The sequence below is a fragment of the Raoultella sp. T31 genome (assembly GCF_002806725.1).
In the GTDB taxonomy this organism is placed as follows: domain Bacteria; phylum Pseudomonadota; class Gammaproteobacteria; order Enterobacterales; family Enterobacteriaceae; genus Klebsiella; species Klebsiella electrica.
Genome location: NZ_PIBO01000005.1, coordinates 114,364 through 171,573, shown reverse-complemented (window position 1 = coordinate 171,573; position 57,210 = coordinate 114,364). Strand labels below are relative to the sequence as shown.

The following is a 57,210-nucleotide window of genomic DNA, read 5'->3' as shown; positions in this document are numbered from 1 at the left end:
CCGAAGGTCAGCAGAATCATCACGATTGCCCGCGGCCTGGCGCCGGGCGGCATCGCACGGTATTGCTGCCAGTGGCGAAGATAGCCGCCGAACCAGGAACGGTGCAGCAGCCAGTGGTGAAAGCGCGGTGAAGACCGGGCAAAACACCAGGCCGCCAGCAGTATAAACGGGGTGGTCGGCAATAAAGGCAAAAAGACGCCCAGCGTCCCCAGCACTACCGCCAGCCAGCCTATGATGATTAAAATGATACGTGGCATAATGCGAATCGTTATCAGCAAAGAGGGCTACTGTAGCACAGTTGTCTATCAGACCAGGGAGGAGTTATTTGAAAACAACCCGGCTTTTACACACGCTGGAAAATCAGTTGGCTCAGCTGGCCGCGCAGGTTGCGCCGCTGGCGCATCATGCTACGCTCAGCGCCCGCTTCGATCGCCAGCTGTTCCGTACTCGCAGCACCCTGATGCAGGACTGTCTCAAGGAGGCGCAGCAGCACTTTTCCGAGCTGCGGCAGGCCGTTGAGCAGCAGCAGCTTCCGCAGGTCGCCTGGCTGGCGGAGCGGCTGGTCGCGCAGGTTGCCGCCCTCAGCCGGGAGGCGGCAACCTGGCCGCTACGCAGCTGGGACAGCGCCTCGCCCGGGGTGAACCGCTGGCAGCGGCGGCGGCTTCAGCATCAGGAGTACGAACGTCGACTGCTGGCGATGCGCAACGATCGCCAGCATCAACTGGCGCAGGCGACAACGCTTGAGGAGCAGCAGCGGCTGGCGAAGGAAGTCGATGCCTGCGCCGGGCGTTTAGCGCGCTGTCGCGATGCGCTGGAAAAAATAGAAGGCGTGCTGGCACGCTTAACGCGCTAACAGAAGGAATCACTATGTCGCTGGAAAATGCCCCGGATGAGGTCAAACTGGCCGTTGATTTGATAATGCTGCTGGAAGAGAACCAGGTGTCAGCGCAAACCGTACTGGGGGCGCTGGAGATAATCAAACGTGATTATGAAAACAAACTCAACCGCACCGCACAGACGTCTGATGAAACGGATAACCGCTGACCGACGGCCCGTCGGAAACGGGGCGGCACACTGGCCGCCCCTGCTGAGTCTTAGCCGATAGCCGGAGACGGATCGTCCCCTTTGACCTCACGCTTAAGCTCCGTCACTTCATCCCCTTTTTCGTTACGCAGATGGACTTCCAGCTGGTTGAAGGCGATGTTGATGTCGTTTTCACGGCACAGGCGGTCGATCGCGCGGTTCAGTTCATCGACGGTATAGCTGCGATCGCGCAGTTCGCGCACATATAAACGCAGCTCATGATCCAACGTGCTGGCGCCGAAGGTGGTGAAGAAGACCGATGGCGCGGGCTCCGGCATCACTTTCGGATGCTCGTGCGCCGCCTGCAGCAGCACTTCCTTGACCTTATCCAGATCGGAGCCGTACGCAACGCCGATGCGGATCACCACCCGGGTTACGGTGTCGGACAGCGACCAGTTGATCAGCCGTTCGGTCACAAACGCTTTGTTCGGGATGATCACCTCTTTGCGGTCAAAGTCGGTAATGGTCGTGGCGCGAATGCGGATCTTGCTGACGGTACCGGAGAAGGTGCCGATCGTCACCGTATCGCCGATGCGTACCGGACGTTCGAAGAGGATAATCAGGCCGGAAACAAAGTTACCAAAAATCTCCTGCAAACCAAAGCCCAGACCCACCGACAACGCGGCCGCCAGCCACTGCAGCTTGTCCCACGAAACGCCCAGCGCGCCAAAGACCGTCATCGCACCGATAGCGATAATCGCGTAGTTGAGGATCGAGGTAATGGCGTAGGACGTCCCCTGGCGCATGTTGAGCCGCGAGAGGATCAGCACTTCCAGCAGACCGGGTAAGTTGCGGATCAACGCCCAGGCGACCATGGACGCGACGATCGCGAACAGCAGGCTGCCCATCGTCACGCTGCGCACCACGCTGGCTCCCGCCTCGGTGCCGTTGTAGTGCCACAATGTGATGCTGTCGAGATAGGCGAACACGGTGATCAGATCGGACCAAATCGCCCAGAATACGACGCCAAACAAGGCGACCATCACCAGCATGGTAATGCGCAACGTTTGCTGGTTGACCTGCTCCAGCGCAATCGTCGGCTCTTCCTGCGGCTCACCCCCTTCCGCCCCCTCTTTGACCATATGCTGACGACGGGCCAGCGCGCGCCGCCAGGCAATACGCCGCGCGGCAACACTCAGGCCGCGCAATACGGTCTGGTACAGCAGATTCCACAGCATCACCAGGTAGACGGTTTCAATCCAGCGACCGGCCAGACGCAGGGTGGTATAGAAGTAGCCGGTTGCCGTCAGCACCATCAGCGCGACCGGCACAATCGAGAGCACGGTGACGGTGAGAAGACGCAGGCTGTGCGACTCTTTATCACGCCAGCTGTCGCGACACATCGGCCACACCAGTACCGCGATCAGCAGCAGATTGAGCAGGATAACGAACTGCCCCAGCACGTCATCCATCAGATTCAGCGGCGACAGCTCGGAGACCACCGACCAGAAATTCAGCGGCAGCAGCGCAAGACTGACGCGCACAATTTGCCGACGCCAGTGGCTGGTCAGGTGCGGCGGCATATTAAAGTGGCTTACCGCGACGCCGTCTTTTTCCAGCACCTTCCAGCACAGGCCAAACACCAGCCAGAACAGCGCCAGTTTTTTACTGTATGCCCACAGTAGCCCGCTGATGTTCAGCTGCATCGTCAGCAGAATCAGCCCTACCGCCAGGATCAGCAGCACGACAGGCAAGGCGCGGATCAGGTCGATCAGAATCGCTTTAGGCGTATGGAGCTGCGTGTCGTTACGCAACTGGCCGACCTGCGAGGCCAGCCGGGCCTGGTAATTCCGTAACCACTGCAGGCGCCAGCGGATCAGGCCAGCAATCAGCAGCAGCGGCAGACCGGCAAGGAAGGCAACAAACACCGCCGGCCACGCTTTCTCCCAGTTTACGGTGATTTTCATCGCCTTAAACTGCCCTTTCAGCGCTTCCGGGAAGGATTTAATCCACTCCCAGTCCATCGGTTTATTGCTATTTACCCAGAAAATCTGCTGGGTCAGGATGGCTTTCAGGTTGCTGGAGACGCTCATTAACTGCTGCTGGTTGATCTGCAGGTTAATCGCCATCATCAGCTGATTGCCGAGCTGCTTGTTAAACTGGTCGAGCAGTTCGCGGCGCATATCCACGATGTCCAGCAGGGCATTGTGTACGTCAGGGGTCACGTCACTGCTGTGCCCTTCTTCCAGTTTGGCGACGAACGCATCGCTCTGGAACAGCGCATCGCGCTGCTGGTTGACCTCGAACTGTTCAAGACGCAAATCGGCAATACGGTTGGTCATATCTTCCAGCTCGTCCGCCGACGGCAGCGTCTGCTGCTGCTGGTAAAGGATGCGCGACAGTAACAGGCTCCCTTTGAGGACGGAAATCTGCTCTTTGATATCACGTTCAGATTGCAGCGCCCGATCGAGCCAGTTTTTCACTTTAATGTTGCGCTGCACCAGCTGATTGCCGTTCTCAGTCGCCGCGATAAGCTTCTGGCTCAGCTGATGGTTAATATCCAGCTCTTGTTGGACCAGCGGGTTGGACTGGATACGCGCCGTCTCATCCGGCGTGACCGCTTCCTGAGCGGTTTTTTCCGTTAGCGTCAGGCGCTTGCTGTTAACCGCTTCCTGCAGCAATTGCAACTGATGTTCGAGACGATTACTGTTGGCGCTGACGTAGTCCCGTTGCTTTTGCAGCGTATCCTGCAATACGGTGTTACCTTCGAGGCTCTTGCGCTGCTGCTCAATTTGCGCGTTAAGCAGCGCCTGCTGCGCCAGCAGTAATCCCTGCTGGCTTGGGCGCAGGGCTCCGTCACCGGTGGTGGTGCCGTTCAGACGGTTGCGTATCTGCTGTAGCTGCTGGGAAGCCGCATACATCGCATTTTGCACGCGCTCCGGCTGGGTTTGCAGGGAAACCAGCTGACCGTTGTAGGTCGCCAGATCGTTCTGCGCGCTTTGCAGATCGTCCAGCGTCTGGGAGAGACGAGATTCCAGCTGCCGCAAAGAGAGCGTGCTGAGCGTTTTCCGCGTCGCCTCATCATCCGGCACCTCGCTTAACGCATTCAGGCTATCGACCGCCTGACGCATCTTCGCCGGTGCCTGATCAACCTGTTGCCGCAGCTGAGTGGTTTCCGACTTAATCCGCTCAATTTTATCGAGAGCTTCAAGCGTCTGCACCAGGTCTTGCTGAACCAGCTTGTCCTGGGGTGTCAGTTCCTTTTGCTTATTTAGCGTATTAAGTTGGTTTTGAATATCAGATCGGTCAGGGACATCGGCAGCCTGAGCTTGATTAACGCTAAGACAGCCGACAAATAACAGCAGTACAATTACAAAAGCGGAAGTGGCATTTCGCCAACGGATAGTATGCAGCATAGTGTTAACATGAGTGGTTGCAATAGCCGGAGAATACCGGGGGTCGTCGCAGCCCGCAGAATAGCACTTCTGCAATCGCACGAATAGCGGCGGCTATCAGCAAACACGCACCTTTTTTATTTTGCCGGCATCGCTAATTGTTTACCTCCGGAGAAGCCCGGAGCGTAGGGCAAAACTGATACATTTCGAGAAGAATGGCCACGTAGTCGCGCGCTTCTTTTTCAAGATCGAATGAATCCGGCGCAAAGAGCCAGTTTTCCATCAGACCGGAGAGATAGCTGCGCATTAAAATCGCCGCCCGGCGGGTTAACAAATTAGCCGGCAGCATATTGGCCGCAATACACTCCTTTAACGTGTGTTCGATACGTTCGTAGCTCTCAAGACATAAGCTACGCTGCGCCTCCTGAACCACTTCCATTTCACCGACAAATTCACACTTATGGAAGATAATTTCCATCATTAACCGCCGCCGCTCTTCTGTCACAGTGGCTTCAAGAACGTGAATTAAGATCCCCCTGACAACTGACAGTGGATCGTTGGGGAATTTTGCCCGATACTCAACTTCAAGATCGCTAATACTTGCGTCCGACAACACCCATATTTCATTAAATAAATCTGATTTATTCTTGAAATGCCAGTAGATAGCCCCCCTCGTTACCCCGGCAGCTTTTGCAATTGCTGCCAACGAGGTAGATGATACGCCTTGCTGCGAAAACAGACGCAGAGCAACATCCAGAATGTGTTGCCGGGTTTCAAGTGCCTGTTGTTTGGTTTTTCGTGCCATAGGTCGATGAGTTTACAGAGGTTGCGTTTACATACATTTGTGAATGTATGTACCATAGCATGACCATAACAGAAACACAGTAGTGGGTTTGTGGTCGTTTGAGCCACTGCACAATTTGAAATTGGACACTCGAGGTTTACATATGAACAAAAACAGAGGGTTAACGCCTCTGGCGGTCGTTCTGATGCTCTCAGGCAGCTTAGCGCTAACAGGATGTGACGACAAACCGGCTCAGCAAGGGGCTCAGCATATGCCGGAAGTCGGTATTGTGACGCTCAAATCCGCACCTCTGCAAATCACCACTGAGCTACCGGGCCGTACCAGCGCCTACCGTATTGCAGAAGTCCGTCCTCAGGTAAGTGGCATTATTCTGAAACGTAACTTTACGGAAGGTGGCGACATCCAGGCCGGCGTGTCCCTTTATCAGATTGATCCGGCAACTTACCAGGCCAGCTATGAAAGCGCGAAAGGCGACTTAGCCAAAGCGCAGGCAGCGGCCAATATCGCGCAGCTGACGGTTAAACGTTATCAGAAACTGCTCGGCACCAAATACATCAGTCAACAGGATTACGATACTGCCGTCGCCAACTCACAGCAGAGCAATGCTGCCGTTGTTGCCGCGAAAGCCGCTGTGGAAACTGCGCGTATTAACCTGGCCTACACCAAAGTGACCTCGCCTATCAGCGGCCGGATTGGTAAATCCGCCGTGACCGAAGGGGCGCTGGTGCAAAACGGTCAGGCCACTGCGCTGGCAACCGTTCAGCAGCTGGACCCTATCTATGTTGATGTGACCCAGTCGAGCAACGATTTCCTGCGTCTGAAACAAGAGCTGGCAAACGGCACGCTGAAACAAGAAAACGGCAAAGCCAAAGTCGAACTGGTGACCAACGACGGGATGAAGTATCCGCAGGGCGGCACGCTGGAGTTTTCTGACGTCACCGTTGACCAGACCACCGGTTCTATCACTTTACGCGCCATCTTCCCGAACCCGGATCACACCCTGTTACCAGGGATGTTCGTCCGCGCGCGTCTGCAGGAAGGGACCAACCCGGATGCCCTGCTGGTTCCACAGCAAGGCGTAACCCGCACGCCGCGTGGTGACGCCAGCGTGATGGTTGTTGGTGAAGGCGACAAGGTCGAGGTTCGTCAGGTCACTGCCACGCAGGCGATTGGCGATAAATGGCTGGTCACCAGCGGAGTGAAATCCGGCGATCGCGTGATTGTCACCGGACTGCAAAAAGTTAAACCAGGCGTGCAGGTTAAAGCGCAGGAAGTAGCCTCTGACGATCAACAGCAAGTTGCCAGCAACGCTCAGTCAGAACAAACCAAGTCTTAACTTAAACAGGAGCCGTTAAGACATGCCTAATTTCTTTATCGATCGCCCCATATTCGCATGGGTGATCGCCATAATCATCATGCTTGCCGGGGGACTTGCGATCCTGAAGCTGCCTGTCGCGCAATATCCCACGATTGCGCCGCCGGCGGTCTCGATCACCGCGACCTACCCTGGTGCTGATGCGAAAACGGTGCAGGATACCGTGACGCAGGTTATCGAACAGAACATGAACGGTATCGATAACCTGATGTACATGTCCTCCAACAGTGACTCAACCGGTACGGTACAGATAACCCTGACCTTCCAGTCTGGTACCAACGCGGACATCGCGCAGGTGCAGGTGCAGAACAAACTGCAGCTCGCCATGCCGCTGCTGCCGCAGGAAGTACAGCAACAGGGCGTGAGCGTGGAGAAATCCTCCAGCAGCTTCCTGATGGTTGTCGGCGTTATCAACACCAACGGCACCATGACGCAGGAGGATATTTCCGACTACGTTGGCGCCAACATGAAAGATGCTATCAGCCGTACGTCCGGCGTGGGCGACGTTCAGCTGTTTGGTTCCCAGTACGCGATGCGTATCTGGATGGATCCGAACAAACTGAACAACTTCCAGCTGACGCCGGTGGATGTGATCAACGCGATTAAAGCGCAGAACGCCCAGGTTGCAGCCGGTCAGTTAGGCGGTACGCCGCCGGTGAAAGGCCAGCAGCTGAACGCCTCGATCATTGCGCAAACGCGTCTGAAATCTGTGGACGAATTTAGTAACATCCTGCTGAAAGTGAACCAGGATGGTTCTCAGGTTCGTCTGCGCGATGTGGCGAAAGTTGAGCTCGGTGGCGAAAACTACGACGTCATCGCTAAGTATAACAACCAGCCGGCCTCCGGTCTGGGTATCAAACTGGCGACCGGTGCGAATGCGCTGGATACGGCAGCGGCCATTCGCGCTGAACTGACGAAAATGGAACCCTTCTTCCCGTCGGGCCTGAAGATTGTATACCCGTATGACACCACGCCGTTCGTGAAGATCTCGATTCATGAAGTGGTTAAAACGCTGGTGGAAGCGATAATCCTGGTCTTCCTGGTGATGTATCTGTTCCTGCAGAACTTCCGCGCCACCTTGATTCCCACCATCGCGGTGCCGGTGGTCTTATTGGGTACCTTCGCCATCCTTGCTATTTTTGGCTTCTCGATAAACACCTTGACCATGTTTGGTATGGTGCTGGCGATAGGCCTGCTCGTCGATGACGCCATCGTGGTGGTGGAAAACGTCGAGCGTGTCATGGCGGAAGAAGGCCTGCCGCCGAAGGAAGCAACCCGCAAATCCATGGGCCAGATTCAGGGCGCGCTGGTCGGTATCGCGATGGTGCTTTCTGCGGTATTTATCCCGATGGCCTTCTTCGGCGGTTCCACCGGTGCGATTTATCGCCAGTTCTCCATCACTATCGTTTCGGCGATGGCGCTGTCGGTGCTGGTTGCATTAATCCTGACCCCGGCGCTGTGCGCCACGATGCTGAAACCCATCGCTAAAGGCGGTCATGGCGAGCATAAAGGCTTCTTCGGCTGGTTTAACCGCATGTTCGATAAGAGCACGCACCACTACACCGATAGCGTAGGTAACATTCTGCGTAGTACCGGTCGTTACCTGGTGCTGTATCTGATCATCGTCGTCGGAATGGCCTGGCTGTTCGTCCGTCTGCCGAGTTCATTCCTGCCGGATGAAGATCAGGGCGTATTCCTGAGCATGGCGCAGCTTCCTGCCGGTGCTACGCAGGAACGTACGCAGAAAGTGCTCGACGAGATGACGGACTACTATCTCACCAAAGAGAAAGCTAACGTTGAATCGGTATTTGCCGTTAACGGCTTTGGCTTCGCGGGTCGTGGCCAGAACACCGGTATTGCGTTCGTTTCTCTGAAAGACTGGAGTGCACGTCCGGGCAGTGAGAACAAGGTGGAAGCGATTACCGGTCGTGCGATGGCCCGTTTCTCGCAGATTAAAGATGCAATGGTCTTCGCCTTTAACCTGCCGGCTATCGTCGAACTGGGTACCGCAACCGGCTTTGACTTCCAGCTGATCGACCAGGCTGGTCTGGGCCATGAAAAACTGACCCAGGCACGTAACCAGCTGTTTGGTGAAGTGGCGCAACACCCTGACCTGCTGGTCGGCGTTCGTCCGAACGGCCTGGAAGATACGCCGCAGTTCAAGGTGGATATCGACCAGGAAAAAGCACAGGCGTTGGGCGTTTCTATCAGTGACATTAATACCACGCTGGGCGCAGCCTGGGGCGGTAGCTACGTCAATGACTTCATCGACCGCGGTCGCGTGAAGAAAGTCTACGTCATGTCCGAAGCGAAATACCGTATGCTGCCGGAAGATATTGGCAACTGGTATGTTCGCGGTAGCAATGGACAGATGGTGCCGTTCTCAGCCTTCTCCACCTCACACTGGGAATATGGTTCACCGCGTCTGGAACGCTATAACGGTCTGCCGTCGATGGAAATCCTCGGTCAGGCGGCTCCGGGCAGAAGTACCGGTGAAGCGATGACGATGATGGAAGAGCTGGCCAAAAAGCTGCCTTCGGGTATTGGCTATGACTGGACCGGTATGTCCTATCAGGAACGTCTGTCCGGCAACCAGGCGCCGGCGCTGTATGCCATCTCGCTGATCGTGGTATTCCTGTGTCTGGCGGCGCTGTATGAAAGCTGGTCGATACCGTTCTCCGTTATGCTGGTTGTCCCGCTGGGGGTTATCGGCGCACTGCTGGCGGCAACGTTCCGTGGTCTGACGAACGACGTTTACTTCCAGGTAGGTCTGCTGACCACCATTGGCCTGTCGGCGAAGAACGCGATACTTATCGTCGAATTCGCCAAAGACCTGATGGATAAAGAAGGCAAAGGTCTGGTTGAAGCGACCCTGGAGGCGGTACGTATGCGTCTGCGTCCAATCCTGATGACCTCGCTGGCGTTTATCCTCGGGGTCATGCCGCTGGTCATTAGCTCTGGCGCAGGTTCCGGCGCACAGAACGCCGTAGGTACCGGCGTAATGGGCGGGATGGTGACGGCAACGGTTCTGGCTATCTTCTTTGTTCCGGTCTTCTTCGTGGTGGTTCGCCGCCGCTTCAGCAAGAAATCGGAAGACATTGAGCACAGCCATCCGACTGAGCACCATTAATCTCTCCATAGAGGGCCGCGCAAGCGGCCCTTTTTTTCGCCCCCGTTTACTGCGGGATTCGTTGAGGAAATTTTGCGGATAGCGTATATTGAAGCGCACGCATTGCTACGGTTTACTTTACATCCTGATATACAATTTCTGGTGATAAGCTTAACTTTGTTTTTATCAGATTATTCTTTTGCCGTTTTACCCTTATCTGAACTAAGAATATTCTTAACCTCAGTGTTATCCGGGTTTAAGATCTGGTTTCAAAGAAAAGAGTCAGCTAAATCGATGATCCATAAGCATTGCTTTGTAGAAGCATCACATTGAATGCCGTGGGATAATAAGTTCAGATATTTTTAAGATAAATTAACGGTGATAATTGTAATTTTTCGTAATAGCACGGTGAAATCTTTTTGAGAGTGGATTATAGTTAAAACAACAGGATTACAATGTATGTGTCAGGTCTGTTAGTCGTGTTCATCCCACAACGGTGCTTGTTAGTCGTCGTTTAAACCACTCAAAAGGGGATGCGTTATGGACGAATACTCGCCAAAAAGACATGATATCGCGCAGCTTCGATTTCTTTGCGAAACCCTGTATCATGACTGCCTTGCAAACCTGGAAGAGAGTAACCACGGGTGGGTGAATGACCCGACGTCGGCTATCAATCTTCAACTTAATGAATTGATCGAACACATAGCCACGTTCGCACTTAATTATAAAATTAAGTACGCTGAGGATAATAAACTGATCGCTCAGCTGGACGAATACCTGGATGACACTTTTATGTTGTTCAGTAGTTATGGCATTAACACGGCCGATTTACAGAAATGGCGCAAATCGGGAAATCGGTTATTCCGATGCTTTGTCAACGCCAGTCGGGAAAATCCGGCAAGTCTTTCTTGCTAGTATTATTACAATCAAAAGGTGAAGTTATGTCTGGTGAACCATTAACCAAAACAGACTATTTGATGCGCTTACGTCGCTGTCAGACAATTGATACACTGGAACGCGTAATTGAAAAAAACAAATATGAACTTTCAGATAACGAACTGGCTGTATTTTACTCAGCGGCCGATCACCGTCTTGCTGAATTGACCATGAATAAGCTCTACGACAAAATCCCGACATCGGTGTGGAAGTTCATTCGCTAATTCATTTCAGCTGTCAGTCAGATGATTAACCGGGCCCTCCCCTGCACTGGATATAATTGTGAGATTACTCGCATAAGTCAGCAAAATGCGCTCATGAAACCGGTTTCTTTTTTATACTATGACGCCTGTCCACCTTAATCAGGAAAGCAGCATGAGTGAAGAGAAACGTAAAATGATCGCCGGTGAACTGTATCGGGCAGGTGATGCCACGCTTCGGGCAGACCGCCTGCGCGCCAGACAATTGCTGCATCGCTACAACCATTCGGCGCCTGACGAGCGCGAATGGCGGAAAATATGCCTGACTGAACTGTTTGGCCAGGCGAGCGATGCTTATATTGAACCCACTTTCCGCTGTGATTATGGTTACAATATTTTCCTCGGCGCCAGTTTCTACGCAAACTTTGATTGCGTAATGCTTGATGTCTGCCCGATTCATATCGGTGATAATTGCATGCTGGCGCCCGGCGTACATATCTATACCGCCACGCATCCATTAGATGCCGCCGAACGCAACAGCGGTAAAGAATACGGCAAACCCGTGACTATCGGCCATAATGTGTGGATTGGCGGCCGGGCGGTCATTAACCCCGGAATAACCATCGGCGATAATGCAGTCATTGCCTCCGGCGCCGTGGTCGTGAAAGATGTTCCGGCCAATGCCGTGGTTGGCGGCAACCCGGCGCAAATCATCAAGATGCTGACAGCGCAAAAAGCGTAACTGTTATGCTTTTCCGCAACTGATCTGTTACTTTCCTGAGAGATTCCTGCAACATAAAATAGCCTTCAGGCTGAGCCTTAGCAGAATTCGGGGACCAAGATGACAGAAATACAGCAGCTGCTGACCAACACGATTGATGAGCTCAATGTGAAAGAGAAGCGCGACAACCGTCCGCGCTTTAGTATCAGTTTTATTCGCAATCATCCGTGGCTGTTCGTTGCAATGTACGCCGCATTCCTGGCGACGTTCGTGGTCATGGTGACATCGGAAACGCTGGCCGATTCGGTTTGGCTACTGGTGGTGCTGTTCGCCCTGTTCAACGGTTTCTTCTTTTTTGACGTCTACCCGCGCTACCGCTACGAAGATATCGATGTCCTGGATTTTCGCGTTTGCTACAACGGGGAGTGGTACAACACGCGATACGTCCCTCAGCAGCTGATCGAACGCATTATGCAGTCGCCTCGCGTAGCCGGCGAGCAGAAAACCCGGCTCCAAAAAATGGTGGCGACGAAAGGTCAACTCTCGTTCTACGATATCTTTAGCCTCACCCGCGTCGATACCGCTCGATAAGACGATTCAACGTCCGCACCGCAGGGCCAAAATGCGAGGCGGACGTATTGCCATACCCCAGCACCAGCCCGCTTCGCGCCCGTTGTGTATCAAGGTAGAACCGGCTTAATGCCGCCGGTGCCTGTTGATACTGCCGCGCCTGCTCAACCACCGCCCCATCGTCTATCCCGTCAATAGCCAACGTCAGGTGCAGTCCCCCCTCGCCACCGAGAAGAGTAAAAGGTTGCGTCAGCTCCGCCGCCAGCACCTCGCGAAGCTGCAGCTGCCGCCGGCGATACAAGCGGCGCATCGCCGCCAGATGACGCGCGTAATGCCCCTCTTCGATAAACAACGCCAGCGCTCGCTGTTCAGCCCGGTGACCGCCACGCAGCAGCGATCCCACGAATCCCTGAGCGGCTTGCGCCAGGGCGGGAGGCATCACCACGAAACCAATGCGCAGCGCCGGAAACAGCGTCTTGCTGAAGGTGCCGATATAAACCACCGGCGCCTGTTTCATCATCCCTGACATGGCCGGAACCGGTTCACCGCTATAGCGAAACTCGCTATCGTAATCATCCTCAACGATCCATGCATCATGCTGGCGGGCATATTCCAGCAGCGCCAGACGCCTGCCTGCGCTCATCACTGCGCCGCAGGGATACTGATGCGACGGTGAGGTAAAAATCAGCCGCGGCGGCGGGTTCTCGTCCATCTCCGGACGCATCCCTTCGCTGTCTACCGGCATCCCTTTTATCCGTAACCCGGCTTTCAGAAATACGCTCTTCGCGCCGGGATATCCCGGCTCCTCAACCCATGCAGTATCACCCGCCACGCTCAGCAAATGGCTACAGAGGTTCACCCCTTCGAGCGCGCCTTCGGTAATCACGATTTGCCGGGCATCGCAGCGGATCCCGCGAGATAACGCCAGATGGCGGACAATCGCCTGCCGCAGCGCGAATTCCCCGGCCGCCTCTCCATAACCCAGCAGCGCGCAACCCTCTTCGCGCAGCACCTTGTCGAGCAACCGCCGCCAGATCGGCAGAGGAAAATAGTTAATCGCCGGCGTGCCGGGAGTAAATGCCAGCGTCGGCGAATCGCGACGGGTGCCGGGAGGTAGCGCGAGCAGCCGCTCCGGCAGCGCAATGGTAAGCGGTAGCCCCTCCCGCTCGGCGGTCAGCGTCGCCACATAGGTCCCCTGACGGCTGCGCTGCAGGTAGCCTTCCATGGTCAGCTGCTCCAGCGCCCCGTTAATCGTATTACGCGACAGATTGAGCCGCGTCGCGATAACCCGCGCCCCCGGCAACCGGCTACCGCCTGCCAGCGCCTCCTGCAAAATCGCCTCGCGCAGCGCGCGATACAGCGTGCGCTGGAGAGTGTCATGACCTCGCCGGGACAAGGTGTGTTCCAGTAGTGTGAAGAAAGCATCATCAGGAATATTCATCGCGGCTCCTCGTGGCACCATAAAAACATACCTTTGTGGCTCTTTTTATGGAACCAGTAAAACTTTAGTCTCACGTTATTCCCGCAGATTTCCGCAGACAAGGAGCCCCCATGCATCACCATAATTCGTTCGGACAACCCGTTGGCCAGGCCCTGCCCGACTGGCAGCCGCGTCCATTTCCGCAACGTCAGATTCTGCAGGGGCGCTACTGCCGCCTCGAGCCGCTGACGCCCGCTCACGCCAGCGCGCTCTTTGCCGCGCATCAACGGGCTCCGGATACCCGGAGCTGGACGTGGTTATTGCGCGAGCCGGACAGCTGCGTTGAGACGTTCAGCGCCTGGATAGCCAGCGTAGAAAAACTCAGCGACCCGCTCCATTTCGCCGTCGTGGATGAACGGACCCGGCAGCCCGTCGGCTCCCTGGCGCTAATGCGTATTGATGCCCAAAACGGCGTGATTGAAGTCGGGCACGTGCACTTCTCACCGCTGCTCAGCCGGACCGCAATGGCGACGGAAGCCCAGTGGTTACTGATGCGCTATGTTTTCGATACCCTCGGCTATCGCCGCTATGAGTGGAAATGTAATAGCCTGAACGAACCTTCGCGCCGGGCGGCGCAACGATTGGGGTTTCGCTTTGAGGGGCGTTTTCGTCAGGCGTTAGTGATAAAGGGCCACAACCGCGATACCGACTGGTTTTCGATAATCGACAGCGAGTGGCCGCTGATTGATAAAGCGATGCAACGATGGCTGGACAGCGAGAACTTTAGCCCCGATGGTCAGCAGCGCGCCACGCTGGAGAGCTTGCGCACGTCGGCTGACTAGCGTCTCTTCTTGCGTCCCTGCACGGCTTTAAAGCGAGGATTGCTTTTGCAGATAACGTACAGCCGCCCTTTGCGTTTCACAATCTGACAGTCCGGGTGGCGCTGTTTCGCACTGCGCAATGAGTTAAGTACCTGCATTATGAGTTCCTTTTAGCATCAATAAAGCCGCCGAAGCGCTGGCGGAAACGTGCAGTGCTGCCTTCGCTGTTGAGGGCTTTCTGCTTACCGGTGTAGTACGGGTGCGATTTGGACGACACATCGAGGGTGACATAGGGATAGGTCTCCCCGTCCAGTTCAATCACGCGCTCGGTCTTGATTGTCGATCCCACTTTAAAATATTCATTCACGCTGGTGTCATGGAACACAACGGTACGGTAATGGGGATGGATATTGTCTTTCATGATAACCTCGACAGATATGTTATAACATAACAACAAGGTTACGCCGCAAAAAGACAAAGATCAACCATGAGAAGCGAAGGGATGAAAAGTCGAGCGGCGCAAACCGCCCGTCAGAGATTAAGGATTCAGTTGATAGGCAAGCGCGCGCAGCTGTTCTGCAATCGCCTGTAGATTTTTCCCCTGCTCCGTTCTTGGCCCGGTAGAGTGACGCACGACCAGCCGGGCAGGCAGGATTGAGGAGGTATGCGACGTTTCGCCATCGCCGCTATCAAGAATGCGGCGTACCGCCTCTTTGCCCTGCAAATCGAGATCCAGCGAGACGGTCGTCAGCGCCGGGTAGAAGAACGAGCTTTCATAGGTATCATCGTAGCCAATCACCGATTTTTCGCCGGGAATCGGCACCTGATGCTGATGAAACGCGCTCAGTACCCCCAGCGCCATCTGGTCATTCCCCACCAGCACCGCCGTAAATTTCGGCGTCTCACGCAACATCTGCAGCGCGCCCGCATAGCCGCTCTGCGCATCCCAGTTACCGCGAATCACCGTCACCGGCAGCAGCCCGTACCCTGCCAGCGTCTCCATCCAGCTCTTCAGGCGTAATGTCGCCGAGACCGAGCTTTCCGGCCCGGCCAGCAGCGCAATCTCCCGATGGCCCATTTCATACAGATATTTGACGCTCGCGCGGGTGCCGTCAGCCGGATTAAACGAAACGTTAAACACGGAGCTGTAGGGATCGACATCGAGAAAGAGACAAACGATATCATCGTTGTCAGCCGCGATTTTCTGGGCCTGTTCGGTCTCCAGAGGCACGTTGATAATGACCTTATCAACCAGCTGAGACTTCAGCTCATTGATGGATTCCTGAATACTTTGATTGACGCTCTCATCAATCATCGAGATTAATACCTGATAACCTTCCACGTTCGCATAGCGTTTTACCGCTGCGGCAACCTGAGAAGGCGCGTGCAACGACAGTGAAATCGTCACCAGACCGACGGTCCGGCTTTGCTTGCCCACCAGCTGCTGCGCCAGGCGGTTAGGGACATACCGCAATAGCTCGATGGATTTCTCCACCTTACGACGCGTGGCCTCGGATACATTGGCAGATTTATTGAGCACCCTGGACACGGTCTGATAGGAGACGCCTGCGTGACGCGCGACATCTTCTAAGGTTGCGCTTTTCGACTTCATGGTCCGGTTCCTTATGTTGTTATCCCTGGATTGTAACAGGGGCTATTTGAAAAAACGCGCCCCGCAACGTTCCCTCACTAAAAAAGACAATAAAAAGTATTACGCTCACAATACATCAAATTGTGAATGGACTCACTTACCGTAACAAATTACGTCATTTTATTTGCACTTAATCACACTATCGCAATCATTAAATTGCCTGTCGTTACATTTAGGCATTTCATGACATCGTTAATGTGAACGTAATACAAAACAATAAGAGGATAGACATGAACACTACGCTGCGCACAGTCTCTGTTGCGTTGGCCGCCGCGCTGATTTCACCATCCGTGCTTGCGGCTTCCGCCTCTGTTCCTGGAATCGATTTTCATGGTTATATGCGTGCCGGAGTTGGGGTCTCCGGGGATGGCAGCCTGGCCGAATGGCAAAAAAACAAAATTGGTCGCCTGGGTAACGAATCCGATACCTATGGCGAACTGGAGCTGGGTTCCGAGGTGTACAAGAAGGACGACGTCAGCTTCTATCTCGATAGCATGGTCAGCATGGTCTCTGACGGTTCTAACGATAACGAAACCACCCGCAATGACGATGCGCAGTTTGGCCTGCGTCAGCTGAACCTGCAGATAAAAGGGCTGATCCCCGGCGATCCGAATGCGGTCATTTGGGGCGGTAAGCGCTACTACCAGCGCCACGATCTGCACATCATCGATACCAAATACTGGAACATCTCCGGTTCCGGCGCCGGGGTCGAAAACTACAGCTTAGGCCCAGGCGCCGTTTCACTTGCCTGGCTCCGCGGTGACGCGAACGACGTTGATTACCGCGTCGATGGCGACAGCAACGTCAATATCAACTATGTCGATCTGCGCTATGCGGGCTGGAAACCGTGGTCCGGCGCCTGGACCGAATTTGGTATCGACTACGCGATGCCTAACACCACCAAAAAACAGGATAGCTACGGCGGGCTGTACGATGCCGAAAACGGCGTGATGCTGACCGGTGAAATCAGCCAGGATATGCTGGGCGGTTACAACAAGCTGGTTCTGCAGTATGCGAATAAAGGGCTGGCGCAGAACATGGTCTCCCAGGGCGGCGGTTGGTACGACATGTGGAACTATGTCAACGATGCCACCGGCTATCGCGTGATCAACACCGGCCTGATTCCGATCACCGACAAATTCTCGATTAACCATGTGTTGACCTGGGGCTCCGCCGACGACATCACCGACTACACCAACAAAACGCGCTTGCTCTCTCTGGTCGCACGCGGACAGTATCAGTTCACCGAGTATGTCCGTTTGATTGGCGAGGTCGGCGGTTTCTACCAGAAAGACAGCTATAAAAACAATACCGACTACAAACAAGCCGGCGAGAAATACACCATTGCGCTGGGTCTGGCCGATGGCCCGGACTTTATGTCACGCCCGGAATTACGTATTTTCGCCTCCTATCTCAATGATTCAGAGAACGGCAAACCGTTTGACGATAGAACCGCCAGCAATACGTGGAACTTCGGTGTCCAGGTCGAAGCCTGGTGGTAAGAGGAATCTGGTTATCTGAACCTGTGTTATCTCCAGTTGTAAGGTCGTAATTACCCTCCGGTAATGATTATTGCCATTGTTTTCTTTGTCTTATTTTTGGGATAACTCAATATTGAGCTATCCCTTTTTATTTATTATTTATGGCTGGTAAAGTGCTCATCTAATAGTTGACGCAGAGCATCAGACTGCTTGCCGAAAATAGCGTGCACCTGTTGCCCGAGAATAATTACACCCAGCGCCCCTTGCTGCTGTAGCGCCTGCGAATCGACGATCGCCAGATTATTCACTGTGACCCGCAAACGCGTAATACAGGCGTCGACATTAACAATATTTCCCTCCCCACCAAATGCCTGAATTAAATCCTGTAGCTGTTGCTTTTCAACATCGCTTAACGGCACCGGTTGGCGAGGCTGAGCGAAATAATGCAAAAAGGATTTTAAACTGACCATCATGCACTCCTGATAATATCAAGGTAAAAAAAGCCTGCTCGCAGGAGCAGGCTCGGATAACGCGGTGATTACGCTTTACGACTGAGAATACGACAGTCCCACGCCGTTAAAGTTAACGGCGCGCTCATGTCCGCGCCGGATAAACTGTCCTGATAGCCCTGCGGCAGGCTGACGCTGTGCTGCTGCGCGCTGTAGTTTTGCAAGAAAACATAGGTCGTTTCGCCATCGGTACGTGCCGTCGCGACCACGCCCGGCGGAAGCTCGCTGTCGAGCGCCCGCGGTAAGGCCAGCTCCCGGCTGATGACCGCGAAGAAATCGCGCTGGAAAGCCAGGTCGTTGCGTGAGGCGACATGCCAGGCCTTCCCCTTGCCGAAATGATTGACGGTAACCGCCGGGCGACCGGCATAGAAATCATCACGATAGGTGGCCAGCGGCCGGGCGCTTTCGGCATGAATCAGCTCGCACAGATGGCGCACCTGATACGGCCCCTGTAATCCGCCTTCATTGCCTGCCAGCCCCTGTACCAGATTGCGCTCGCCGTCATTCAGGCAATCAATCTCCTCCGCCCAAATCCCCAGCAGGTTGCGCAGCGGTCCCGGGAAACCGCCAGAATGGCAAAGGTCGGACTCATTGACGATTCCCGTCCAGTAGGTGGTCACCAGATGTCCCCCGCTGGCGACAAACGCTTCGGCGCGCGCGGCAAAGCCGTCGCGAACCATATACAGCATCGGGGCAATGACCAGCTGGTAGGCGCTCAGATCGCCATCGGCATCGATGATATCGACCGCAATGCCCTGCTCCCAGAATGGCCGATAGTGTTCATTAACGGTATTTTCATACTCCATCCCGAGATTACGCGGGCCCTGCGCATCATCCAGCGCCCAGCGGTTTTGCTGGTCAAAAATAATCGCCACTTTGGCGTCGGTGCGACAGCCAACCACGCCCGGCAGGCGGCTGAGCATCTCTCCCAGCCGGCTGACTTCGCGGCCGACGCGGGTATCCAGGTGCCCGACGTGGTCAATGACCGCGCCGTGGAATTTCTCCACCGAGCCACGGCTCTTACGCCACTGAAAGTACTGAACCGAATCCGCGCCGTGGGCGACCGCCTGCATTGAGGAGAGAATATGCATCCCCGGCTTTTTCAATTTACTGGTCGGCTGCCAGTTGGTGGCGCTCGGCGTTGATTCCATCAGCACGAACGGCTTGCCGCCCTTCAGGCTGCGCATCATGTCATGGTACATCGCGGTATAGCAGGCCAGCGCGGTTTCATCTTTGTCGCGATGCCACATCGGGTAGCTGTCCCAGGAGATAAAGTCCAGCGCCGGCGCCAGCTGCCAGTAGTCGTAATCGTAGAAATACTCCATGAAGTTGGTGGTCACCGGCAGGTCGGCATTCGCTGCCTTCAGCGGAGCAATCTCATGGCGGCAGAAGTCCGTGACCTGCGCCGTATTAAAGCGGCGCCAGTCGAGGTTCAGCCCGTGAATGGACACTTCGCCCTGCGGTGCCGGCGATTCAATCTGCGACCAGTCGCTGTAGGTGTGGCTCCAGAAAGCGCTCCACCAGGCGTGATTAAGGTTTTCCAGCGTTTGATAGCGCGCTTTCAGCCAGTCGCGAAAGCGCGCCTGACAGCGTTCACAATGGCAATCTCCGCCATATTCATTGGAAATATGCCAGCCGAGCACCGCCGGATGCTGCGCATAGCGTTCCGCCAGCAGGCTGTTGATTTTAAAAACCTTCTCACGGTACACCGGTGACGTCATACAGTGGTTATGCCGTCCACCGTGCAGCGCCGGTACCCGGTCGCGCCCCACCCGTAACACCTGCGGATAGGCCTGCGACATCCAGGCCGGGCGCGCGCCGCTTGGCGTAGCCAGAAATACGTGAATGCCGGCGGCATATAGCTTATCCAGAATGCTGTCCAGCCAGCCAAATTCAAATACGCCTTCCTGAGGTTCAAGTTTGGCCCAGCTGAAAATCCCCACCGACATGACGTTGCATTTAGCCTGCTGCATCATGGTAATATCCTGATCGATAATACCGGGATAATTCTCCCACTGTTCCGGGTTATAGTCAGCGCCATGCAATAATGCATTGACCTTCGGACTCAAAGGCGCAAATTTATTCATAATAAACATCCTGAAGTATAAAACTTAACGATTAATTAAAAACTTTCGCTGAAGGTAATACTTTCCCCTGGCAATCAAACAACGCCTGATTTTCCCGGGCATTACCCTGCTTCCATTCATCGTGGATATATTTCATACCCGCTGGCGTGGCCCAGGTATTTCCCGGCACAGCGATCCAGGTCGGTTCCCAATAAAAAATACCTTTCCCGCGCTGGTCAGGAACATCGGCAACGGCCTGCATTAAATCGTGAATATAATTATATTGCCCCTGTACCGTGGCCGGATAACCGCCCTCTTTTTCTTCTTTGGCCTGGAAACTGTTTTCCGCGTTGTCGCAATTTTCCAGGGTATAGGCATAGGCGGCCTCCACGACGATCACCTCTTTGTTATAGCGCTTGCTGATATCATCCATATTCGCTTTCAGCGCGCTAATCGGGCCGTTCCAGTAGGTGTACATCGACAGGCCAATGATGTCGTACGGCACGTTGCGCTTACTGATTTCATCAAACCACCAGCGGAAGGTATCGTTCTTAGTGCCTTCCGCCAGATGAAGCATGATTTTCACCTGCTCGCCATTGCGCAGATTCTCTTTCAGGCCGTCGATGGCCGCATTCAGCAGGCCAGCCAGACGGTCAAATTCGCCGCCGCCCTGACCCCAGCTTTTGCCTTCCGGCCACAGCATGCCGCCATTTATCTCATTGCCAATCTGCACCATATCCGGCAGAACGCCTTCCTGCTTAAAGCGGGCGATGGTGTCACGGGTATAGTCGTGGATAGTCGTTTTCAGCTGCGGATAATCCATGTTTTCCCAGGCTTTCGGCTTGAATTGTTTACCCGGATCGGTCCAGAAATCGCTGTAGTGGAAATCCAGCAGCAGCTTCATACCCTGCGCTTTTGCCCGTTTCGCCAGCGCCAGCGTCGCCGCCAGATCGTTATCACCACCGCCGTAGCCCTGCCCCTGCGCATCTTTCGGGTCGACCCACAGGCGCAGACGAACATAGTTCACGCCGTCGGCCCGCAAAATAGCGAGCGGATCCTGCAGTTGGTTATTGTGGTTATAAAACTTTGCCCCGTGTTTTTCCGCATCCAGCAGCGTGGAGATATCTGCGCCTTTAATAAAATCTGCAGGCAACGCGCGGAATGCGCGCGTTTGCAGCGCCTCGGCGGCCAGAACAGCAGGGGAAAAACTGCATGCCAGACAAACAGCAAGCAAGGCGGGTGTTAATCTTTTCATGGGGTTATCCTTTTGTACTGCCAGAGGTCAGGCCGGAAACAAAGTATTTTTGTAATGCCAGGTAGAGAATCGCGACCGGTACGGCAATCAGCACCGCTCCCGCCGCGTAGGTGGTATAGCTGGCGCCCATTTTTTGCGCGACCAGGTTGTACAGGCCGATCGGCAGCGTGTATTTGTCCGGCGTGCGCAGAATGGTGCTCGACAAAATAAAATCGCCCAGCGGACCGGTGAATGAAAACAGCGCCACCACCGCGAGAATCGGCTTTGACAGCGGCATGATTATCTCGAAGAAAATGCGGAAGCTGCTGGCGCCATCCATTCTTGCCGACTCATCCAGATCTTTGGGGATCGCGTCGAGATAGCCTTTCATCAGCCAGGTATTCATCGGGATCATGCCGCCAACGTAGATCAGCACCAGCGCCAGATGGCTGTTGATCAACCCCAGCAGCTGCGAGAGCACGAAGATTGCAATCAGCGCAGAAAACTGCGGGATCATCTGCAGCAGCAGGAACAACATCAGTCCGTTCTGCCGCCCTTTGAAACGAAAGCGGGAAAAAGCGTAGGCGGTAAAACTGACGCTGATTAAGGTCAGCGCCATGGTCATGAAGCTGATTTTCATCGAGTTCCAGTACCAGGTCAGGTAGTTCACATTGCCGTTGAACAGGTCGGCATAGTGCTGGAATGACAGGTTTTCCGGAATAATCGAGGTGCTGAGCAGGCTGTTTCCGGCATTCAGCGACGCGCCGACGGTCCAGACCAGCGGATAGATAATCACCACCGAGACCAGGATAACAATCAGCCAGGTGAGTGACAGGCGAATCCACTTTTCGCGTTTAATACTGGATGATTTAGCCATGTTGCTTCCCTTACGCCATGTCGTCGTTTTTGAAAGATTTGGTGGCGCGGAACTGCCACAGTGCCAGGCCGACGACAAAGATCGACAGCAGGATAGTAATGGTCGCCGCAATGGCATATTGCGAAGACGACATCGTCAGTTTGTAGATCCACGACACCAGAATATCGGTCCCGCCGGCGTTCGAACCGGCGACCGCTGGCCCGCCGTTGTTGAACAGGTAAATGATGTTGAAGTTGTTAAAGTTGAAGGTGTACTGGGTGATAATGATCGGCGCGATCGAGTACAGCACCAGCGGCAATGTAATGGTCCGCAGGCGGGTAAACGCGCTGGCGCCGTCCATGGTCGCGGCTTCATAAAGATCGTCAGGAATCGCCTGCAGCACGCCGGTGGTCATGGCGAAAACAAACGGAAAGCCCAGCCAGGTCTGCATTATAATCAGCGCGGTTTTCGTCCAGAACGGATCGGTCAGCCACGCCTTCGGGCCAATGCCGAAGAACGACAGAATCGCGTTGTTGATCACCCCAAACGAGTCGTTGAACATCCCCGCAAACACCAGGATAGTGACAAAACCCGGAACCGCCCACGGCAGGATAAAAATGGTGCGAATCATCGGTTTAAAACGCAGATCTTTCTGGTTCACCAGGATGGCCAGCAGCACTCCGACGGTGCATTGCAGGGTCGTCGCCAGCAGCGTCCACACCACCGTCCACTGCAGCACGTCAAAGAAGGTCGTGCGCCAGATAGAGAGCGTGAAAATATTAATAAAGTTTTTAAAACCCACCCAGTCCACCAGCTTCGCCGGCGGCGTGTGGTAGAGGTTGTAGTTAGTAAACGCGATGGCAAAGCCAAAGAGAATCGGGAAGATGACGACGAACACCAGCAGAATAAAACCGGGGCTGATCATCAGATAGGGAAACCCCTGGTTTAACAGCATCTGATACTGTTTGCGCACGCTGTTCAGCGCCATGCCTTCATCGCGCTTTTTGCCGTTAACCCAGGCGTCGCGCAGCGAAAGAGAGTAAATGAGCAGGCCGAAAGCGACGATCAAAACGCTGATGATCCCTTCTGCCAACAGGAAAATAGAGTTATCCCGCGGGACTTCCTCACCCAGGGTGTAGAGCCCCCACAGCCCTTCCTGCAGGAAGTCATAAAAAACCCCCATGAAACTGCTCAGCAGAACCAGGAAGACAAGCCCCTTCAGCCACTGGCGATGATAAAACTGGCCAAAACCCGGCACGACAGCCAGCAGCAGGCCGCACCACGCATGGCGGCCTGCGCCGCGCGACTCGGCAATATTTTCGCTGGGATTGATAATCACACACCACTCCTTCTGAAAACGGGAGGTCCTCCTCCCGTTTCTTTACATCTATGCCCTGATAATCCGGGTAACAGGTCAGCGGCCAACGCGCCTGTCACCTTACAATGACGGACATCGCGATTACTGGTTGCTGGCCTGCATGGCCTCAATCTGCATCTTGATCTGTTTCTCAGCATTATCGAGCGCCGCCTGCGGCGGCTGTTTGCCGGTCAGGCTGAGCTCCAGCGCCGCATTCGCCGGCCCCCACACTTCGCCCATTTCCGGGATCCCCGGCATCGCCGTGGCGCGAGCGGACTGCACCGCCACCGCGCTGGCTTTTTCGTCATTCTTGATAAGCGGATCGTCAATCATTGCTTTCAGCGCCGGGATCTCGCCGGTTGCCACATAGCGCGCCTTCACGTACTGCGGCTGGTTGATAAACGCAATAAACTGCTGCGCCAGCGCTTTGTCTTTACTCCAGGTCGACACCACGTAACCTTTTACGCCAAGGAACGAGCTCATCGGTTTGCCGTCTGGCAGCGTCGGCAGCGGCGCAACGCCGTAGTTAATCCCCGCTGCTTCGTACGGCTGGAACGCCCATGGACCGTTGATCACCGCCGCCGCTTTTTTCTCCGTGAATAGCGAATCGATGGCGTTCAGCCCGTTATCACCGAGGATCCCCGCCGGGAAGACCTTGTCGCTATAGAATTTTTTCAGGAAGGTGACGGCTTCGACCGCGCCGGGCTTATTCAAACCGACGTCCTGCGGGTTAAAACCGCCCTTCTCGTTTTTGCCGAAGATATAGCCGCCCATCGGGCCAATCGCCCCCCAGCTGTAATAGATCTGATCGAACTTCGCCAGCAGGCCATATTTGTTCTGCGCCCGCTGCGCTTTCGAATAGTCGAACCACGCCTGCAGGCTATCCAGCGGTTTGTCGATCAGGTCTTTGTTGTAAATCAGCACCAGGGTTTCCACCGCTTTCGGCACGCCATACAGCACGTTATCCATCCGGAAGGCATTGATTGACGCCGGGGTGAATACCTCCTGCTTCGCCTGATCCAGCGTCAGCGGCGACAGCAGCCCCTGCACTACCGCCCCTCCGAGCTGATCATTGGGGATAACCAGCACATCCGGGCCAATACCGGCCGGGCCATCAAGGCGCAGCTTTTCCAGCTGCTGGGCATAGGGCATCTCCTGCACGTTGACCTTAACGTCATACTGTTTTTCAAAATCGCCGATCGCGGCTTTAATCCCGGCGGATTTTTTGATGTCTTCCCAGACGTTCAGCTGGCCGGCGGCGTGAGCCTGCAGGCTGACAAGCTGCCCGGCAGCCAGAGTCGTGAGGATAAGTGCAGCAAGGATGTTCTTTTTCATTATCAACCTCATGTGAAGGTATAACAATTTATTGGTTCCCATTTGATGACTTCATTTATCACTGAATGTGAATCAACTGATAAATGGCGACTTACAACGCTAAATACAGATTTTCCTTATTTGTTATACGTTACGCTTTGAAGGCGTATAAAACTACATAAAGCTACCAGTTGTGTGATCGTGATTGCAGAAATGAAACATCGATGTAGGGCTCAAAAATACTGGAAGTTATAGTCATCCCATGATTTCAGTGCTGTTGAGCATTGTTCAGCCAGGTTGTTACACGTAGTACAAAAAACCGCTGCAACCCTAATCCCAACGGCAAATAACGCTTACTAACCCCGGGGAATGTTGATGTCCAATATACGACTGAGGAATGTCACCAAACGGTTTGGTACGACCGTGACGCTGCACCAGGTCAATCTTGATATCGAAGACGGTGAATTTGCGGTCTTTGTCGGGCCATCCGGCTGTGGGAAATCGACTCTGCTGCGGATGATTGCCGGGCTTGAGGAGGTCAGTGATGGCGAGGTGCTGATCGGCGATGAGGTGATGAATGATGTGGTGCCCGCCCACCGCGGCGTGGCTATGGTTTTCCAGTCCTATGCGCTCTATCCGCACATGACGGTGGCGGAAAATATGGGCTATGGCCTGAAGGTCAATAAAGTGCCGAAGGACGAAATTCGTCGTCAGGTCGAAATGGTGGCCAAAACGCTGCAGTTGACCCATCTGCTGGACCGCAAACCGAAACAGCTCTCCGGCGGCCAGCGTCAGCGCGTGGCTATCGGCCGCGCAATCGTCCGTAACCCGCGGGTGTTTATGTTTGATGAGCCGCTCTCAAACCTCGATGCGGAGCTGCGCGTCGAGATGCGTCTGCACATCGCCAAACTGCATCATGAGCTGAAAACCACCATGGTGTATGTCACCCACGATCAGGTGGAAGCGATGACCCTGGCCGACAAAATCGTGGTGATGAACTACGGAAAAGTCGAGCAGATGGGGTCGCCGATGGCGCTGTACTACAACCCGGTCAACCGGTTCGTCGCCGGTTTTATCGGCTCGCCGAAAATGAACTTCCTGCCCGCCACGGTCAGCGCCTGGCAACCGGGGCAGCTCACCGTGCAGATGGCGCAGCAACACAGTCTGACGCTGAATATCACAACCTCGCCGCTAAAACCCGGTGATGCGGTGACGCTGGGGATTCGCCCTGAACATCTGTCGACCGATGTGCGCAGCGGTACGGTCGTGGAGTTTCAATGTGAAGTGGTTGAACGCCTGGGGAACAACACCTACCTGTTCGGCCAGTGCTACGGTCATGACAACGTTAAAATTCTGCTGCCTGGCGATGTGCACTTCCGCCCGTGGCAGAAAATCGACGTCGCCTTTGACGACCGCTTCTGTATGGTCTTCGATGAAAACGATCTGCGGATCAGTACCGATATTACGGCGCCGGATGCCCATTAAAAACATCTGGCTGTCATGATGACGCTGTAAGCTGAACCTGGATGCTGATAACGCAAGCTATTGGCATGCCAGCTTTAACCCTCGTTTTAATCCGCACCGCTCAGTGCCTCGACCGCTGCGGATCATCCACTGTTAGCCCGATATCCGCGCCATGTCGTGATTCGGGCATTTTTTAAATAATAATCATTGCCCCCCGTCTGCGACCTTTTCCGCCATCGGATATACTCATCAAATCCCCAATAACATCAGGATATACGCATGACGACCAGCAATCTGGTGAGTCTGGTTACCGGGGTATTGATACTCGCCGTCATCGTGCCGATAGCCTTAAGTATCTGGCTGGCGACTAGTCAGGCAAAAATACTGTTTTATTCCGAACTGGATAACTACTCTTCCCGGGTGCTGATGCGCATCCAGCAGGTGGCAAGCCAGGCAAGAGAAGCGCTGCAGGAAGCCGATGCCCACGGCGCAGCCGCCTGCAGCCCACAGCATTTGCTCGCGATGCGCCGAATCGCCTATACCCATCGCTATGTGCAGGAGGTGCTGTGGCTCCAGGGTTCGGTGCCGCAATGTTCTTCTCTCGAAGATCACCCTACCCCGGTCTCCTTCCCTGTCCCCGATCATGTCACCACCGACGGCTACCGGGCGTGGCTCACGTCGGTCAACGATCTCGGTCTGCAGCGCAAAATGACGGCGCTGGGCAGTGAGCATCATGTCGTAATGATCGATCCTGCCTCATTTATCGATATCATTTCGCCGGGCCAGGAAAATATTCATGCGATTCTGTTTGGCATCGAAGACAAACAGGTGATTACCAGCAGTGAGCCTCTCGACCCGGTGGTGTGGAATCAAATCAATCACCTGGCCGGCCAGACGCTCACCGTCGACAACAGGGTTTATCGCCTCCATCGTATTCCAGAACTAGGGCTGGCTATCGCCACCTGGTCATCCACGCTCCCGTTGCAGGAAAAATTCCGCCATCAGCTGGCGCTGTGGCTGCCCCTCGGCCTGTTTATCAGTCTGCTGACCTCATTTTTGCTCCTGCGACTGCTGCGTACCTTACGCTCGCCGCGCTATGGGATGCTGGATGCGCTGCACTCTGACGCAATTCAGGTCCATTACCAGCCCATCGTCTCACTCAAAGATGGCAAAATCGTCGGCGCCGAAGCGCTGGCGCGCTGGCAGCAGCCCGACGGCAGCTTTTTGTCGCCGGATATTTTTATTCCGCTTGCCGAACAAACCGGGCTCATTACCCAGTTAACCGAAGATATTGTGCGGAAAATTTTCGCCGATCTCGGCCCGTGGCTGCACGCGCATCCGGAACTCCACATTTCAATTAACTTGTCGGTCGACGATCTGCGCTCGCCTTCCCTGCCAGCCCTTCTGGCCGATAGGCTTCGTCAGTGGGAGATCGCGCCGGCGCAAATTACGCTTGAGCTGACGGAGCGCGGTTTCATCGATCCCGAGACCACTCTGCCGGTGATCGCCCGCTATCGCCAGATGGGGCACAGTATTTCAATCGATGATTTCGGGACCGGTTATTCCAGCCTCAGCTACCTGCAAAAACTGGATGTCGATATCCTGAAAATAGACAAATCCTTCGTCGATACCCTCGAATATAAGCCGCTGACGCCGCATATCATCAAAATGGCAAAAGCGCTTCATCTGGCCACCATTGCCGAAGGCGTCGAAACTCAGGAACAGCGCGACTGGCTGTGTCGCCACGATGTGCTCTATGCCCAGGGCTGGCTGTACAGCCCGGCGTTGCCGAAAACGCAGTTTATGCTGTGGGCGGAAAATAACCTGAGAGCGCATTGAGCTACGCTTAAGGTAACTCCATAAAAGGGAGAGTTCCCTGATGCAAAAACATCCCTGGCCTTTACACGATGTGCGCCACTGGCTGGAACCCGGTGCCGTGGTCTTAATCAGCAGTCGCTGGCAGGATCGGAATAATATCATGACCCTTGGCTGGTATACGGTGCTGGAGTTTTCCCCCTCGCTGGTCGGGTGCATGATTTCCGCCGGCAATATCAGTTTCGACATGATCCGCCGCAGCGGGGAGTGCGTTATCAATCTGCCTGATGCCGCCATGGCGGAGACGGTCGCCAGAATCGGTAACTGTGACGGCGACACGGTGGACAAATTCGCTGCCTTCCGGCTTACCGCGGAAGCCAGCGAACGGGTGGCCGCGCCGTCGATTGCCGAGTGCCACGCCAGCTTTGAATGCCGGCTCTTCGACGATGCGCTGGTGGAGCGCTATAACTTCTTTATTTTTGAGGTGGTGGCGGCAAAGGTTAAACCGCAGCCCGTCTGGCCACAGACCCTGCACTACAGCGGCGGCGGTCTGTTTCGTACCGACGGCGACGTGCGCGATTATCGCCATCTGTTTACCAAAGTATCCTGACCACGCCACTGCCGTCCCCTTCAACAGGAAAGGGACGGCGGCAAAGCTTATTCATCCAGTAACGGCAGGAAGCCGCCGAAAATCATTCGTTGACCATCAAACGGCATGCTATCGCCTAACGCCTTCATCCTTGGGTCGGCCATCATGGTGGCATTCGCCGCGTCGCGCACCTCTTTTGACGGATATTCTATCCAGCTGAACACGACCTCTTCGTCGCTCCCGGCTTTCACCGCCATGCGAAAATCGGTGAGCTTACCGTCCGGCACATCATCCGCCCAGCACTCCACCACCCGTAGCGCGCCAAACTCTTTAAACAGCGGTGCGGCCTTTGCTGCCAGCTCGCGATAGGCCTCCTTATTTTTCGCGGGCACGGCAACGACAAAACCATCAACGTACTTCATGAGTCTGATCTCCGAAGTGAACAGCGCGACCGGAAAACCCGGCCGCATCTGTAAGGCTAAGTTTAGCCCTCATCCCTTGTAACGGGATAAAATCAGGAGACCACCTCACCGGTCGCGGTGGCCGTTTTGCGCACCACCGGTTGGCGAAACCAGGGTAAGCACAGCTGAATAAGCGGCCCGATCGTCAGCGCATAAAGCACGGTTCCGACGCCAAAGGTCCCACCCAGCGCCCAGCCGATCGCCAGCACCGATAGCTCAATGACGGTGCGGATCCCGCGCAAAGACCACCCGGTACGGGCATGCAAGCCGGTCATCAGTCCATCGCGCGGCCCGGGGCCAAAACCGGCGCCAATATACATCCCCGTCGCCAGAGCATTGAGCACGATAGCGCCGATCAGCATCAGGCTGCGCCACACCAGCGACTCCATCGGCGGCAGGACCGCCAGCGTCGCGTTTGCCGCCAGCCCCAGTACGATCACATTGCTGACCGTTCCCAGTCCCGGCATTTGACGCATCGGGATCCACAGCAGCAGCACCGCCGCCCCGGTCAGAATGATCACCGTGCCAAAATCGAGGCCAAACTGCTTACCGACGCCGAGATGAAAAACATCCCACGGATCGGCACCCAGATTGGCATGAACAAACAACGCGGTCGACACGCCGTACAGAACAAGACCGATATAGAGCTGCACTAATCGACGTAACATTTTTTACCTCTGGATGATTGCGGACCTCGCCATCATCAGCAAAAATGGATTGATAATTAATGGCCAGTTTTTTAAAAGTGGATCGCTATGGTTTCTCGTCGCTTCGGTACCCAATCGCTGGTACGCCTGCTGGGCCACTGGCAAGAGTCTTCGACCCGAACGCCGCTCTGGCGCCAGCTGGCGGACGCCCTGCGTCTGCTGATTCTCGATGGTCGCCTGACGCTGGAGACGCGGCTCCCGGGCGAACGGGAGCTGGCTGCGGCCCTGAACGTCAGCCGCACCACGATCGCCAGCGCGCTCGGCCAACTGCGTGAAGAGGGTTATCTTTACAGCCGCCAGGGCAGCGGTTCGCGTATCGCGCTGCCGGAACGTGCAGACACGGCGACAAAAGAGGCCCTCCATCCATCATCGGTCAATCTGGCCACCGCCGCCCTGAGCGCCGGACCGGAGATTCACCAGGCCTATCATCAGGCCCTGACGATGCTGCCGCAGCATCTGTCCAATACCGGTTACGACCAGCACGGGTTACCGGTTTTGCGGGAGGCGATAGCCCGCCGCTACTGCGAACGAGGTCTTCCAACCCGCGGCGATGAAGTGATGATTGTAAACGGCGCGCTGAACGCCTTTTCGCTGGTGCTTCGTCTGCTCACCGGGCCTGGCGATCGCGTGGTGATTGATGCGCCGACTTATCCCATGGCGATCAGCGCCATTCAGGGTGCCTCCTGCAGGCCGGTCAGCGTCGCCCTGCCGCAGCATGGCTGGGACTGCGACGGACTGGCGGCAACCATTGCGCAAACCGCACCACGGCTGGCATGGCTGATGCCTGATTTTCACAACCCTACCGGCCGTTGTATGGATAGCGCCACCCGCCAGCGGGTAGCCGATATAGCGGCGCAAACGCGTACGACGCTGGTGGTCGACGAGACAATGGTGGATTTATGGTACAACGCCCCGCCGCCTCCGCCGCTGGCGACCTTCAACGCTGAGGCGCCGGTTATCACGATTGGCTCGGCCGGAAAAAGTTTCTGGGGGGGATTACGTATCGGCTGGATCCGCGCTTCCGCACGCACCATCGCCTCGTTAGTTCAGGCCCGGGATTCACTCGATCTGGGCACGCCGCTTCTCGAACAACTGGCCTGCAGCTGGTTGCTCGAAAATGATCGGGCCTGGCTCCCGGCGCGTAGAGCCATGCTGGCCACACGCCGCGATATGTGCGGCGCGCTCATGACGGAATACTTCCCCCACTGGCGCTTCACATCGCCGGCAGGCGGACTCTCTTTTTGGGTGGAATTACCGGACATGCTGGCGACCATCTTCTCGGCAAGAGCAGAAAGTCTTGGGATCCATATTGGTACCGGAACGCGCTTCGGCCTGGCTGGCGCCTTTGACCGCTATTTGCGTTTACCTTTCACCCTGGACGATGAGCCGTTGCGCAGCGCATTTACCACCCTGCAGCCCGTCTGGGCAGGTCTGGCGCAACAGAATGAAAATACGAGAATGCGTAAAATAATATAATAAAATATCGACGGGCTGGATTCAGCCCGTCAAAAATCATCATCCATGACGCATATGAGATGTTTTTTATAAATTGCGCTTCATGATGTCATTGCTATATGTCAGCCTGATGACATCAATGAAAAATTTCATTAATGCTGGCGGGGGATGGGAAAGCTTTTTAATGAGATAATAAAACCATCTTCATCTTTTTTAATTTTCGCCCCGGTTTCACACCAGTCGGAGGCAATGCGAAAGAACTCATCACTACCGATATTCCAGTTGAGGCGAACATGCTTAACATACCCTGAACGTAACAAATCGCAGGCTTCGCTATAGTTGCTGGCTGTAGAGAGTTGTTGTTTCATTTTTTCTTCTTCAGAATTTTTCTTAATGCTTTGATTTCTTTAGGGGTTAATGGAGAAGCTTCTTCTTCGGTATGCTGACTATCAATATCCTCTTCCGAAACCCCCGCCTCACCTGCTGAATCTGCTATCTGGAAGGCCAGCAGCAGCAGTTTCTCCGTTGCAGTACCCAGATTCTCGTCATTTACTTCCGCATAATGACGCAGCTTTTCTTTTAACTCTGCATCAATTTTTACGTTCAAAACTACTGTAGTCATCGCCATGCTTCCCGTGCAATAAATTTATCATAATTAATACACGAAGTTAACAAACTGATCCAGTCATATATTTTTCAACTGATAGTCAGACAATAAATGCCCACAGATAATCTGCCAGTTATATATGACATTAAGATGACACTAATATTTCAGTATAATTTCAAATTTATGACAAATAGTTTTAAGGCATAAACAGAGGGTATTTTTAGAGACGACACTGACAGGCATGAACTGCGCAAATTCTCCGCTATTTATCGTGCTGGCACGATTCGGGAGTACAATAATCCGGCAAAACGCTCCGATATGCAAAATGCGCAAGGTGTTTTTTTGCTGAGTGCGGGAACGCGGGAACAGATGAAAAAAGAAAGAAAAAAACAAGGATCCCCAGAATTGGGTGGGGGCCCTGCCAGCTAAGCTTTTTCTAAAAAAACCTATGTATTTCAATGTACTAAAAGCGGTGGGACAATGATTTTGTATCACCAAAAGTATATACTGGCAAGCCGTTTTCTCATGCGACAGACACAAAAAAACCGGGGCTGACCCGGCTTTGTATGGCTTTTGACCAAACTCCATCTAAGCTACATTTTCCACTACCATGTAGGATCGCCCAACCTCTTCAATCAGTGGTTGGAGGTTCTTCTCATCATCACCGACCGTAAACAAGTCATCAGCCTGACCATCTTGTATGGGCTCATTGAAGTTACCATGATAAGGGCGGTGGACTGCTGGCTTCAAAGAGATCTCCGCGTTCGAAAAAAGCGCGACTACTTTTTCCCCAGAGTACTTGAACTCAGGGAGTTTGTAGCTTTTGGTGACGACACGACAATTACTCAGAAATTGTTTAAACATCTCCATTTCACCTGCCAGAGCCCAACGGCGGACTTGTTCGCTCCCATCCTTAGTAAGATCGAATACAGGTCTTTGCGTACTTCCTGGCCCCAATGGTGATAAAGTGCACCTGATGCGCATCTCAGAACTTTTGTCATGCGCTCAGAGTTCCGCTTAGATGGCACAGCATCGTTATCTTGAGAAAGGTTGTAATCCCACATCTGTTGGTGAACAATAGGTTTATTAATGCGATCCAATTGTCGTAGAATCGCGAGGATTCTTTCTCCTGTCCCAATGCATCACAGATGCAATCTTCAACGGTAATCCCCTCGCCTCCCCAGCGGCGCTTTCTGCCATAATGAAAAATCGGTCCACTGGCCTGAAAACATCTCATCCGATGGAAGCGCTCCCGAAACGGGGGATTTTATCTCAATACAGATATGAGAGTATTTTGTAAGGGTATTATCACTGGGGAGTAATCACCTTTCCCCCGTCGGCTTTAAATGCCATTGCCCGACTTCTGGTACCTGGTTAGCGAAAACAGCCCTGCGGAGCCCCAAAAACTCATCCTCGGCAGGATCTCCAAAAGCATATGGCTACGATCTGCACAGTGTTCTGCTTACAGAGCGTTGACTGTCTCCGCTTATACAGAGTTCTTACTATGCTGCTTGTACTCAATAAAATACCCTTTCAGCAGGCATTGCTTTGAACGTTAATTTTTTTCTTATGATTCTGCATGAATGGACGTTCGATAAACCGCCATGATAGACAAGCCAGCAAACCTGATGCGGCAACGGAAATAAGCAATCTGACATATCCATCTTCAATGCCAAGGCTGGCAAAGCGTTTACCTATTCCGTTGTTCATTAATGTATGAATCAAGTAAAGAGAGAAAGAGATGTCACCTAAGCGCATCAGAAAGTCCGGAATATATTTTCCGATAACCTCTTCCGCAAGGACAAAAGTGAAAAGAATCATCCCGTAGATCCAGCCAGAACTGAGTAATCCATGATTAACGAACATACCTTGGCTGAAAAAGTAAACCGTAATGATTAAGCTGAACAACGCAGCAACGGCCATCCCTTTGGTTGGTAACCACCTCAGGTAAGGAAACCCCAGTCCGATAGCCATCCCCAGCAGGAATAGCCAGATTATCGGGTTGGTAACCAGTCCGAGCAACGCTGTACTCACAGCATACCCGGAAGGGTCCATACTAAACTGATGCCATAAGATCAATGGAAGTATGACAAGCGTTGCCGCAAAGAAAACGCCAGCCCAGACCCATCGTTTTGCAAAAAGGATTGTGGCTGAAATAAACAGATAAAACATAACCTCGTAGTTAAGAGTCCACCTGATGCCGTACATGCCGCTATCAGCAACATAAAAGGGGGCATGGTCTGGATATATCGGCATAAAAGTCAGTGCACTGATGAAGTTTTCCGTTTGTTCCGCGTAATGAAAAGTGCTCATTGCGCCACTCAGGAAGAAAGAAATAATCAGGATGATGTAATATGCCGGCAGTATCCTTAGGGCCCTTTTTTTCAGAAATATCAATGCGCCATTAATACCCTGGGGCGCTTTCGCGGCGCTCAGGGCAATAACAAACCCACTGATAAGAAAGAAGAGGTCGACCCCGGTAGCCCCCCACCCGAAAAGCCGGTCTCCGAGCCCTTGGCTCTCAACATTTATGTTCCAGCGAAAGTGAAAAAGCATAACACTAAGTGCGGCAAATCCTCTTAGCGCCTGCACGCCTCTAAAAGTAGAAGTATTCATGTAGTTTGGGCTAACCCTGATTTTTGAGTAAAGATTGAATTACAATTTTACAGGTTCGGTTACTGCCTTGTACAACTTATTGCAGCAAACGACAGTACCCGGCAGACATCCACAAGGCCATCTACACGACGAATTCCATCGAGTCGCTGAACAGCGTGATCTGGGCAACCATTAAGAAACGCAAAGTGTTCCCGACGGATGAGTCGGTACGAAAAGTTATTTATCTGGCAATCAAAGATGCATCGAGAAAATGGAGTATGCCGATCCAGAACTGGCGGCTGGCGATGAGCCGCTTTATTATCGAGTTCGGTGACCGCCTGAGAGATCACCTTTAATACGGCGGCAGTTACACTGAGTTATTTACAGGGTCTCACGATCACATATCAAGTTTATCAAGCATATAGCCTGCTATTACGCCAGCCATCTCAATCGCTTCTTTTGCCTCACTGTCCTGTATAGTTGGAAGCCAGGGTCGCCCATGACCAGTCCCTTGCTTATTTCTCAACCTGTTAATTCCAATTGCAGTTTCAAACATCTCTCGCTCCAGTGGACGATGAGCCTCTTCACGCTCACCTTCAACTTTATCCGCAGGAGTAGCCAGGCCAAGAGTGAAGAATGCCTGTCCAAGTAAAGCAGAAAAATTAGCTTGTTTTGGGTAAGTTCCATATTTCTGAGTGAGAACATGGGCAGCCGTTGCTTCTAAAATATCCTTGCTTGTTCCAGAAAGCAGAGCCGCATCCTCAGCCCCACGTTTCGCTCTCTCTACATATTTTCGTAATGCGTCTGTTAGCTCTCGACCACGTAGGCCTTCAATGTTTTGTCCATGTAAATAACCAGACTCTGTCAAAACTAACCCTTGATCTTTAAAAGCATCAATTGCGCCTAAAATAGCATCACGTCCTGCATAATTACTGGACTCTTGCCTGAATCCTCCTGCTACCCTGACGTTCTGCAACAGTGTATACGCCAATTTTTGGCCCGCATCGGGATTATGCTCCAAAGCCCAAGACAGAACGGTGCGAACCCGCTTTGTTTTTCCTACAGCTTGCTGATTTTTGGGATCAACATACGCCAATCCATGCTTTTCAAAAGCGTAACTTAATTCAGAATGAGACGGCGATCTTGGTGATTCAGCCTGGGCATCTCCCACAAGTCTGGCAACTGCTACTAAAATGGCCTCAGTCAGATCAAATCTCATCATTCATTCCCTAAAATTGAATCATCTCGATGAACAACTCAATCCCCGCCACCCTTATAAAACAACAGTCATAACAATCCAATTAAATCAACTAAGCGAGCGACCTCAATCCCCTTGCCGTATCGGTTGTAGGTAATTGTCGCATTGCTGTGTCCAGGCACTTGTGAGGCGTACTGTTCAGGAGCCCCATGCTGTTTGAACGTTGTGGCGGAGTAATGCCGCAATGAATGGAACTCTGGCAAGCCGTGCTTGGTTCTAAAGCGGGTGAACCAGCGGCTAAAGTAATGGCCGTAGCTTCCCAAGTGGAGCTGTAGGTCAGGGAAAAGATGCCCATTACTCTCGTTAACAAAATCAAGAAAACCAAGCGCTAAGAGATGGGGATGGATTGGCACAAAACGGCGTGAGCTATCCGTTTCCAATTTCTGGTTAGGGTTTAAATCATCAAGACGTAAGCACCATATTCCCTCAATCTGCATCATATCGTTGTGGTAAAGCTGGCAGGCTTCATTTTGTCGAATACCTGAATATTGACAAATCAGGATGATCCAACACCGCCAGTACTTCACTTCTTTGATAGCGATATGCAGACGCTTCAAATCGCTCAAGGTATAAGCAGGACGTCGATCCATAGGCGCAGTCGTTTCCCTCACGCCCATTCCCTCAAACGGGTTACGAAGCTCTTCATCTGTCCGGGTGGCAAACCACCTGGAAAAGGCCGAACTCTTTTTGATATAGCGATTTCTGCTGTATGCAGAGCCTTCAAGGTTATCAACAAAATCAGCGGCGCTACGTTTGCTGAATGGATCTTTTGTCGAAGCAAGATATGCATTTACACATCTGTTGATCGTTAGTATTTCTCGTTCACCAACCGAGCCAGCTTTCGCACTAGTGTACTTATTCAATTCGCTTAAAAGATTTTTAAAGGGGGGGCTTTTTTTGTGGGTTTTGGAAGAAAGCAACCGCAGCAGGTGAAGTGTGTACAGGGATGGCTTGCGGAACGCAGTGGAAAGGTTGTGAGGTGAGATATTTCTCCACACGGAGCAAGGCTTCACGCTTGGAACATGTGCGAAGAGAAATACGAATTTCACGGCGTTTCCGAGGTGTCAGGTAGACCCTGCGGTAGTACCGGATCCCGTGACGGGAAAGCATAAGATGCGACATTGATTAGCGTCCTAAGTGATACACAAAAGTTGTATCACCGCCGTTTCAATGCACGAAAAAAACGGGGTTACATGATGGATATCATGCACTTAGCAGAAATGGGTGGGGGCCCTGCCAGCTACATCCCGGCACACACGTCGTCTGCTCTGGCTGCTTCCTTCCGGATCTGACCTGGTAAACAGAGTAGCGTTGCGGGAGAACCAACAGAGCCCCCATTGAGAGCGTCGTTATCCAACGCGCAGGCGCATTATCCCTACTGGACCGGCTAATTGCAAGCAACCCCCAACCAGATGCTGGTTTATTGTGCAACCGCGTGCAGAAAGCTTGCGCTATCACCCCAAAGGGGCCTGCCACAGGCTGTTGACCCGCTATTTCTGCCGCCGCCGCGGGCGGCACGGCGGCGATGCCCGGACACAATTTTCCGTTTCGATACGCGTCTTGCGGACTAAATTAAGGGATTGCGAGCGCTATCGCAGCACATTTTCCTGTCGCCATCCATACTTCACGCCATATCGCCGTACTCTTTTTAATCAATCTCTGACCTCAAGGGTAATGGAATGAGTGAAGCTCCCCGTTTAACCACGACCCTCGCCATGCCAGAGATCGACGGCGTCACCCTCTCCTTTCAAGGGCTGAATTTCCTGCGCCCGGAATTGATGCTGGATTTTGTCAGCGTCAGCAGCGGTACCCTGCTGGCGGTTACCCCGGTTGCCGTGCTCTATTCCACGGTCGGCGTCCTGCGGCGTATTGATTTGCGCAAACTGCCCATCGAAGTCAGCGGCCGCATCATCTACCCGATCTCCTCGCAGCAACTGCCTTCCCTGCGGGCCAAGCTGATTATCAACGCCGGCTCCCGACGGCTGAAATTTTTAGAAAGTTTGCTGGCCATCAGCCCGCACGACAACGTGCACGGGATGCAGATTCTTGGCCTCGCGCTCGATTTCACTATCGTCAAACCCGTATAGCCCCGCGCTGTACAGGTACGCAGTCAGCGCTTATTCTGAGCCTTTCCCGGTTTACAGGACGCACGATGGATTCTCACGACACTTTTCCCCGGCGGGTCTGGCAAATTGTGGCCTCCATTCCAGAAGGTTACGTCGCCACCTATGGCGATATAGCGCGACTGGCGGGATCCCCCCGCGCGGCGCGCCAGGTTGGCGGGGTCCTCAAGCGCCTGCCCGAAGGCTCCACGCTTCCCTGGCACCGGGTGGTCAACCGTCACGGCGACATTTCCCTTACCGGCCCGGATCTGCAGCGTCAGCGCCAGGCGCTGCTGGCTGAAGGCGTGCAGGTATCCGGCGGCGGCCACATCGATCTGCAGCACTATCGCTGGATTTACTGAAGGCAAAAAAATGCCCCAGGCAAGGGGCATAGATGGTTTACTGCGCGGCGGGGGTATCGCTGCTGGCGACCGGTACGGCCATCTGCTGCACCGGCACCAGAACCAGGTCGGCACGGTTCCCTCCGCCATTCACCACCGTCTGCACGGTATCGGTGATAAACATCAGCCTGCCGCCAACCGTGATAGCCGAACTCAGCAAAATTCGCGCGTCAGGCTTAATGTCCGCCTGGTTATACGGCAGGACGAAGTCATACGGCGGCTGTTTACCTTCGGTACGAACCGTTTTCTGCGCCAGCACACGCGACGGCGCATCGGCTAACGACGCATCCGACAAGGTCACGGTGAGTACCGCATCCGGCGGTAGGGCGACTTTCTGCCGGATGGAAATAGTCCCTGAAACATTAGGCTGTTGCTGCGATGAGGTCAGTGAGGCAATGCCATAAGGATCGGGGGCAGCCGCATGGCTGGCCGTGTTTGCGCCGTGATTATTCGCGCAAGCGGTCAAAGCGGTTGCAACGGCTAAAGCACTTAACATATAGGCAAATTTCATTATGTTCTCCTTTTCATCCCTTTACATGCAGGAGTATGTCCTGCCTACTGGCGAGCAGTAACATTGGCATCGTGCATAAGTGTGGCACAGATCTCAGTTCTCTTCCTGCAAACGCCACTTTATTCAGATTATTACACCCATCGGACCACTTGCGATTCCAGGTTATACTTGGCCTCAATACGCACTGCGCGACACGTACTGCGCAACGCAGTTATCATTGATTGAGGGTAAATATGAGTCAGGCACTAACCAATCTGCTGGCATTATTGAATCTGGAAAAAATTGAAGAAGGGTTATTCCGCGGGCAGAGTGAAGATCTGGGCTTACGTCAGGTTTTTGGCGGCCAGGTCGTCGGTCAGGCGCTGTACGCGGCGAAAGAAACCGTGCCTGCCGAGCGTCTGATCCACTCATTCCACAGCTATTTCCTGCGCCCAGGAGACAGCCAGAAACCGATTATTTATGACGTCGAAGTGCTGCGCGATGGCAACAGCTTCAGCGCCCGTCGGGTCGCGGCCATTCAAAACGGGAAACCTATTTTTTATATGACCGCCTCTTTCCAGGCCCCGGAGCCCGGCTATGAGCATCAGAAATTGATGCCGGTCGCCCCTGCGCCGGATGGTCTGCCTTCCGAAACCGACATCGCGCGTAAGCTGGCGCACCTGCTGCCGCCGCAGGCCAAAGATAAGTTCCTCAGCGACAAACCGCTGGAAATCCGCCCGGTGGAGTTTCACAACCCGCTGAAAGGCCACGTTGCTGAACCGACCCGTCAGGTGTGGATCCGCGCCAACGGCGCGGTGCCGGAGGATATTCGCATCCATCAGTACCTGCTGGGCTACGCTTCCGATTTCAATTTCCTGCCGGTGGCGCTCCAGCCGCACGGCGTCGGGTTCCTGGAGCCGGGGATGCAGGTAGCGACGATCGACCACTCAATGTGGTTCCATCGCCCGTTCAACATTAACGACTGGCTGCTGTACAGCGTTGAGAGCACTTCCGCCTCCAGCGCCCGGGGCTTTGTTCGCGGTGAGTTTTATACTCAGGATGGCACGCTTGTGGCGTCAACGGTGCAGGAAGGGGTCATGCGCAACCGTCACGCATAAGGCGTCATCCGTGACGGGCCATGCCCGATACGCTCCCCCATGACGAAAAAAGCCTCCCGTCGGGAGGCTTTGCTGCTACTGGAGACAACTCAATTTATCAGGCGTTGTAGGCATTTTCGCCGTGGCTGTTGACGTCCAGACCTTCGCGCTCCTGCTCTTCCGGAACACGCAGACCTACGGTCATATCCGCCACTTTATAACCGATGAAGGCGACAATACCGGACCAGACGATAGTGATGCCGATACTTTCCAGCTGTACCAGCAGCTGATGGCCCATGGTCACGCCTTCCGCGTAGCCGACACCGCCCAGAGAGGTTGCGGCAAAGATACCGGTCAGGATACAGCCCACGATCCCGCAGACACCGTGTACGCCGAACACATCGCACGGGTCATCAACACGCAACCAGCGTTTCAGAACCGTTACGCCCCACAGACCCGCCAGGCCGGAAGCGATACCCACAATCAGTGAGCCGCCTACGCCGATGTAACCACATGCCGGAGTGACGCCAACCAGACCGGCAATCGCACCGGAACAGGCACCTAACAGAGAAGGTTTACCGCGGGTCGCCCATTCGCCGAAGGTCCAGGCCAGAATGGCCGCAGCGGTCGCCACAACGGTGTTGACGAAAGCCAGCGCGGCAATTTCGTTCGCCGCACTCGCCGAACCGGCGTTAAAGCCAAACCAGCCAACATACAGGATTGCCGTACCGGTGAAGACCATCGGCAGGTTATGCGGTTTAAACGCTTCTTTGCCAAAGCCAACGCGTTTGCCCATCATATAGGCGCCCACCAGACCGGCAACGGCGGCGTTGATATGCACCACGGTACCCCCGGCGAAATCCAGCGCGCCGTGCGTCGCCAGCAGACCACCGCCCCATACCATGTGCGCAATCGGCACATAGGAGAGGGTCATCCAGACGACGACAAAAATCAGCACCGCGGAGAAACGAATACGTTCAGCCAGTGCGCCCACGATCAGGCCAACGGTGATACAGGCGAAGGAGCCCTGGAAAGCGACGTGAATGTACTGATAGAAGGTCCCCATCAGCGCTTTCAGCTCAATGTTTTTCAATAATACCCAGTCGAAGCTGCCGAAGAAGCTGCCGCCGGTACCAAATGCCAGCGTGTAGCCATAAACGACCCACAGCACGCATACCAACCCAAAGGTGACGATGACCTGGGTCAGCATAGAGAGCACGTTTTTACCGCGAATCAGGCCGCCATAGAACAGCGCAATGCCCGGAATGGTCATAAACAGCACCAGCGCGGTGCAAATCATCATAAAGGCGTTGTCGGCTTTATCTGCCACTGCCGGTGCGGCCATCGCCAGCCCCGGAAGCAGTGCCAGCGCACCCAGACCCGTTTTCATTGTTGCTATTTTCATTTTCTCGATCCCCATCACTGTGTGGTCTGGACGTTACAGTGCCGCTTCGTCGGCTTCGCCGGTGCGGATGCGAATAACGCGTTGCAACTCGGCGACAAAAATTTTGCCATCGCCAATTTTTCCGGTGTAGGCCGCTTTACTAATCACATCAACGACCTCATCAAGCTGATCGTCGGCAATCGCGACATCAATCTTCACCTTTGGCAGAAAATTGACGCTATATTCGGCACCACGGTACAGCTCGGCGTGGCCTTTCTGACGGCCAAACCCTTTTACCTCAGTGACCGTCAGGCCCTGGATGCCGATGGAAGATAACGCTTCACGTACATCTTCCAGTTTGAATGGTTTGATTACCACGGTAACCAGCTTCATAAGTCCCCTCCGCTCTGAATTCGTAATGGCAGCAGCTAACACACAGGGAATAAAGCAAGGGCTATGCCAGAAATGAAAAAGGGCCGTATAGCGGCCCTTTTAAGGCAGAAAACAGAAGAACGGCATAAGAAGAAGGCGGAAAAACGCCGGTCACAGCCAAAAATGCACCATTACAGTGCACGGAGCGTTACATTTTTGCACCATGCTAAACCGCGCCAGCACCACTGCCTGCTTATAGTGCATCAGGCAATCAGCGACTCTTCCTGCGCGCTGGCGGCCAGCTCTTCACCAGCCAACTGCAGCTGATACATTTGCCAGTAGCGCCCTTTGGCTGCCAGCAACTGCTGATGATTGCCGCGCTCGACGGCCTGCCCACGGTGGAGCACCAGAATGGTGTCAGCCTCAACAATCGTCGACAGGCGATGCGCAATCACTACCAGCGTGGTGTGCTGGCGAACTTTGGCCAGCGCTTGCTGAATCGCCTGTTCGGTACCGGAGTCAATATTCGCCGTCGCTTCATCGAGAATCAGAATCTGCGGGGTATCCACCAGCACCCGCGCCAGCGCCAGCAGCTGCTTCTGACCCACCGAGAGATTATTCCCCTGCTCGCCCAGCTGCGTGTAAATCCCCTCGCTCATCCCGCGCGCCAGTTCCGCCAGTTGCACCGACTCCAGTGCCTCCCAGACCTGCGCCTCGCTGATATCGCGACCGAGCGTGACGTTGGCATAAAAGGTATCCGCCAGCACCACCGGATCCTGCTGCACCATAGCGACGCCCTGGCGCAACGCGCTGTGGCTCAACGAGGAGAGCGGACGACCGTCAATACGAATTTCCCCTTTGCTCAGCGGGTAGTAGCCCATCATCAGGCTGGCAAGCGTGCTTTTGCCGCTGCCGGTATGGCCGACCAGCGCCACAAAACCACGGGACGGAATCTCCAGGTTGATATCCTGCAGCACCAGGCGATTGCCGCGATAAGCAAAAGAGAGATTCTCAATCGACACCGTGCCGCTGCGCAGCGGCGCGCTATCCTGCCCCCACTCCTGACGCGGGCGATCCATCAATTCGAAGACGCGCTCGCCGGCGACCACCGCCTGCTGGAGCATCGATTGCTGGGTCGTCAGCTCAATCAGCGGCTCATTCAGACGCCCCAGATAGCTGATAAAGGCGTACAGCACCCCGACTTCAATCGTGCCAGCCGAGCTGAATCCGAACAGCATCAGCAACCCGCAGAGTACCAGCGTTGAGAACAGGCTCAGCAGCGGACGCAACAGGAAACCATCGAGGCGCAGCGTTTGCATCCGCGCCAGATAGTGCGCATAGCTGGCTTCACGCATCCGCTCGCCGAAGCGCGCCTGCTGGCGGAACTGCTGGATAACCCCCATACCGTTGATGACTTCATTAAAGCCGTCGTTGATATCCGCCAGCCAGGCACGCACCCGGCGCACGATCGGCGTGCTGTAGCGTTGATAAATCATCATCACAATCAACACCGCCGGGAAAATAGTCAGTGCCACCAGCGCCATGCGCCAGTCAAGGCTGAACATCGCCACCAGCATGGCGCCAATCAGCGCCGCGCTACGCAGCACCGTCGCCACCACCGTGACGTACAGATCGCGGATCACTTCCGTGTCGTTGGTGACGCGGGAGATCAGCTGCCCGACCGGCTGGGTATCAAATTCACTCAGCGGCTGGCGCAGCGCCGCATCCATCACATCACTGCGCAGCTGCTGCACCACGCCAACGGCGGCGCGATTAAACAGCAGCGACTGGTTATAGTGCAGGGTCGCCGCAAGGATCTGCAGGCCAAGATAGGCCACGGCCAGACCGCAGACCAGCTTCAGCGGCACGGCGTTCTTCGCCACCATATTGTCGATAAAGTAGCTGATCAATAGCGGGCCACTGACCTCGGCGGCCGCGGCAATCCACATCATCACCACCGCAATAATCAGCGGCTTACGCCACGGAGAACCGTAGGCCAGCAGACGTTTTAAAGTCGGCCAGAGCTCGGAAAAACTACGCATCAGCGGCCTCCTCGTGATCCTGCGGCGCATCGTCCAGCGCCGCTTCCAGCTGTTGATAGCGATACATGTCGCGATACCAGCCGGGTTGCGCCGCCAGTCCGTCATGGCGACCGCGCTGGACAATATGCCCATGCTGCATCACCAGAATCTCGCTGGCTTCAGTCAGTGCCGACAGGCGATGGGCGCTGATAATAACCGTTCGCCCCTCTCCCCATTGCCGCAGGTTATGCAATATCTGATGCTCGGTCCGGCCATCCACCGCCGACAGCGCATCGTCAAGAATCAGAATCTCCGCCTCCAGCAGCAGCGCGCGAGCGATGGAAATGCGCTGTTTTTGTCCGCCGGACAGCATCACGCCGCGTTCGCCGACTTCCGTTTCATAGCCCTGAGGCAGGCGCAGAATATCGTCGTGCACGCTGGCCAGCCGCGCAACATGCTCAATTTGCTCCGGCGTCGCATCGGGCCTGCCAAGCGCGATGTTGTTGGCGACGGTGTCGGAAAACAGGAACGGCGTCTGGTTCACCACCGCCAGACGGGCGCGCCAGCTATCGAGCTGCAGCCGCGTCAGCGGAATATCATGGAAGCGAATATCCCCTTGCGTGACGTCAAAGTGGCGCTGGATCAGCGCCAGGATCGTGCTTTTCCCTGCGCCGGTTGGCCCGCAAATACCCAGCATTTGCCCAGGCTGGAGCACAAAGTTGACCTTCTCCAGCGAGGTCTTATTCGCCTGCGGATAGATAAATTCGCGTACGGCGACGCTAAGCGCCCCGCGCCCTTCCGGGACCCGCTCATGACCATCGTTGACGGTCGGCGCTTCTTCGAGCATCGTGCGGATCCGACTGTAGGCCGCGCTGCCGCGTTCCACGATGTTAAACATCCATGCCAGCGCCAGCATCGGCCAAATCATCAAACCGAGATACATCACAAAGCTGGTCAACTGGCCGAGGGTCATACTGCCCTGCAGCACCATCCAGCTCCCTCCGCCGATTGCCAGCAGGTTAGCCGTGCCAATCGCGATATAGATAGTCGGGTCAAAGCGCGCATCAATCCGCGCCACGCGCATGTTCTTTCTGCCGGTATCCGCCGCATCGGCAGCAAACTGCGCCGATTGCCGGTCCTCCAGGCCAAAAGCCTTAATCATGCGGATACTGGTCAGGCTCTCCTGAGTACGATCGTTGAGGCTGGAGAATGCCGCCTGCGCGACGCGGAAACGTTCATGGAGCGCATCGCCGTTACGCTTGATAACCAGGGCCATCACCGGCATCGGCAACAGCGCCAGCAGAGTGAGCTGCCAGCTGATTTGCGTCGACATCACGATCAATACCGCACAGCCCATCACCAGCGAGTCCACCAGCGTCAGTACCCCTTCCCCCGCAGCAAACACCACCCGATCAACATCGTTGGTGGCGCGGGCGATCAGGTCGCCGGTGCGGTGGCGCAGGTAAAAGGCCGGATGCTGACGGCTGAGCTGACGATAAAAGTCCTCCCGCAGCTCCACGGCCAGCTGATAAGAGGCGCCAAAAAGCAGCACGCGCCAGACGTAGCGCAGCAGATAGACCATCACCGCGATCAGGACTAACGCACCGATCCACATCCACACCTTCTCTGCGGTGTAATGTTGTCTGGTGACGCCATCAACCACGATCCCCACCACCTTTGGCGGAATCAGCTGTAAAACGGCGATAATGGCCAGCAGGGCAATAGCACCGAGATAACGGCGCCACTCCCGGCGGAAGTACCAGCTAAGTTGAGCAAATAATCGCAAGCAGTTAAATCCTGAGTGTATAAATCGTCGCGGCAAACGCCGTTAATCAATAGGTAAGGCAGTGGTGTATTTTATCTGTTCCATCGCGAAACTCGAAGTGACATCAGACAACCCGGGGACGCTGTTCACCAACCGTTTATAAAAATCATCATAGCGTTTCATATCCGCTACCTGCACCCGCAGCAGGTAATCATACTCTCCCGCCATCCGCCAGAAACCGAGGACTTCCGCCATCTGCGTGACTTCGCTGACGAACCGGCAGTACCAGTCGCTGCTGTGATGCTGGGTCTTGATCAGCACAAATGCCGTCAGACCGAGGCCAAGCTTTTCGGCATCCAGCAGCGCCACGCGACCGAGCAGGATACCCTCATCTTCCAGCCGTTTCAGCCGTTTCCAGCAGGGCGTGGTGGTCAGATTAACGGCATCGGCCAGCGCCTGCAAAGAGAGGGTGCAGTCAGTTTGCAGCAAAGAAAGCAGCTTACGGTCAATTTTATCTAACACCGGGCACCTCTGGAGAAAAATTTTCTCCTTTCATTGTAATAGAAAGGCTAAATAGCAACAATTTTTCCTCGCACTTCCGCTAAGCTGGGCACAAAATGACAAACAGGAAATAACGATGAAGAGCGCCTGGGTAAAACACGCCATCAGTGAAATTAACGCCGATTATCAGCGTTCGGCCGACACGCACCTTATTCGCCTGGCGCTGCCCGGCTTCCCGGGTATTCAGATCTACCTGAAGGATGAGAGCACCCATCCTACCGGCAGCCTGAAACACCGCCTGGCGCGTTCTCTGTTCCTTTACGGACTGTGTAACGGCTGGATTAAAGAAGGGACGACGATTATCGAAGCCTCTTCCGGCTCGACGGCAGTCTCTGAGGCCTACTTCGCACGCCTGCTCGGCCTGCCGTTTATCGCCGTCATGCCTTCCTGTACGGCGAAACGCAAAATTGAGCAGATTGAGTTTTATGGCGGACGCTGTCACTTCGTCGAGAGCGCGTGCGAAATCTATGCCGCCTCCGAGAGACTGGCTCGCGAGCTGAACGGCCATTATATGGATCAGTTTACCTTCGCTGAACGGGCGACAGACTGGCGCGGCAATAACAATATTGCCGACAGCATTTTCCGGCAGATGACCCATGAACCGCATCCGCAGCCCGCTTACATCGTGATGAGTGCGGGGACCGGCGGAACATCGGCCACGATTGGCCGCTATATCCGCTGTCAGGGTTATGATACTCAACTGCTGGTGGTCGATCCGCAAAACTCGGTGTTCCTCGACTACTGGCAGAGCCGCGATGCCGACCTGCGCAGCCCGGTCGGCAGCAAAATAGAAGGTATCGGTCGTCCGCGCGTCGAGCCGTCATTTATTCCTGACGTCGTCGATGAGATGCTGCGGGTGCCGGACGCGGCCAGCGTCGCCAGCGCCCTGTGGCTGGAAACGCTGCTGGGTCGCAAAGTCGGCGCCTCCACCGGCACCAATATGTGGGGGGTGCTTGAGCTCGCCGTGCGTATGCGCGCCGAGGGACGTACCGGTTCTATCGTCACTCTGCTGTGCGACAGCGGCGAACGCTATCTGGAGAGCTATTACAACCCGCAGTGGGTCTCAAGTCAGATAGGCGATATCACTCCGTGGCAGGCAAAAATCGCGGCAATGGTGAACACACAATAAAAAAAAGCCAGACACCGTGGCGCCTGGCTTGCTGGAAAGGTCTGTTTATTCGGGGGAATAAGGAAGATCGGGATTATCCAGCCAATGCGTTAAAAAATGGGAGACCGCTTCATGCCGGCAGTCTCCAATAACCGGTAAATGCGGCAGTTCAGCTTTGAGCTGCGGCATCGCGTTACCCATAATGACCCCGCGCCCCACGCTACCGAGCATTTCGCGGTCGTTCATGGCGTCGCCAAACGCCATACAATCCTGCATCGACAGGCCCAGATGCTGGCTAAGTACCGCCAGCGCTGCGCCTTTATTACACCCATTTGGCAGCACTTCCAGGCAGTCGAACGCTGAAAAACAAATATGCGCGCGATCGCCGAGCGCTTCAGCCAGCTGAACGTTGAGCCGCCGGAGATCGTCGTGCTCGCCGCAGAAGCAGACTTTGGTGACGTTATCCGCCGGCATCCGTCTGGGATCGGATATCTGATAGCGGAAGCCGCTGAAAATATGCGCTTTTAGCAATCCGGGCATCTCCTGGCCGGTAAACCAGCCGCCATCATTAAAGACGTGCATGCTGGCCGCCGTGTCCCAGCGGCGGTGGAGCACCGCTTCCGCGACGCCAGGATCGAGATCGCGGCGGTGCAGCTCTTCTCCATCCACGGCATGAATCCGCGTACCGTTGCCGGTAATTAAGTAGGCATCCAGCGAGAGTTCACCGATGACGTGGCGCATTTCCAGCGCATGGCGGCCCGTGGCAAAGGTCAGGGTAATATCACGATCGCGCAGACGCTTCAGCGTTGAGCGCGTTGACGTTCCCAGACGATGGTCCGGCAGCAGCAGCGTGCCGTCCATATCAAATGCAGCGAGTCTTGCCATGTGAGCTCCCAAAAGCACGGTGAGTTTTACTTGAGTTCCAGTATTGCCTGAGATATACGGAAGTAATAGTGAATAGATAAATTTTATTGTTCCGGGTTTATAAACCGTGCTCGCGCAGGCTGCGAAGGGGCGAGGCCGAAGGACAGCCCGGGTAACGGGGTGAGCAAGCGTAGCCAACGCAGAGGCCGGTTGAAGGATGAAGTGCCTATGAGGTTATTAAACCGTCTGAACCAGTACCAGCGCCTCTGGCGGCCCTCCTCCGGCGCGCCGCAGCAGGTGACGGTCGGTGAACTGGCTGAACGCTGTTTTTGCAGCGAGCGCCATATTCGAACGCTGCTGCGTCAGGCTCAGGAGGCCGGCTGGTTGAGCTGGCAGGCCGCTCCCGGGCGCGGAAAACGCGGCACGCTGATTTTTCACACCGCGCCAGAAGCCTTACGTAATGAGATGATGGAGCTGGCGCTGAATAATGGTCAGCAGAAAAACGCGCTGGAGCTGGCTCAGCTGGCGACGGAAGAGCTGAAGGCGCTGCTTTCGCCTTTTCTTGGCGGTCAGTGGCAAAACAATACGCCGACTTTGCGTATTCCCTACTATCGCCCGCTTGACTCACTGCGGCCGGGTTTTTTACCTGGCCGCGCCGAACAACATCTTGCCGGGCAAATTTTTTCCGGACTGACGCGCTTCGGCGCGCACAGTAGCTCTCCGGTCGGAGATTTAGCTCATCACTGGCAGGTATCGCCGGACGGCCTGTGCTGGCAGTTTTATATCCGTTCAACGCTGTTCTGGCATAATGGCGATCCGCTAGAAACGCCGCAGCTTCAGCGGCGACTGCTGATGTTGCTGGAGCTACCCGCCCTGCGCGCCCTGTTTGCCAGTATTAACCGCATTGATGTCACGCATGCGCAGTGTCTGACGATTACGCTGCATCGCCCGGATTACTGGCTCCCTTTCCGCCTTGCCAGCGACGGCAGCGTACTGGCGCATCCCGATGAACCAACGGTCGGCAGCGGGCCGTTTCGCCTGCAACTGTTCAGCCCGGAACTGGTGCGGCTGGAGAATCATCCGCGCTATCATCTGCACCACCCGCTGATCCAGGCGGTGGAGTACTGGATAACTCCCCAGCTGTTTGAGCAGAATCTGGGCACCAGCTGCCGCCACCCGGTGCAGATTACCATTGGCGATCCGGACAAGCTGGCAAATCTTCGTCAGGTCAGCAATAGCATCAGCCTCGGATTTTGCTACCTGACGCTGCATCAAAGCCCTCGCCTCAGTAAAGCTCAGGCGCAGCGGCTGGTATCGCTGATTCACCGTTCTTCACTGCTAAAGACACTTCCGCTCGACGAAGATTTGATTACCCCCAGTCACGAGGTGTTGCCCGGATGGACCATTCCCCAGGGGCCGGAAAATCAGGATGTGCCTCTGCCTGAACAGCTTACGCTGTTGTATCACCTGCCGGTCGAACTGCACACGATGGCGGAACAGCTTCGCCTGCGGCTTGCCGCCCTCGGCTGTGAACTGAAGCTCATTTTTCACGACGCCAAAAACTGGCACGGTTGCCAGGAACTGGCGCAGGCGGATTTGGTCATGGGCGATCGGCTGATCGGCGAAGCGCCGGAATACACGCTGGAGCAGTGGCTGCGCTGCGATACGATGTGGCCCCATTTATTGACCGGGGCGCAATATGCTCATCTGCAGGCCACCCTCGATGCCGTCCAGGCGCAGCCTGAAGAACGCAGCCGCAACGAAGCGTTGCGCAATGTTTTCAATATCCTGATGGACGATGCCATCATGACGCCGCTATTTAATTACCATTATCGTATCAGTGCCCCGCCGGGCGTGAACGGCCTGCGGCTTAACGCCCGAGGCTGGTTTGATTTCACCAGCGCCTGGCTACCGCCATCACCGCCGTGATGAAGCTGGTCGCCGCGCCTGTCAGGCGCTACCATATCGCTTTCACTTTGATTGTCAGGAATTGCCATGAAACGCGCCGTAGTTGTCTTCAGCGGAGGACAAGATTCAACAACCTGCCTGGTGCAGGCTCTGCAACAGTACGATGAAGTGCACTGCGTCACTTTTGATTATGGCCAACGCCACCGCGCGGAAATTGACGTTGCGCGCGCTCTGGCGTTAAAGCTGGGCGCCGTTGCCCATAAGGTGCTCGACGTGACGCTGCTCAACGAGCTTGCCGTCAGCAGTCTGACCCGCGATAACATTCCGGTGCCGGACTATGAGCCGGAAGCCAGCGGTATCCCGAATACCTTTGTGCCCGGACGAAATATCCTGTTTTTAACACTGACGGCGATTTATGCCTACCAGGTCAAGGCGGAAGCGATCATTACCGGCGTTTGCGAGACCGATTTTTCCGGCTACCCGGACTGCCGCGACGAGTTCGTGAAAGCGCTGCACCATGCCGTCAGCCTGGGAATGGCGAAAGATATTCGCTTCGAGACGCCGCTGATGTGGCTGAACAAAGCCGAGACATGGGCCTTAGCCGATTACTGGGGCCAGTTAGCGCTGGTGCGCCATGAAACCCTGACCTGCTATAACGGCATTAAGGGCGACGGCTGCGGACAGTGCGCGGCCTGTAACCTGCGCGCCAACGGGCTAAGCCAGTACGAAGCCGATCGACCAGGTATTATGGCCGTGATGAAGCAGAAAACCGGGCTACAGTAGCCGCTTATTTCCCGGTAGCGACTGACGCCTTCGCGGGCCTGCGAGAACCGCGTATACCATCAGGCCCGTAGCCCGCCAGCGTACTCCTGTCCCCAATCCGCAACGACCTACAGGCCGGGCAGGCATCAGCCGCCACCCGGCATTTTCTCGATTAGCGTTAGCTGAAACAGATGCGCAGCTGCGCCTCCGGGACAGGCTCCTGCGCTGGGCCTGTCAGCAAGACTCCAGTTGCACCAGTTTCTCGCGCAGTTCGCCCTCCAGCGGCAGCGCCTTCTGCGTTTTAAGATTGATGCAGACAAAGGTGATTAGCGCATCGGCTACCACCTCGCCGTTAGGGTTAAGGGTGACGACCTGGCTTAACGTCCCGCTTTTTCCGTTCAGCTGTTCCAGTTTGCTGGTGACGGTGAGCACATCGCCTAATACCGCCGGACGTCGATAGTTGATATTGATATTCACCACCACGAAGGCGATGTTACGTGCGGTCATCCAGTGAAAGGCCGGGCTGCTCTCCAGGCCATCCCAACGCGCCTCTTCGAGAAACTCCAGGTAACGCGCATTATTGACGTGCTGATAGACGTCGAGATGATAGCCGCGAACTTTGATTTGTGTCTGCATAGCGCACATGCCTTATCTTTCATTGTTGTTTTGAGGTCAGAGGTCACACCACTCGTGTGACCTCTTCAGTCTGGCAAATAATAACGACTGTGCAAACTTGTACTGCAAATTTACAGCGTCAGATGTGACAGATTTCTCTCCACCAGCGAGCTACCCATCCCCGGGACCTGCTTAAGATCGTCAACGGTTTTAAAGGGCCCGTACTCTTCGCGATAGCTCACGATAGCCTGCGCTTTCTTCAGACCGACGCCATTCAGAGCCTTTGCCAGCTCTTCTGCGCTGGCGCTATTGATACTCACCCTGGTTCCATCATTCTCAGTCGCGTTTAACGCCTCAGGCGCCTTCGCCTGCGGCGTCTGCACGCTCTCCTTTGCCGTCGCCGACGTTTTCCCGCTGGAAGGGGCGGCAAGTACGCCCTGACTTCCTGCCGCACAAACCAGTACGGCGGCGGCAATAAGCGTTTTCAATCCACATTTCATGCTGTTATCTCCTTGTTTGTAGACAGCGGAGTCACAATAACGAGCGTGGAAAAAGAGTACAAAAGGCAAACCGCAGAAATGGAAAAGGCCGCGAAAGCGGCCTTTGAGGATTACATCACGTTACTGATTTTTGCGAAGCGTCACGAAATTATTGCTGCTGGTCGATGGCATCGCCGAGTTTAATTTTCGCAGACTTACGCAGGTTGCTCATCAGCGCTTCGAAAGCAATCTGAGCATTGTTCTGCGTGATGCCTTGAACCATGGCTTTTTTCTGCTCTTCCGGCATGTCGCCGGCTTTCACTTCATCCAGCGCCAGCAGCACCACATTGCCTTTGATGTCGCTACCCATACCGTAGACAGGTTTACCCTGCTGCGGCAGCGGCAGAGCAAACGTCGCCTGGCTCAATGGATCCTGACCGGTACGGGCCAGCGTCTGCGCCGGGCCGAAGCTTAAACCTGCGGCCTTCATCGCCTCGTCACCTTTGCCATCTTTGAGCGCCGCCAGCAGCTTGTCTGCATCCAGCTTCGCCTGTTGTTCAGCTTTGGTGTGTTTTACGATATCGATAACCTGCGCTTTCACATCCGCCAGCGGCTTCACGGCTTCCGCTTTATGCTCGCTGATACGCAGAACAAATGCGCGATCGCCATCGACGGTGATGATATCGGAGTTGCTGCCCGGCGTACCGTTCTCGCCCACCAGACCGCCGTTGAAAATAGCATCGGAGACCGGTTTAAAGTTCAGCTCTTCCGGCAGATTGTCACGCCCAAACCAGCCGGTTTCGCTCACTTTCACACCCGCAGCCTGTGCGGCGCTGGCCAGAGATTCGTTATCATTGCTGGCCGCATCGCTCACTTTCTGCTGTAGCGCGTAGTAAGCATCCAGCGCTTTTTCCTGCTTCACTTTCGCCGCGATATCATCGCGAACGTCAGCCAGCGGTTTAACCTTCGCCGGCTGAACATCATCAAGACGGACAACCAGGAAACCCACGGAAGATTTAATCACGCCAGAAAGCTGGCCTTTTTCTTTCAGACCGGCATTTTTCAGCTCCGGCACCGTTGCGGCATCTTCCATCCAGCCCATATCGCCACCGTTGCGGGCAGAGATAATGTCGGTAGATTTTTCTTTCGCCAGGGCGGCGAAATCGGCCCCTTTCTTCAGTTCATCCAGAATAGTCTGGGCATCGGCTTCGGTCTTGGTCTGAATCACGCTGTAGCGGTTACGCTGCGGCTGCGTGAACTGATCCTGGTGCTGATCATACCAGGACTGAATTTCCTGGTCAGAGGCGTTCTCCTGCATGCCAGCCGCATCCATTTTAATGTAGCTGACGCGGAACTGCTCCGGCGCCATAAAACGGGCCTGGTTTTGCTGGTAGTAAGCGTTGATTTCCTCATCGCTCACCGTCTGCTTCGCCGCCAGCGCGTTGACATCGATGGTAGCTTCACGCACTACGCGTTGCTGAGATACCAGCGCAGCCAGCTGATCGGACTCACCGGACAGCATAAAGTCGGTACCGGCAATGGCATTAATCAGCTGCTGAGTCGTCAGCTGGTTGCGCAGCGCCTGCGCGTACTGATCGGTGGTCATACCCATTTGATTCACGATACCGCCAAAACGTTCGTTATCAAATTTGCCGTTAGTCTGGAAAGCCTGGGTCTGGAAGATAGCTTGTTTGACTTGAGCATCGCTGACGCTCAGTCCAAGTTCGCGGGCGTACTGGTCAAGCAGCGACTCGTCAATCAGACGGTTCAGCACCTGCTGACGCATGGTTTTCATGTAGTTTTCGTTGGCCGCCAGTTCCGAGAACCGATCGCCAAGCTGCTGCTGCATACGGTTACGTTCGCTGGCAACGGCATTTTCAAACTGTGAGCGACCAATTTCCTGGTCGTTAACTTTCGCGGCATAATTGTTACTGCCGCCAATCAGGTAACCACTCACCCCGGTCAAAATGAACGAGATAATGATGATACCGAAAATAATCTTGAGCACGACGCTATTGGCGGCCGTGCGTAGGTTGTCCATCATGGTGTAACAACGCTCCGCTGTAGATGACTTTAGCTCGCGCAGCATAGCACGTGATGGCTGCCGCGCGTGAGGACCTATTTTGACAAGAAAATGGGGGGATTGTCAGCCCACAAGTGCGTACAAACACACATAAAGTCGGGTTTCGGGCAAATAAAAAAGGCACATCTCGCGATGCGCCCTTGTACTTCGTCACATTCCCTGATGGGAAGCCGATCAGTTTACCGCGTCTTTCAGCGCTTTACCGGCACGGAAACCCGGCACTTTGGCAGCAGCGATGGTAATTTCTTTACCTGTTTGCGGGTTGCGACCGGTACGGGCAGCGCGCTCTTTCACAGCAAAGGTACCAAACCCGACCAGCGCAACGTCATCTCCAGCCTGCAGAGATTCAGTAACAGAAGCAATTAAAGCATCTAACGCACGTCCGGCTGCAGCTTTAGAAATGTCCGCACCCGCAGCAATTTTGTCAATCAGTTGAGATTTATTCACTGTTCTCTTCCTCTCTTTATAATTTATATCGCACCAGAATCCTTCGTGGTGCGACCGCGCAGCAGTTATATCAGGACTGTCATGCCCTTACAACAGAGTTGTAGATGACCCCCTGCCAGCGATCTAAGTTAGCTACACAAAAAAAGGCTGGCAAGTACGAATTTACTTCCCAGCCCCACTTTTCTTAGCGCTATTTGCGCGAAATCACTATTTTGCCGTGACTACCTGCATGCCAAAGGGTTCGTTCTGCAACGCAAGTGTCAGAACTTCTTCGATTCGTTTCACCGGATGGATATCTAAATCGGCAATAACGTTATCTGGAATTTCTTCAAGGTCACGTTTATTTTCATCAGGAATCAGAACAGTCTTAATGCCGCCGCGGTGTGCCGCCAGCAGTTTTTCCTTCAGACCGCCGATTGGCAGCACCTGGCCGCGCAGGGTAATTTCCCCCGTCATCGCGACGTCAGCGCGTACCGGATTCCCCGTCAGACAGGACACCAGCGCGGTACACATCGCGATACCGGCGCTCGGACCGTCTTTCGGCGTCGCCCCTTCCGGAACGTGAACGTGAATATCACGTTTTTCGTAAAAGTCTGAGTTAATACCCAGCTTATCCGCACGCGAACGGACTACGGTCAGCGCAGCCTGAATAGACTCCTGCATCACTTCGCCCAGCGAGCCGGTATAGGTCAGCTTGCCTTTACCCGGCACGCAGGCGGTTTCGATGGTCAGCAGATCGCCGCCCACTTCCGTCCATGCCAGACCGGTGACCTGACCAACGCGGTTTTCGCTATCCGCACGACCGTAGTCATAGCGCTGCACGCCAAGGAAATCATGCAGGTTATCGCCGCTAATCGTGATGTGCTTCAGTGACTTATCCAGCAGCAGCTGTTTGACCGCCTTACGGCACAGCTTGGAAATTTCACGCTCCAGCCCACGCACGCCCGCTTCACGGGTGTAATAGCGAATAATCCCGATAATCGCGCTGTCCTCAACGGTCAGCTCGCCTTTTTTCAGCGCATTACGCTCAATCTGTTTAGACAGCAGGTGGCGTTTGGCAATGTTCAGTTTTTCGTCTTCGGTATAACCGGACAGACGAATCACTTCCATACGATCCAACAGCGGAGCCGGGATATTCATGGAGTTAGAGGTCGCCACAAACATCACGTCGCTCAGATCGTAGTCCACTTCCAGATAGTGGTCGTTAAACGCCACGTTCTGTTCAGGATCCAGTACTTCCAGCAGCGCTGAAGCCGGATCGCCGCGCATGTCAGAGGACATTTTGTCTATCTCATCCAGCAGGAACAGCGGGTTTTTCACGCCCACTTTCGCCATTTTCTGGATCAGTTTGCCCGGCATGGAGCCAATATAGGTCCGACGGTGACCGCGGATTTCCGCTTCATCACGCACGCCGCCCAGCGCCATACGCACGTATTTACGTCCGGTTGCTTTGGCGATGGATTGACCCAACGAGGTTTTACCCACCCCCGGCGGTCCAACCAGGCACAGAATCGGCCCTTTGAGCTTATTCACACGGCTCTGCACCGCAAGATACTCAAGGATACGATCTTTCACGCGCTCAAGGCCGTAGTGATCGGTATCGAGGATCTCCTGAGCCTGACGCAGATCTTTTTTAACCTTGCTGCGCGCGTTCCACGGCACCTGCACCATCCAGTCGATGTAGCCGCGTACGACGGTCGCTTCCGCCGACATTGGCGACATCATCTTCAGCTTTTGCAGTTCCGCTTCGGTTTTTTCTTTTGCCTCTTTCGGCATTTTCGCCGCGTCGATCTTACGCTTCAGCGCTTCGTTCTCGTCCGGGGCATCGTCCATCTCACCGAGCTCTTTCTGGATGGCCTTCATCTGCTCATTCAGATAGTACTCACGCTGAGATTTTTCCATCTGCTTTTTCACGCGGTTGCGAATGCGCTTCTCAACCTGCAGCAGATCGATTTCCGATTCCATCATCGCCATCAGATATTCCAGACGTTCGTTAATGTCGGACATCTCGAGGACGGACTGCTTATCGGCCAGCTTGAGCGGCATGTGGGCAGCGATGGTATCCGCCAGGCGCGCGGGATCGTCGATGCTGTTGAGCGACGTCAGCACTTCCGGTGGGATTTTCTTGTTCAGCTTGATATAGCCTTCAAACTGACCGATCGCGGTGCGCACCAGCACTTCCTGCTCGCGTTCGTCGATCGCCGGCGATTCAAGGTACTCGGCTTTCGCTGAAAAATGCTCGCCGTTATCCGATAATGCAGAAATACGCGCGCGCTGCAGGCCTTCAACCAGCACTTTGACGGTGCCATCAGGCAGCTTCAGCATCTGTAAAATTGATGCCACGGTCCCGACGGTGAAAAGATCATTTACACCCGGCTCATCCGTCGAAGCTTCTTTCTGCGCAACCAGCATGATTTTTTTATCATGGTCCATAGCCGCTTCAAGACAACGGATAGATTTTTCCCGCCCTACAAACAGGGGTATGACCATGTGCGGATAAACCACCACATCGCGCAACGGCAATACGGGGATTTCAATGCGTTCAGAACGCTCAGGATTCATAGAGCTCTCTCTTAGTTTAAAGTCCGCCAGGTAGCCAGCGGCACGACTCGTCATCGCGACGCCGTTAATATGTAATCCAGTATATGGGGATGTATTCCACACATTCAACGGCGGGAATGCAGGAAAAATAAAAGGGGGGATAAAATCCCCCCTTTTTTGTTAACTGCTTGAACGAGTTGGTTAATTATTCACCAGACGCCTGCTGCGCTTCCGGTTTGCCATAGATCAGCAACGGCTTGCTCTGTCCGTCGATAACGGAGGCGTCGATAACCACTTTTTCCACATCTTCCATTGACGGAAGATCGTACATGGTATCGAGCAGCGCCGCTTCAACGATAGAACGCAGACCGCGTGCGCCGGTTTTACGCGCCATCGCTTTTTTGGCGATCGCGTCC

General features: G+C 54.6%; 55 protein-coding genes, 1 other RNA gene and 1 pseudogene (2 of these 57 cut by a window edge). 21 read left to right on the top strand and 36 right to left on the bottom strand.

Translation table 11 applies throughout. The features are described 5' to 3' along the window. Positions 1-257, bottom strand: partial view of a DUF454 family protein gene (locus CWM52_RS05625; protein ID WP_100683177.1) — the 5' portion only. It extends 121 nt beyond the left edge of the window; 257 of the gene's 378 nt are visible here — the first part of the coding sequence; it begins with the start codon at positions 255-257; its stop codon lies beyond the left edge, outside the window. 68 nt (positions 258-325) lie between these two features. Between CWM52_RS05625 and priC the strand changes: the two genes are divergently transcribed. Further along, on the top strand, positions 326-853 hold the full coding sequence (priC, locus tag CWM52_RS05620; RefSeq protein ID WP_100683176.1) for a primosomal replication protein N'': 528 nt from the start codon (positions 326-328) through the stop codon (positions 851-853). Positions 854-867: 14 nt separating this feature from the next. Next, entirely contained in the window at positions 868-1,044 is a 177-nt protein-coding gene (gene rsmS, locus CWM52_RS05615; protein ID WP_100683175.1) for a pleiotropic regulatory protein RsmS, read from the top strand. A gap of 50 nt (positions 1,045-1,094) precedes the next feature. On the opposite strand, the gene mscK is transcribed toward rsmS, so the two are convergent. Continuing rightward, positions 1,095-4,439, bottom strand: coding sequence for a mechanosensitive channel MscK (gene mscK / locus CWM52_RS05610; protein WP_100683174.1), 3,345 nt, complete (start codon positions 4,437-4,439; stop codon positions 1,095-1,097). 133 nt (positions 4,440-4,572) lie between these two features. Next, positions 4,573-5,223 carry a multidrug efflux transporter transcriptional repressor AcrR gene (gene acrR / locus CWM52_RS05605; RefSeq protein WP_100683173.1) on the bottom strand — a complete coding sequence of 217 codons (651 nt, stop codon included), beginning with the start codon at positions 5,221-5,223 and terminating at the stop codon, positions 4,573-4,575. A gap of 142 nt (positions 5,224-5,365) precedes the next feature. Between acrR and acrA the strand changes: the two genes are divergently transcribed. From acrA to maa, 5 genes are all read left to right on the top strand, one after another. Continuing rightward, positions 5,366-6,559 (top strand): multidrug efflux RND transporter periplasmic adaptor subunit AcrA, encoded by a 1,194-nt coding sequence (gene acrA / locus CWM52_RS05600; protein ID WP_100683172.1) that lies wholly within the window; start codon positions 5,366-5,368, stop codon positions 6,557-6,559. A 22-nt stretch (positions 6,560-6,581) separates the two neighbouring features. Further along, positions 6,582-9,728 carry a multidrug efflux RND transporter permease subunit AcrB gene (gene acrB, locus CWM52_RS05595; protein WP_100683171.1) on the top strand — a complete coding sequence of 1,049 codons (3,147 nt, stop codon included), beginning with the start codon at positions 6,582-6,584 and terminating at the stop codon, positions 9,726-9,728. Positions 9,729-10,247: 519 nt separating this feature from the next. Then, on the top strand, positions 10,248-10,622 hold the full coding sequence (gene tomB / locus CWM52_RS05590) for an Hha toxicity modulator TomB (RefSeq protein ID WP_004858785.1): 375 nt from the start codon (positions 10,248-10,250) through the stop codon (positions 10,620-10,622). 26 nt (positions 10,623-10,648) lie between these two features. After that, the gene (locus CWM52_RS05585; RefSeq protein ID WP_004858783.1) at positions 10,649-10,867 is read left to right on the top strand and encodes an HHA domain-containing protein; all 219 of its coding nucleotides are present in this window, start codon (positions 10,649-10,651) and stop codon (positions 10,865-10,867) included. A 151-nt stretch (positions 10,868-11,018) separates the two neighbouring features. After that, positions 11,019-11,585: a maltose O-acetyltransferase gene (gene maa, locus CWM52_RS05580; protein WP_100683170.1), complete on the top strand. Its 567-nt coding sequence runs from the start codon at positions 11,019-11,021 to the stop codon at positions 11,583-11,585. Here the strand turns inward: maa and CWM52_RS26685 are convergent. Then, entirely contained in the window at positions 11,557-11,691 is a 135-nt protein-coding gene (locus tag CWM52_RS26685) for a hypothetical protein (protein WP_224742582.1), read from the bottom strand. The two genes, maa and CWM52_RS26685, sit on opposite strands and share 29 nt — an antisense overlap. Between CWM52_RS26685 and CWM52_RS05575 the strand changes: the two genes are divergently transcribed. Continuing rightward, complete coding sequence (locus CWM52_RS05575; RefSeq protein ID WP_100683169.1) at positions 11,685-12,155, top strand: YlaC family protein; 471 nt, start codon at positions 11,685-11,687, stop codon at positions 12,153-12,155. The two genes, CWM52_RS26685 and CWM52_RS05575, sit on opposite strands and share 7 nt — an antisense overlap. On the opposite strand, the gene CWM52_RS05570 is transcribed toward CWM52_RS05575, so the two are convergent. Further along, positions 12,130-13,575 (bottom strand): PLP-dependent aminotransferase family protein, encoded by a 1,446-nt coding sequence (locus CWM52_RS05570; protein ID WP_100683168.1) that lies wholly within the window; start codon positions 13,573-13,575, stop codon positions 12,130-12,132. The two genes, CWM52_RS05575 and CWM52_RS05570, sit on opposite strands and share 26 nt — an antisense overlap. A 110-nt stretch (positions 13,576-13,685) precedes the next feature. Here CWM52_RS05570 and CWM52_RS05565 point away from each other — a divergent pair, with 110 nt between their 5' ends. After that, complete coding sequence (locus CWM52_RS05565; protein WP_100683167.1) at positions 13,686-14,396, top strand: GNAT family N-acetyltransferase; 711 nt, start codon at positions 13,686-13,688, stop codon at positions 14,394-14,396. On the opposite strand, the gene ykgO is transcribed toward CWM52_RS05565, so the two are convergent. The 3 genes from ykgO to CWM52_RS05550 all read right to left on the bottom strand — a co-directional run bounded on the left by ykgO (position 14,393) and on the right by CWM52_RS05550 (position 15,987). After that, positions 14,393-14,533, bottom strand: a complete 141-nt coding sequence (ykgO, locus tag CWM52_RS05560) for a type B 50S ribosomal protein L36 (RefSeq protein ID WP_003859006.1) — start codon at positions 14,531-14,533, stop codon at positions 14,393-14,395. The two genes, CWM52_RS05565 and ykgO, sit on opposite strands and share 4 nt — an antisense overlap. After that, positions 14,533-14,796, bottom strand: coding sequence for a type B 50S ribosomal protein L31 (locus CWM52_RS05555; protein ID WP_100683166.1), 264 nt, complete (start codon positions 14,794-14,796; stop codon positions 14,533-14,535). Before CWM52_RS05555 ends, ykgO begins: the two co-directional genes overlap by 1 nt. 117 nt (positions 14,797-14,913) lie before the next feature. Continuing rightward, positions 14,914-15,987 (bottom strand): LacI family DNA-binding transcriptional regulator, encoded by a 1,074-nt coding sequence (locus tag CWM52_RS05550; protein ID WP_100683165.1) that lies wholly within the window; start codon positions 15,985-15,987, stop codon positions 14,914-14,916. Positions 15,988-16,256: 269 nt separating this feature from the next. On the opposite strand from CWM52_RS05550, the gene CWM52_RS05545 reads away from it, so the two are divergent. Beyond that, complete coding sequence (locus tag CWM52_RS05545; RefSeq protein ID WP_100683164.1) at positions 16,257-17,528, top strand: maltoporin; 1,272 nt, start codon at positions 16,257-16,259, stop codon at positions 17,526-17,528. A 134-nt stretch (positions 17,529-17,662) separates the two neighbouring features. Here the strand turns inward: CWM52_RS05545 and CWM52_RS05540 are convergent, their stop codons facing one another. The 6 genes from CWM52_RS05540 to CWM52_RS05515 all read right to left on the bottom strand — a co-directional run bounded on the left by CWM52_RS05540 (position 17,663) and on the right by CWM52_RS05515 (position 24,864). Next, on the bottom strand, positions 17,663-17,977 hold the full coding sequence (locus tag CWM52_RS05540; RefSeq protein WP_100683163.1) for a glucose PTS transporter subunit EIIB: 315 nt from the start codon (positions 17,975-17,977) through the stop codon (positions 17,663-17,665). 68 nt (positions 17,978-18,045) lie between these two features. After that, positions 18,046-20,103, bottom strand: a complete 2,058-nt coding sequence (locus CWM52_RS05535; RefSeq protein ID WP_100683162.1) for a beta-galactosidase — start codon at positions 20,101-20,103, stop codon at positions 18,046-18,048. 31 nt (positions 20,104-20,134) lie between these two features. Next, positions 20,135-21,337, bottom strand: coding sequence for a glycoside hydrolase family 53 protein (locus CWM52_RS05530; protein ID WP_100683161.1), 1,203 nt, complete (start codon positions 21,335-21,337; stop codon positions 20,135-20,137). Positions 21,338-21,341: 4 nt separating this feature from the next. Further along, a complete protein-coding gene (locus tag CWM52_RS05525) occupies positions 21,342-22,193 on the bottom strand; it encodes a sugar ABC transporter permease (RefSeq protein ID WP_100683160.1) in 852 nt (283 codons plus the stop codon). 10 nt (positions 22,194-22,203) lie between these two features. Beyond that, complete coding sequence (locus tag CWM52_RS05520) at positions 22,204-23,511, bottom strand: carbohydrate ABC transporter permease (RefSeq protein ID WP_100683159.1); 1,308 nt, start codon at positions 23,509-23,511, stop codon at positions 22,204-22,206. Between the two features lie 120 nt (positions 23,512-23,631). Then, positions 23,632-24,864: a maltodextrin ABC transporter substrate-binding protein gene (locus CWM52_RS05515; protein ID WP_100683158.1), complete on the bottom strand. Its 1,233-nt coding sequence runs from the start codon at positions 24,862-24,864 to the stop codon at positions 23,632-23,634. Positions 24,865-25,218: 354 nt separating this feature from the next. Here CWM52_RS05515 and CWM52_RS05510 point away from each other — a divergent pair, with 354 nt between their 5' ends. From CWM52_RS05510 to CWM52_RS05500, 3 genes are all read left to right on the top strand, one after another. Beyond that, positions 25,219-26,328 (top strand): ABC transporter ATP-binding protein, encoded by a 1,110-nt coding sequence (locus tag CWM52_RS05510; RefSeq protein ID WP_100683157.1) that lies wholly within the window; start codon positions 25,219-25,221, stop codon positions 26,326-26,328. Between the two features lie 258 nt (positions 26,329-26,586). After that, positions 26,587-28,146 carry an EAL domain-containing protein gene (locus tag CWM52_RS05505; RefSeq protein ID WP_100683156.1) on the top strand — a complete coding sequence of 520 codons (1,560 nt, stop codon included), beginning with the start codon at positions 26,587-26,589 and terminating at the stop codon, positions 28,144-28,146. A 40-nt stretch (positions 28,147-28,186) separates the two neighbouring features. Beyond that, positions 28,187-28,732: a flavin reductase family protein gene (locus CWM52_RS05500; protein ID WP_100683155.1), complete on the top strand. Its 546-nt coding sequence runs from the start codon at positions 28,187-28,189 to the stop codon at positions 28,730-28,732. A 47-nt stretch (positions 28,733-28,779) separates the two neighbouring features. Here CWM52_RS05500 and CWM52_RS05495 read toward each other — a convergent pair whose 3' ends face one another. Together CWM52_RS05495 and CWM52_RS05490 are read right to left on the bottom strand one after the other, a co-directional pair. Beyond that, a complete protein-coding gene (locus tag CWM52_RS05495) occupies positions 28,780-29,133 on the bottom strand; it encodes a DUF1428 domain-containing protein (RefSeq protein WP_100683210.1) in 354 nt (117 codons plus the stop codon). 92 nt (positions 29,134-29,225) lie between these two features. Then, the gene (locus CWM52_RS05490; protein ID WP_100683154.1) at positions 29,226-29,840 is read right to left on the bottom strand and encodes a YczE/YyaS/YitT family protein; all 615 of its coding nucleotides are present in this window, start codon (positions 29,838-29,840) and stop codon (positions 29,226-29,228) included. Positions 29,841-29,927: 87 nt separating this feature from the next. On the opposite strand from CWM52_RS05490, the gene CWM52_RS05485 reads away from it, so the two are divergent. Beyond that, positions 29,928-31,355 (top strand): PLP-dependent aminotransferase family protein, encoded by a 1,428-nt coding sequence (locus CWM52_RS05485; RefSeq protein WP_100683153.1) that lies wholly within the window; start codon positions 29,928-29,930, stop codon positions 31,353-31,355. Between the two features lie 131 nt (positions 31,356-31,486). Here CWM52_RS05485 and CWM52_RS05480 read toward each other — a convergent pair whose 3' ends face one another. The 4 genes from CWM52_RS05480 to CWM52_RS05460 all read right to left on the bottom strand — a co-directional run bounded on the left by CWM52_RS05480 (position 31,487) and on the right by CWM52_RS05460 (position 34,557). After that, positions 31,487-31,702, bottom strand: coding sequence for a hypothetical protein (locus CWM52_RS05480; protein WP_100683152.1), 216 nt, complete (start codon positions 31,700-31,702; stop codon positions 31,487-31,489). Then, positions 31,699-31,956, bottom strand: coding sequence for a hypothetical protein (locus CWM52_RS05475; RefSeq protein WP_100683151.1), 258 nt, complete (start codon positions 31,954-31,956; stop codon positions 31,699-31,701). Before CWM52_RS05475 ends, CWM52_RS05480 begins: the two co-directional genes overlap by 4 nt. Before the next feature lie 573 nt (positions 31,957-32,529). Beyond that, the gene (locus CWM52_RS05465; protein ID WP_133121727.1) at positions 32,530-32,805 is read right to left on the bottom strand and encodes a hypothetical protein; all 276 of its coding nucleotides are present in this window, start codon (positions 32,803-32,805) and stop codon (positions 32,530-32,532) included. 669 nt (positions 32,806-33,474) lie between these two features. Beyond that, positions 33,475-34,557, bottom strand: a complete 1,083-nt coding sequence (locus tag CWM52_RS05460; protein ID WP_100683148.1) for an acyltransferase family protein — start codon at positions 34,555-34,557, stop codon at positions 33,475-33,477. A gap of 95 nt (positions 34,558-34,652) precedes the next feature. Here CWM52_RS05460 and CWM52_RS05455 point away from each other — a divergent pair. Next, positions 34,653-34,892, top strand: a pseudogene (locus CWM52_RS05455) (transposase); the annotation flags it as partial. Between the two features lie 41 nt (positions 34,893-34,933). On the opposite strand, the gene CWM52_RS05450 reads toward CWM52_RS05455, so the two are convergent. The 3 genes from CWM52_RS05450 to ffs form a co-directional block, all read right to left on the bottom strand. Then, the gene (locus CWM52_RS05450; protein WP_206057675.1) at positions 34,934-35,758 is read right to left on the bottom strand and encodes an abortive infection family protein; all 825 of its coding nucleotides are present in this window, start codon (positions 35,756-35,758) and stop codon (positions 34,934-34,936) included. 65 nt (positions 35,759-35,823) lie between these two features. Beyond that, positions 35,824-36,843: a site-specific integrase gene (locus CWM52_RS05445; RefSeq protein ID WP_227521260.1), complete on the bottom strand. Its 1,020-nt coding sequence runs from the start codon at positions 36,841-36,843 to the stop codon at positions 35,824-35,826. Between the two features lie 182 nt (positions 36,844-37,025). Beyond that, positions 37,026-37,122, bottom strand: an RNA gene (gene ffs, locus CWM52_RS05440) — signal recognition particle sRNA small type. 351 nt (positions 37,123-37,473) lie between these two features. On the opposite strand from ffs, the gene CWM52_RS05435 reads away from it, so the two are divergent. After that, the gene (locus tag CWM52_RS05435) at positions 37,474-37,881 is read left to right on the top strand and encodes a dTDP-glucose pyrophosphorylase (RefSeq protein WP_100683146.1); all 408 of its coding nucleotides are present in this window, start codon (positions 37,474-37,476) and stop codon (positions 37,879-37,881) included. 65 nt (positions 37,882-37,946) lie between these two features. Next, positions 37,947-38,258, top strand: coding sequence for an MGMT family protein (locus CWM52_RS05430; protein WP_100683145.1), 312 nt, complete (start codon positions 37,947-37,949; stop codon positions 38,256-38,258). A 37-nt stretch (positions 38,259-38,295) separates the two neighbouring features. Here the strand turns inward: CWM52_RS05430 and CWM52_RS05425 are convergent, their stop codons facing one another. Next, positions 38,296-38,808, bottom strand: coding sequence for a YbaY family lipoprotein (locus CWM52_RS05425; RefSeq protein WP_100683144.1), 513 nt, complete (start codon positions 38,806-38,808; stop codon positions 38,296-38,298). 233 nt (positions 38,809-39,041) lie between these two features. Between CWM52_RS05425 and tesB the strand changes: the two genes are divergently transcribed. Further along, the gene (gene tesB / locus CWM52_RS05420) at positions 39,042-39,905 is read left to right on the top strand and encodes an acyl-CoA thioesterase II (protein WP_100683143.1); all 864 of its coding nucleotides are present in this window, start codon (positions 39,042-39,044) and stop codon (positions 39,903-39,905) included. 97 nt (positions 39,906-40,002) lie between these two features. Here tesB and amtB read toward each other — a convergent pair whose 3' ends face one another. From amtB to CWM52_RS05395, 5 genes are all read right to left on the bottom strand, one after another. Beyond that, positions 40,003-41,289 carry an ammonium transporter AmtB gene (gene amtB / locus CWM52_RS05415; RefSeq protein WP_160702163.1) on the bottom strand — a complete coding sequence of 429 codons (1,287 nt, stop codon included), beginning with the start codon at positions 41,287-41,289 and terminating at the stop codon, positions 40,003-40,005. Between the two features lie 33 nt (positions 41,290-41,322). After that, a complete protein-coding gene (gene glnK / locus CWM52_RS05410; RefSeq protein ID WP_004858743.1) occupies positions 41,323-41,661 on the bottom strand; it encodes a P-II family nitrogen regulator in 339 nt (112 codons plus the stop codon). Positions 41,662-41,903: 242 nt separating this feature from the next. After that, positions 41,904-43,682 (bottom strand): SmdB family multidrug efflux ABC transporter permease/ATP-binding protein, encoded by a 1,779-nt coding sequence (locus CWM52_RS05405; RefSeq protein WP_100683141.1) that lies wholly within the window; start codon positions 43,680-43,682, stop codon positions 41,904-41,906. Continuing rightward, complete coding sequence (locus CWM52_RS05400) at positions 43,675-45,447, bottom strand: SmdA family multidrug ABC transporter permease/ATP-binding protein (RefSeq protein ID WP_100683140.1); 1,773 nt, start codon at positions 45,445-45,447, stop codon at positions 43,675-43,677. Before CWM52_RS05400 ends, CWM52_RS05405 begins: the two co-directional genes overlap by 8 nt. 42 nt (positions 45,448-45,489) lie before the next feature. Further along, the gene (locus CWM52_RS05395) at positions 45,490-45,948 is read right to left on the bottom strand and encodes an Lrp/AsnC family transcriptional regulator (RefSeq protein ID WP_004858739.1); all 459 of its coding nucleotides are present in this window, start codon (positions 45,946-45,948) and stop codon (positions 45,490-45,492) included. Positions 45,949-46,063: 115 nt separating this feature from the next. On the opposite strand from CWM52_RS05395, the gene CWM52_RS05390 reads away from it, so the two are divergent. Continuing rightward, positions 46,064-47,116, top strand: a complete 1,053-nt coding sequence (locus tag CWM52_RS05390) for a PLP-dependent cysteine synthase family protein (RefSeq protein WP_100683139.1) — start codon at positions 46,064-46,066, stop codon at positions 47,114-47,116. A gap of 45 nt (positions 47,117-47,161) precedes the next feature. On the opposite strand, the gene cof is transcribed toward CWM52_RS05390, so the two are convergent. Next, positions 47,162-47,980: an HMP-PP phosphatase gene (gene cof, locus CWM52_RS05385; RefSeq protein WP_100683138.1), complete on the bottom strand. Its 819-nt coding sequence runs from the start codon at positions 47,978-47,980 to the stop codon at positions 47,162-47,164. A 207-nt stretch (positions 47,981-48,187) separates the two neighbouring features. Between cof and CWM52_RS05380 the strand changes: the two genes are divergently transcribed. Further along, positions 48,188-49,888, top strand: a complete 1,701-nt coding sequence (locus CWM52_RS05380) for an SgrR family transcriptional regulator (RefSeq protein WP_100683137.1) — start codon at positions 48,188-48,190, stop codon at positions 49,886-49,888. A gap of 66 nt (positions 49,889-49,954) precedes the next feature. After that, on the top strand, positions 49,955-50,650 hold the full coding sequence (gene queC / locus CWM52_RS05375; RefSeq protein ID WP_100683136.1) for a 7-cyano-7-deazaguanine synthase QueC: 696 nt from the start codon (positions 49,955-49,957) through the stop codon (positions 50,648-50,650). A gap of 213 nt (positions 50,651-50,863) precedes the next feature. On the opposite strand, the gene CWM52_RS05370 is transcribed toward queC, so the two are convergent. The 6 genes from CWM52_RS05370 to clpX form a co-directional block, all read right to left on the bottom strand. Beyond that, complete coding sequence (locus CWM52_RS05370) at positions 50,864-51,265, bottom strand: YbgC/FadM family acyl-CoA thioesterase (protein ID WP_100683135.1); 402 nt, start codon at positions 51,263-51,265, stop codon at positions 50,864-50,866. A gap of 110 nt (positions 51,266-51,375) precedes the next feature. Continuing rightward, on the bottom strand, positions 51,376-51,744 hold the full coding sequence (locus CWM52_RS05365; RefSeq protein WP_165785345.1) for a helix-hairpin-helix domain-containing protein: 369 nt from the start codon (positions 51,742-51,744) through the stop codon (positions 51,376-51,378). 148 nt (positions 51,745-51,892) lie between these two features. After that, on the bottom strand, positions 51,893-53,767 hold the full coding sequence (ppiD, locus tag CWM52_RS05355; protein ID WP_100683134.1) for a peptidylprolyl isomerase: 1,875 nt from the start codon (positions 53,765-53,767) through the stop codon (positions 51,893-51,895). 213 nt (positions 53,768-53,980) lie between these two features. After that, the gene (gene hupB / locus CWM52_RS05350) at positions 53,981-54,253 is read right to left on the bottom strand and encodes a nucleoid-associated protein HU-beta (protein WP_002444653.1); all 273 of its coding nucleotides are present in this window, start codon (positions 54,251-54,253) and stop codon (positions 53,981-53,983) included. 207 nt (positions 54,254-54,460) lie between these two features. Next, complete coding sequence (gene lon / locus CWM52_RS05345; protein WP_100683133.1) at positions 54,461-56,815, bottom strand: endopeptidase La; 2,355 nt, start codon at positions 56,813-56,815, stop codon at positions 54,461-54,463. A 184-nt stretch (positions 56,816-56,999) separates the two neighbouring features. Continuing rightward, on the bottom strand, positions 57,000-57,210 hold the 3' end of the coding sequence (gene clpX / locus CWM52_RS05340) for an ATP-dependent protease ATP-binding subunit ClpX (RefSeq protein ID WP_004858716.1). The gene runs 1,064 nt beyond the window's last position; only the last 211 of its 1,275 coding nucleotides appear in the window; its start codon lies beyond the right edge, outside the window; its stop codon occupies positions 57,000-57,002.

Coding starts and splice junctions, on each gene's coding strand:
- tesB (WP_100683143.1), top strand. CDS start 39,042: ATGAGTCAGGCACTAACCAATCTGCTGGCATTATTGAATCTGGAAAAA.
- CWM52_RS05570 (WP_100683168.1), bottom strand. CDS start 13,575: ATGAATATTCCTGATGATGCTTTCTTCACACTACTGGAACACACCTTG.
- CWM52_RS05435 (WP_100683146.1), top strand. CDS start 37,474: ATGAGTGAAGCTCCCCGTTTAACCACGACCCTCGCCATGCCAGAGATC.
- mscK (WP_100683174.1), bottom strand. CDS start 4,439: ATGCTGCATACTATCCGTTGGCGAAATGCCACTTCCGCTTTTGTAATT.
- CWM52_RS05460 (WP_100683148.1), bottom strand. CDS start 34,557: ATGAATACTTCTACTTTTAGAGGCGTGCAGGCGCTAAGAGGATTTGCC.
- CWM52_RS05475 (WP_100683151.1), bottom strand. CDS start 31,956: ATGACTACAGTAGTTTTGAACGTAAAAATTGATGCAGAGTTAAAAGAA.
- CWM52_RS05530 (WP_100683161.1), bottom strand. CDS start 21,337: ATGAAAAGATTAACACCCGCCTTGCTTGCTGTTTGTCTGGCATGCAGT.
- CWM52_RS05540 (WP_100683163.1), bottom strand. CDS start 17,977: ATGGTCAGTTTAAAATCCTTTTTGCATTATTTCGCTCAGCCTCGCCAA.
- CWM52_RS05515 (WP_100683158.1), bottom strand. CDS start 24,864: ATGAAAAAGAACATCCTTGCTGCACTTATCCTCACGACTCTGGCTGCC.
- maa (WP_100683170.1), top strand. CDS start 11,019: ATGAGTGAAGAGAAACGTAAAATGATCGCCGGTGAACTGTATCGGGCA.
- ppiD (WP_100683134.1), bottom strand. CDS start 53,767: ATGATGGACAACCTACGCACGGCCGCCAATAGCGTCGTGCTCAAGATT.
- CWM52_RS05365 (WP_165785345.1), bottom strand. CDS start 51,744: ATGAAATGTGGATTGAAAACGCTTATTGCCGCCGCCGTACTGGTTTGT.
- CWM52_RS05480 (WP_100683152.1), bottom strand. CDS start 31,702: ATGAAACAACAACTCTCTACAGCCAGCAACTATAGCGAAGCCTGCGAT.
- ykgO (WP_003859006.1), bottom strand. CDS start 14,533: ATGCAGGTACTTAACTCATTGCGCAGTGCGAAACAGCGCCACCCGGAC.
- CWM52_RS05505 (WP_100683156.1), top strand. CDS start 26,587: ATGACGACCAGCAATCTGGTGAGTCTGGTTACCGGGGTATTGATACTC.
- CWM52_RS05550 (WP_100683165.1), bottom strand. CDS start 15,987: ATGAAGTCGAAAAGCGCAACCTTAGAAGATGTCGCGCGTCACGCAGGC.
- CWM52_RS05510 (WP_100683157.1), top strand. CDS start 25,219: ATGTCCAATATACGACTGAGGAATGTCACCAAACGGTTTGGTACGACC.
- CWM52_RS05575 (WP_100683169.1), top strand. CDS start 11,685: ATGACAGAAATACAGCAGCTGCTGACCAACACGATTGATGAGCTCAAT.
- cof (WP_100683138.1), bottom strand. CDS start 47,980: ATGGCAAGACTCGCTGCATTTGATATGGACGGCACGCTGCTGCTGCCG.
- CWM52_RS05450 (WP_206057675.1), bottom strand. CDS start 35,758: ATGATGAGATTTGATCTGACTGAGGCCATTTTAGTAGCAGTTGCCAGA.
- CWM52_RS05430 (WP_100683145.1), top strand. CDS start 37,947: ATGGATTCTCACGACACTTTTCCCCGGCGGGTCTGGCAAATTGTGGCC.
- CWM52_RS05425 (WP_100683144.1), bottom strand. CDS start 38,808: ATGAAATTTGCCTATATGTTAAGTGCTTTAGCCGTTGCAACCGCTTTG.
- CWM52_RS05525 (WP_100683160.1), bottom strand. CDS start 22,193: ATGGCTAAATCATCCAGTATTAAACGCGAAAAGTGGATTCGCCTGTCA.
- glnK (WP_004858743.1), bottom strand. CDS start 41,661: ATGAAGCTGGTTACCGTGGTAATCAAACCATTCAAACTGGAAGATGTA.
- amtB (WP_160702163.1), bottom strand. CDS start 41,289: ATGAAAATAGCAACAATGAAAACGGGTCTGGGTGCGCTGGCACTGCTT.
- tomB (WP_004858785.1), top strand. CDS start 10,248: ATGGACGAATACTCGCCAAAAAGACATGATATCGCGCAGCTTCGATTT.
- acrR (WP_100683173.1), bottom strand. CDS start 5,223: ATGGCACGAAAAACCAAACAACAGGCACTTGAAACCCGGCAACACATT.
- acrB (WP_100683171.1), top strand. CDS start 6,582: ATGCCTAATTTCTTTATCGATCGCCCCATATTCGCATGGGTGATCGCC.
- CWM52_RS05500 (WP_100683155.1), top strand. CDS start 28,187: ATGCAAAAACATCCCTGGCCTTTACACGATGTGCGCCACTGGCTGGAA.
- CWM52_RS05465 (WP_133121727.1), bottom strand. CDS start 32,805: ATGTTTAAACAATTTCTGAGTAATTGTCGTGTCGTCACCAAAAGCTAC.
- CWM52_RS05565 (WP_100683167.1), top strand. CDS start 13,686: ATGCATCACCATAATTCGTTCGGACAACCCGTTGGCCAGGCCCTGCCC.
- CWM52_RS05555 (WP_100683166.1), bottom strand. CDS start 14,796: ATGAAAGACAATATCCATCCCCATTACCGTACCGTTGTGTTCCATGAC.
- CWM52_RS05405 (WP_100683141.1), bottom strand. CDS start 43,682: ATGCGTAGTTTTTCCGAGCTCTGGCCGACTTTAAAACGTCTGCTGGCC.
- queC (WP_100683136.1), top strand. CDS start 49,955: ATGAAACGCGCCGTAGTTGTCTTCAGCGGAGGACAAGATTCAACAACC.
- CWM52_RS05585 (WP_004858783.1), top strand. CDS start 10,649: ATGTCTGGTGAACCATTAACCAAAACAGACTATTTGATGCGCTTACGT.
- CWM52_RS05535 (WP_100683162.1), bottom strand. CDS start 20,103: ATGAATAAATTTGCGCCTTTGAGTCCGAAGGTCAATGCATTATTGCAT.
- lon (WP_100683133.1), bottom strand. CDS start 56,815: ATGAATCCTGAGCGTTCTGAACGCATTGAAATCCCCGTATTGCCGTTG.
- rsmS (WP_100683175.1), top strand. CDS start 868: ATGTCGCTGGAAAATGCCCCGGATGAGGTCAAACTGGCCGTTGATTTG.
- CWM52_RS05380 (WP_100683137.1), top strand. CDS start 48,188: ATGAGGTTATTAAACCGTCTGAACCAGTACCAGCGCCTCTGGCGGCCC.
- CWM52_RS05370 (WP_100683135.1), bottom strand. CDS start 51,265: ATGCAGACACAAATCAAAGTTCGCGGCTATCATCTCGACGTCTATCAG.
- CWM52_RS05495 (WP_100683210.1), bottom strand. CDS start 29,133: ATGAAGTACGTTGATGGTTTTGTCGTTGCCGTGCCCGCGAAAAATAAG.
- CWM52_RS05545 (WP_100683164.1), top strand. CDS start 16,257: ATGAACACTACGCTGCGCACAGTCTCTGTTGCGTTGGCCGCCGCGCTG.
- CWM52_RS05485 (WP_100683153.1), top strand. CDS start 29,928: ATGGTTTCTCGTCGCTTCGGTACCCAATCGCTGGTACGCCTGCTGGGC.
- CWM52_RS05490 (WP_100683154.1), bottom strand. CDS start 29,840: ATGTTACGTCGATTAGTGCAGCTCTATATCGGTCTTGTTCTGTACGGC.
- CWM52_RS05390 (WP_100683139.1), top strand. CDS start 46,064: ATGAAGAGCGCCTGGGTAAAACACGCCATCAGTGAAATTAACGCCGAT.
- acrA (WP_100683172.1), top strand. CDS start 5,366: ATGAACAAAAACAGAGGGTTAACGCCTCTGGCGGTCGTTCTGATGCTC.